This window comes from Priestia sp. KCTC 13724 (assembly GCF_056820425.1).
This window is the reverse complement of sequence record NZ_JBXDLD010000005.1, coordinates 1-45,618: the sequence shown is the minus strand read 5'-3', so window position 1 is coordinate 45,618 and position 45,618 is coordinate 1. Positions and strand designations below refer to the sequence as shown.

Sequence of the window (45,618 nt, the reverse complement as noted above, 5' to 3'; positions counted from 1 at the left end):
AGCACTTTTTTGAAAAACTACGTCACATTCCAAGGGATAAGTCTGTCTAATTTTGGATAATCAACACTCGTGGTACTCTTTTTTAAGCAAGAACAGATTTTGGCGTAGAGCCGCTTTATAATATGAATAACACCTATTTATATAATTGGATTTTTTAACCAGATTCAATTGAGAGTATTTTACTCATCTAAAAAGACAGATTTACTTAAATGCTCTCTAGCAACAATTAGGCTCATCGATTATTGGTAGCAAACAAACGGTAAAAGAAAAGCCGCAGACATTTTTGGAGCAAAGCCAGGCGGATGTGATGAAATTATGGTCATTTCCCAAATTTTCGACCACAACGCTTGCTTGTGTTATTGTATAATTATGACAGATATCACACAAAGCGATAGATTGTAAACAAAATGAGTTTGGGACATAACAAAATGATTGCTTCTAAAAGACGAACACTAGCTGTTCCCATCTCTTTAGTTTGTCTCAACACGTTCATTCCATTGCGCTACGGTCACTCGCTTTCCGCGGGGAGGAACCTGAGTTTCCTCGCTGCGCTGCGGAATCTCCATTTTCCCTCTCTTTCCCGCAGGAGTCGAGTGTCCTACGCTCCATTCCACCCCGTTTCCAACATTGTTTTCACAGTCAACAAAAAACCTGAACGATTAAAAGTTATGAACTCTCAATCGTTCAGGTATAGTAAGGACTGAACTACTTATGTCTCAGTCTCATTTTGTTTACGTTATGAGTTATTCGATAAGAAAAATTAAAAGTTTTGCCTTTTTGAATTTGCATCCGTCAAAGGGTCGATATTAATATTGTATTTTATTTTAATGTCCATCTTCTCAAACATTTCAATCCATTTTTTTTCTTCCATTGGTTTTGAGAATGGTCTTTTTGTTTGTATGCCAAGCTGTAATGGATCCACTTTCAATTCTTGCATCTTTTTAACTAGTTCATGTGTTTGTTTTTCAAGATGGGTTTCGATATCTTTTTTCATATTTTCTAACTGCTGTGGGTCAAATAATTGCTTCTCTCCCCGGTATTCCTCAATCCTAGTGTCTATATTCACGGTATAGGTCATTGTAGAATAACTGCTATCGATATCTACTATTACTTTAGATCTAACATGACCCAGTACAATTTCAAATTTTTGAATTGGTAAAACAACTAAGTAGTGATCGTTGTTTATCAGCTGGAAGATACGATCATCTAAAGATGAAATAGTTTCAACTAGCTTGTCATCTTTAAACAAGGCTGTACCTTCATAGTTGACCCCATCCTCTTCTATTTTGAATACAGGCAAAAAAGGATCTGAATAAGGAGTATAGAGCAAATGTTTAAATTGATGAAGATTAACGACAGTTAATTCTCCTTGGTTTTTTTCCTCATAATGCTTCAGCATTCGGTAAAACGAGTAATCAAAGTTTTCATCTTTGTCCAATTGACTTTCCAAGTATTCATCAAAATTTCCTTTTACGATTACTAAATAGATTCTCGGAGAAATATCCGGATCAGTCAATAATACATTTATAATGGACATAATTCCCTCTTTTGCAAGTTCATCACTAACTACCAGCATCCGCATTTGTCCGAATTTAATTTCCTGGTTGAAGTTTAAGTTGTACTTCTGTACTCCCTCCTTTAATAAGCTGACTTCTTGCGACATAACAAACTTATTTTCTTTACTTAGAGGAGGCATAATTGTACTGACTTTTAATTTCCCTTTATCCCCCTTACTAATTGACAAAAAGGTAACGGGGGAAATTTCTTCAATAAGGTTGTTTTCGGTAACAGGGGCACAGCCAGATAACCAAAAAGTCATAAAAAGGAGTATCAATATTTTACATATCTTTTTATGTAGACGCATGTTTTTTAACCGCCTCTTTTTTCATTACTAAAACTAAAACAATAACAAGTGGAACAAGAAAATAGCTTATGCTTCCAGCTATAATTTGAAGATTAAGTAAAAAGTTCTGCTTCTCCCAAGACTTCCAAAATAATTCATTCACAAGAACCATTCCAATAAAAATAAGGAATACACTGAATAACAAACCTTTACCACTGGTCGGCTTGCTCATTTTACCAAAAGCTATTTTAGATGCTCCATAAAACAATAATAGAAATAGAGAAACTGCAAAAACTAGGTTAAATAATAGAAAGGAAAGCATCATTATATCAATTCGTTCAAACACTGGGTTTTGTAAATAACGGCCCATATTAATAATTGGATAGTGAGTTTTACTTAAAAAATTGGAACCGAAATAAAATAAGGATGCTATAAATAGGAATACATACTCTACAACGGTGAGAGCGTTTCCGTAAGACAAATAGCGAAATGTTTTATTGTTTGTTTTAAGCCATGGTCCCAAAAATACCAGAAATTCCGGACCAGAATAGGAAGACAAAATAAAAAAAACGGCTTTCCAATTTTCTACTTTCCACTCCATTGGAATAAGTGGATACAAATCACTGAGTTGAGCTATTGGAGGGAAGACGAAACAAACGAAACATGTGAACATCCAAAATGTACAGAAAAAAGAAATCAACACAAAACGAATGGTATGTTCAACGCCCCTACCTGCGATATAAAAACATAACAACAAAATAAAAAAGACAAGAAAATTTGTATCTGTTGATGGAAGTATAAATGTTTGAACAATTTCGCTGAATCCTAATGTTATGACGGAAAGTTTAAGTAGAATAAAGAACAACCCGATGAAAGAGAGAAAACGCACCAATTTTTTCCCAAATAATTGGACAAATCCATTATATCCATTGCTAGATAAACGGGTTAAAAGCCACTTCGATAAAAGAAGAAGGTTTAGTTGGGATAATATCCCGACAGCTATAAGCACCCAAATCATATATGGATTGATCAAGATATTTGGCATAATCAGATAAAAGTATAGCATTTGGAGGCGATTTACCAACAACATGGCATAGAACCCATTATAGGTTTCATTCTTTTTAAATAATTGGTGGGTTTCCATCATCAAGTCATCTCCTAGTTTTATCTCTCTTCTGTTTTAGAGGTTTAAGATGCTCTGGACGCTCCAACATTTTGACTAATGGCCCTCGAATGAATAAGTCAATCCAATCCTTACCGAAAAAAGGGGAAACTGGTGAAAAATAGGGTTGCTTGAGTGAAGACAAGCTATTAAGATGAGCCAAAATAGCAATGCTTCCTAGTGCAATCCCAATTATCCCAAGTAAAGAAGAAAAAACAAGAAGTATCAATTGAATTAATGAATTTGTTTTTGTCATAAGGTAGTTGGGAATAAGAAAGGAAGCGATCGTCGAGATCCCAACCAGGACAATTAATACCTTGCTAGCGAATCCAGCCTCAACAGCCGCTTGACCAATCACAATACCACCAATAACGCCAAGTGTTTGACCAGTTTTTGTAGGCATTCTTAAACTTGCTTCTTTCATGACTTCAATAAAAATTAACATGATAAATGCTTCCCAAAAAGGAGTAAAAGGAAGCATGCTCCTTGATTCGACCAAGACCAGAAGTGTTTCCATAGGAATCATTTGATAGTGATGAGTTGTGAATGCCACATAGAAAGGAATCAATGTGATTGACAGAACAAAACTGGCATATCGGATGATGCGCAAAAAACTGGCAATTACCCATCGATTAATATAGTCATCGGGTGATTGGAATAAATGGAAAAAAGTAATGGGTGCAACAAGAGCAAATGGTGTATTGTCTACCAGAAGGGTGATCTTTCCTAATCCCAGAGAATAAGCAACTATATCAGGCCGGTCAGTTTGCTGAAACTGAGGAAAAATACTGTTTTGATGTTCCTCCATGAATTCCGCAACTTGAGAGGAGTCAAAGAAGAGATCAAAATTAATTTCAGAAATCTTCTCTTTGACTGTTGAAACAAATTCTGGATTAGTCAGCCCCTCTATGTACATTAAAACAACACTTGTCTCGCTCATAGAACCGACAGTAAACTTCTCTGCTTTCAGTTCATGTATGGGGAGTCGTCTTCGAATAAGCGTAATATTTTGTTCTACTTGTTCACTAAAGCTGTCCTTTGCTCCGAACATAATGGTTTCTGTTTCGGAAGTTTCAATGGCACGTCCAATAGGATTTTTTAATGGCACAGCTAACCAAAGGTGTTGCGAAGAATCAAATAACAAAATGGAACCTGAAAACAACTGTTTTTTTGCCTCTATAAAATTAGGAATGTGAATAATGGAGGAATTCGTAATACAATCTTGAATAGACGGTTTGGAACATTTATTTAAAGGTTTTATAATGCTTTCATTTAACTTTTCTTGGTCAATGAGAGTTCGTATGTAAACAAGATGAATTTTTCGAATAACGGAAATGTCAATTTCCACAAATTCTGCATCATCCATTTGAACGAGGCTTTTTTTCAGAGCTTCTATCGATAATTCAGATTCAGCTATTGATTGAGCAGCAAGCTTACTTTCAATCTGTTTTTTTTTCCAAAACATGTACATCTCACCCCTCTTATTGAGAAAAAACATTTCTATTCGTACTTAAAACTCCATATTCGTACACATTATTAGCAATTTAATTTTAAAATATACAAAACACGAATCTTACTAGCCAGGGAGTTAAAATTAGAGATGAATAACAAAGATATAGCAGAGATTCGAAAACAATTTAAGTTGGATAACGATTTACTGAAAATCGCTGACATTTATAGCGTTTATATCAAGCCAATCCCGTTATTAAACTTGTCTCTCGAATTTGTGGATTTCCGTTCCTTAGCTTTACGGACAACGCCGCAGGCATTAATCACATCCTTTATGCTGGGAGCAAAGCGAATAAACCGTATCGAAAATGTGTTGAACTGCAATGAAATCATGACTGCCGAGGAAGATAAAGCGGTGTTTGAAGAAATTATAAAAGCAGTGATTGGTGATGAAGTAAATTCGAATACCTTCGCCAATGTATATGATGAAATCAATAGTATGTTAGTGGTGGAAGAAGACACTGAGACATAAGTAGTGGAGCCCCTACTATACCTGAACGATTGAGAGTTTCTCACTTTTAATCGTTCAGGTTTTTTGTTGATTGTGAAAACAATGTTGGAAACAGGGTGGAATGGAGCGTAGGACACTCGGCTCCTGTGGAAAACTGAGATCTCAAAGCGCAGCGAAGAAGCTCAGGTTCCTCCCCGCGGAAAGCGAGTGGCCGTAGCGCAATGGAACGAACGTGTTCAGATAACCTAAAGAGATGGGAACATCTATTGTTCGTGTCCAAAACTCAAACTCTTTTAATCAAAATTTAATTATCAAAACATCTAAGCAGACAATAAAATCTTCTTTTCCACTTCTAGCTTCCGGTAGATAAGCGCAATTAACATCGCAGGTAAGCTACACGCAAGCATTCCAATGAAAGCATATCTTGGCTCAATTTCATATAAGAAGCCACCGAAAACTGTGAATACAGCCGTGCTCCAGCTGAGTGCGAAAGCTGAGTACATGCCTTGAGCTTTTGGAATATGTGTATGTGGAATGTTTGCTGTTAAGTATTTCATGAAAGCATAGTGCCCCATCGCAAATGAAAACGCATGTAGGGTTTGGGCCATACAAAAGACAATAATGTTTGGAAAAATGAATACTAACACCCATCGCAGAGAAGAGCCAGCTGCAGCTAATGCTAATAGGGTACCCGGTGAAAATCGGCTAAAGCGTTTATCTGCAATCGAAAAGAAAATAATCTCAGCAATAACGGCAATATTGATAATGACACCGATTAGATAGATTGGCGCATCGATTTCTTTTAAAAAGATATAGCCATAGTTGTAATAAGTAGCATGGGCGGCTTGAAGCAGCACCACAATAATAAGTACAACTAAGAAATGTTTGGTGCGAACTAAATCTATGATATTTACCTTTTTACCTTGGTTTATTTGTGGTTTCTTCGATAAAATGTCCGGAGCACTTGTGAAACTAAGAGCGACAAAGCAGCTAATCCCAAGCAGTAGCGCCCAAAAGATCATGTTATCTCCAAGCATTCCTGTAAATACAGTTAACAGGATACCTACAGACACAAATCCAATCGATCCCCATTGACGACTTTTTCCGTAGTGTTTCAGCTGTTTACTTTGTACAAGAACACCAGCGACACTATCTAAAGCTGGCATTAAGGTTGGGTAAAAAATATGCAAAAAGACGGTTACGACTAGTAAGCTTGTAAACGAATTAGCTGGAATGTAACAAAGAATCCCAATCAACGTGCCAATTCCCGCAATATTTAAAAGCGCTTTATTGCTGACTCGTTCTAATAAATAAGGAAAAGCAAATAGTGTAGAAAGCCCCCTCGCCACTAAGCCAATACTCATAATAAAACTAGCTTCTGAAACGCTAATTCCTTTTGTTTGAATCATCCAGCCCGACCAATAGGGTAGAAAAATTCCCCATGTCAGAAAAAAACTAAAAAAATGTGTGCTCATCCATCGTTGTGTATTCATTCGTATCCTCCTTATCAATCGCATGATATCATGAGAATAAATATGATTACTATGAGATATCTCATAGTTTTGAGGTGGCAGATGGAAATTTACAAAGGTGAAAAAAAGCGGTTGTATCTAGAAAGGCATTCAATTGCTAATCAGTTTTCTTTTGAAATTGAAGAGTTTCTTGAGGTACGAGAGTATAAGCGCGATGAGTGGATTATCCGCGAAGGAAGGAGACCAGATTTTTTATTTTATGTGGCAGAAGGAAAAGCGAAAATATACGTAACACATCAAAACGGGAAAGTATCGCTTCTTAACTTTATCAATGCGCATGATTATATCGGTGAAATGGAATTATTAAACGATGTGTACTATACAAAAGGAATTCAAGCCGCCACCAAAACAGTTTGTTTGGTGTTGCCTTTCTCCCAATGTCGCACCAGGTTGCTTGAAGACGCTAAGTTTCTTCGAGAATTAACAAAGTTTTTGAGTGTTAAAGCAACGTTAATGGCAGCTAAATACTCACAGAGCTTAGCTTTCCCTCTAGAGAACAGGCTTGCGGACTTTATTATACAGACGGCTGATAACGGAGTTTACCGAGAAAAGCACGTCATTGTTTGTGACTATCTCGGTGTTTCGTATCGCCACTTGTTGCACGTATTGGCACAGTTCTGTGAGAAAGGATACCTGCAAAAAGAAGGTAGAACCTATAAAATTAAAGAGCAGTATGCTTTATATGAACTTGCCGAGGCGATTAAGAATAAAAGCATGTAAGCTCAAGCTGAATATATAGTAAAACCTCATAAAATCGCATAAAATAATGTTAAAATAAACAGCGGTGAATAATTTCTATTTTAAGTGCAGCTGTTCATAGGAATGTTCTCACCCTTCAACTAAAGAAAGGAGGGGGTTTTCATGATTAAATTAAATCGTGTAAGTAAAAGATTTGCACAGTTTCAGGCGATTAAAGAGTTATCTTTAGAGATAAATAGCGGTGAGATTCATGGAATTATTGGAGCGAGTGGAGCGGGGAAGTCAACGTTGCTTCGTCTTATGAACCTACTTGAAATTCCAGATGAGGGAGAAGTGGAAGTGAATGCTCAAATCTTAACAAAGATGAGTGGGAAGAAGCTTCGAGAAGCGAGAAAGTCGATTGGGATGATCTTTCAACACTTTAATCTAATTTCTAATAAGACAGTGTACGATAACGTAGCTGTTTCATTAGAGCTAACAAGATCTCCAAAAGAGGAACAGAAAAAGCGCGTGCTAGAATGCTTAAGCTTTGTTGGCTTAGTTGAGCTAAAAGATAAGTATCCAGCTCAGCTAAGCGGTGGCCAAAAGCAGCGTGTGGCCATTGCAAGAGCCTTGGCAAACAAGCCGCAAGTGTTACTTTGTGATGAGCCGACCTCATCTCTGGATTCTAATACTACAGCTGATCTATTAAAAGTATTAGAGGATATTAATCAGCACTTAGGTGTGACCATCGTGATTGTCAGCCATGAGATGGAAGTCATTAAAAGCATATGCAATCGCGTCACCGTTCTCGAAAATGGATCTCTCTATCAAACGGTAACGACAAAGCCAAAAGGTGTTCAAATGAAAGAGAATCGGGCACAATATTTTGTAGATCAATTAACAGAGGGAGAGGAAATAGACAATGCTTGAAGTTTTGGCACAATATGAAACTGAAATATGGCAATCTATTGGTGAAACCTTTGTGATGGTTGGTGTTTCAATTTTAGCTGCAGTTCTCATCGGACTTCCCGTTGGTACTTTTTTATTTCTTTGTCGGAAGGGGCAATTGATTGAAAATCAACTCATATTTTCAATCTTAAACCTAATGGTAAATACAATTCGCTCGTTTCCATTTTTATTACTGGTCGTCTTCCTCATACCGTTTACTCGTTTTGTCCTCGGGACAGCAATTGGAACAGCAGCAGCAACAATTCCACTCTCGATTATTGCCATTGCGCACTACTCACGTCTTGTTGAGCAATCGCTGTTAGATGTGCCTAAAGGTGTTATCGAAGCAGCGATTTCGATGGGGGCATCTGTTCGAGAAATTATGTTTAAGTTTGTTTATGTAGAAGCACGCTCGGGTCTAATCCTTGGACTGACGACATCCATTATTAGCTTTATTTCGTATTCGACTATTATGGGAGTTGTTGGCGGAGGAGGAATTGGTGATTTCGCCATTCGGTATGGGTATCAACAATTTAAAACAGATTTAATGATGTACATGATTATTATTATGATTGTGTTGGTGCAGCTCGTCCAATTTGTTGGAATGACTGTGGCCAGAGTGTTGGATAAAAGATAAATAATGGAGGAAAAAAATGAAAAAACTATTCTTTTTTATGTTGGTGCTTGTTGTAGCACTAAGTGGTTGTGGCCAAGCAAACGAAACAAATGAAAATAAAGATAAGCAAGGACAAGATGGAGAAGAAGTTACGTTAAAAGTAGCCTCTTTAATACCACCAATGACAGAGATTTTAGACCTTGTAAAGCCAAAGCTAAAGGAAGAAGGCATTGACTTACAAGTAGAAGTCTTGAGTGATAACGTACAGCCCAATAGCGCGCTTGCAGCTAGAGAAGTAGATGCAAACTTCTTTCAACACGTGCCTTATATGGAAGAATTTAATCGTAATAACAACGCAGAATTAGTAGCCGTTGAGCCAATTTATTTTGCAAATTATGGCGTATATTCAAAGAACTATAAGTCAGTAGAAGAATTACCTGATGGTGCGACTGTGGCCATTGCTAATGACGTTTCTAATATTGATCGTTCTCTTTCTTTGCTTGCGCAGCATGATGTTATCAAGTTAGGTGACAAGAAAGATACGTATTATACGAAGGCGGACATTAAAGAGAATCCCAAAAACCTTAAGTTTAAAGAAGTTGATTTACTGATGCTATCGAGAATGTATGATGATGCGGATGCGGTAGTCATGACGCCAGCTTATGCCGCGCCTCTTGGTTTAACACCAAAAAGTGATGCACTTCTTACTGAAGGAGTAGACAATGATTTTGCAATTACCTTAGTAGCGCGCAAAGATAACGCTGATTCAGATGCAATTAAGAAGCTAGCTGAAGCAATGACAAGCCCAGAAGTTCGTAAATTCTTAGAAGAAAAGTACGATGAAACAGCTATTCCAGCCTTTAAATAAATAAAAAAGTCATTTGAATTCAAATGGCTTTTTTATTTTATATTCCAGCAATTATTTACTGTCATTTAGAAAAATTAGACAAACAATTTGATTTTTTTAATTACAAAACTTTAATAAGTTTCATAACCTATCACCGCGCGTTAAAAATCATTTAGAATGTCTATAAGTCAATTGAAAACGATTACAAAAAGGGGATGGAGCGTATGGAAAAGCCATTGAGAAAGTCAGATGCCTTAGATCAAAGGCCAAAAGTATATGATCTTTCGCAAAATAATATGCAGCCGGCAATTATGGGCATGCCCATTTTATGGTTTGCTTTGTTTTTAGCCATCACAGTCGTGACGGTTTATACCGGTAATCTACCTGCTGGTATGATTGGAAGTTTACTTGTCATGGTTGTATTCGGTGAAGCTTTAGGTTGGATTGGAGATCGCTTACCAATCATTAAATCTTATTTAGGTGGAGGAGCTATTGTTGCCATATTTGGTTCCGCTTATATGGTATATAGCGGGATTCTACCGGAAACCGTAACAACAAATGTGACGGATTTTATGACAACTGCTGGGTTTTTAGACTTTTATATTGCAGCTTTGATCACGGGTAGTATTTTAGGGATGGATTCGAAAGTACTCATTAAAATTGGTGTTCGCTACTTTGTTCCAATTTTTGGTGCAGTAATTGGAGCTATGGTGATTTCAGGAATAGTAGGGGTTCTAATTGGTTTTTCACTGCAAGATGCAATTCTAGTCATTACACTGCCAATTTTAGGTGGGGGAATGGGAGCTGGAGCAATTCCGATGGCTCAGGTTTACTCAGAATCACTTGGAAACTCTCCAAGCTATTATATTTCAATTCTTGTTCCAGCATTAGCATTAGGTAACGTATTCGCTATTATTTTTGCGAGTCTATTAAACAGCTTAGGTAATAAGGTCCCTTCATTGTCAGGAAACGGTCAGCTTATTCCAGGTTTAAAAATAGAAGAAAAGAAGTCAAAGTTTGATATTTCGAAAATGGGAATTGGATTATTAGCCGCTCTACTATTCTTTGCTTGTGGCCATTTATTAGGTGCAATTATTCCGCTTCATCCGTATGCATTGATGATTATCCTTGTTGCTGTTGCTAAAATTGCCAACCTAATTCCTGAAATTGTTGTGGAAGTGCGAGCCAGTGGTATCAATTTGTTGCTAAGACATGGACACTCGCTCTACTATTTGGAATTGGTGTAGCGTATACAGATTTAAATGCTGTGTTAGAAGCGCTAAGCCTTCAGTATATCTTACTAGTAGCTGGCGTTGTGTTAGGTGCCGTAATCGGAGCAGCATTGCTTGGGCGACTAGTTGGTTTTTATCCGATTGAATCGGCAATTTGTGCGGGTTTATGTATGGCAAATATGGGGGGAACTGGTGACGTAGCCGTTCTTTCAGCATCAAAGCGTATGCAGCTCATGCCATTTGCACAAATTGCTTCTAGGTTAGGAGGAGCTCTTATCCTCCTGTTGACAGGCTTAATTATTCCGCTCTTTATGTAGAAGATTGTAGGAGACCTTATGTTAAAGAGGTCTCCTTTTTTATGCAATAAAAGTCAGATAATTCTAACTAAACCTACCAATCAGTTACATCTCTCGTTATACTAAAATAGTAGGGGGCGTTGCAAAGTGAAGGCTCGTTGGCCGTTAGAACGTAAATTTATGTTCTTGGTTTGTATTTTAGTTACGATGATTATGTTAATGGTAGTAATTGTATATATTTACTTTGAACGAAAACAAACGCGCGAATTGCTAGGCGAACAAGCATTAACAACAGCGATTGCTGTTTCAGAAATGCCGTTCGTAAAGGAAGTTATTCTGCAAAATGAAAACGCTACGATGATTCAGCCACTCATTGAGCGAATTAGAAAGCAATCAGGCGCAGAGTTTATTGTAATTGGTGATGCAGATGAGGTTCGTTATACTCATCCTGATAAAGAGAAGATTGGTCAAAAGATGATTGGCGGAGATAATGAACGAGCTCTTATTGAAGGAGAAAACTATATTTCATTTGCCAAAGGATCTCTTGGGATGTCAGTAAGAGGAAAGTCACCTATCTATGATGAAAATAACCAGATTATTGGCGTTGTATCAGTAGGTTTTATGCTATCATATGTGGATTCTTTATTTGAGCAAGGGCTTGCTGCTTTTTCTATTTGGCTTGCTTTTATTTTTATTAGTGGTGTTGCGGGGAGTTTTATGCTTGCCAAAAGTATTCGTAAGGACACGTTTGGTCTGGAGCCTTATCAAATCGCTAGGCTGTACAAAGAGAGAGGAGCTATTTTAGAAGCGCTAAATGAAGGGTTAATTGCGACAGACCAAAAAGGGAATGTGACGCTCATTAATCATTCAGGCAAAAAGATTTTTGGAATTAGAGAGAATATCATTGGCCAACCGGTTCAAAAAGTTTTAAGAGATTCGGAAATTTCGCATGTGCTCGCTAATCAGCTGGCCACCGGTCACTATGAGACAATCTACGATAAAAAGCCGTTGATTGTACATTATAAAATAATTGGTGAAAAAGATAGTTACGCGGGCAAATTGGCTAGCTTTCAAGAGAAATCTGGTGTTCAAGAGCTAGTCAACACTTTATCGGAGGTTCAACAGTATTCTCAAGACCTGCGTGCACAAACTCATGAATATACGAATAAGCTATATGCCATTTCTGGATGGCTGCAGCTGGGGTATAGTGAAAAGGCCAAGCAATTCATTCACGAAGAAATTGGCCAACAAAAAATATATGAGCGTGTGTTATTCGAACGAATTACTGATTCGACTATACAGGCAGTTTTAATTGGCAAGCTTTCTAAAGCTTCTGAAAAGAAGATTGACTTTATTATTGATGAAGATAGCTTTATTCAGATGACTTGGCCAATTAAGATGACGGCAACTTTAGTCACTATATTAGGAAATATTATTGATAATGCGTTTGATGCTGTGGCAGAAGAAGCAGAACCACTTGTCGATTTGTTTCTAACAGATATAGGCGATGAATTAGTTATTGAGTTAGGAGATAATGGTTGCGGTATTGAAAAGGCGGATATCAACATGATTTTCAACGAAGGGTACACCACAAAAGCAGGGAGACATAGAGGTTTTGGATTAGCGCTTGTGAAAGCTGCTTTAGATGAACTCAATGGAACAATCCATCTATCAAAAAATCAGCCATACGGAACTGTTATTCATATACATATACCAAAAACAGGAGCGACATGATATGAAGGTTTTAATTGCAGAAGATGACTACAGAGTAGCAGATATTCACTGTCAGTATGTAAAAAGCTTAAAGCAAGTAAAAGAAGTGAAAACAGTTGCAACAGCGAAAGAAACTCTAGATGAAGTAAAGCGTTGGCAGCCTAACTTAATCTTATTAGACTTATATTTACCTGATCAAATAGGAATTGACTTGATTCACCAATTGAAAGAACAGTGTTTAACCGTACAAGTGATATTAATTACAGCTGCAACTGATATAAGCGTATTGAAAGATGCATATAACCTTGGTGTCATTGATTATCTAGTTAAACCAATTGAGCTTCAACGTCTTTCTGATGCTATTGAGAAGGTAAGCAGAAATAATCGAGTCTTAAATTCTCAGCAAAAAATTACTCAAACGATGGCAGACCAACTTTTTCAGTTTAAAAATACTAAAAAAATAGATGGAAATCATCTTCCAAAAGGTATCGATCAGTTAACTTTAGAAAAAGTGAGAGAATTATTAAAGCAGCAAAATGAAGAGATTACAGCAGAAGAACTTGGCAAACTTCTAGGCGCTTCTCGCACTACTTCAAGACGATATTTAGAATATCTAATCTCTATTCATGAAGTGAAAGCTGAGCTGGTATATGGGATTGTTGGAAAGCCAGAGCGAAAATACTATGTTGTTTATTCCGAATAAGGAGCTTTCAAAGAGTTCACTCTTTGAAAGCTTTTTTTGTGAACAAAATGAACTTAATTTGCAAAATAACCTTAATACACTTTAAAAAGAAAACGGTTACAAAAACGAACTCGGTAGGTAAAATTAGTTAAAAATAAAAAGGGGGCGCTTTCATTGGTTAAAAAATGGTTAGTTTTACTTAGTGTAAGCTTAGTTGCATTAACCGGTTGTTCCATGCCAGTTCAACAAGGAAAAGTTAATGAACAAGGAGAGTGGGAGCCAGACCGATCTATTGAAATTATTGCGCCATCTGCAGCAGGTGGAGGATGGGATACTACAGCACGTATGTTAGCACGTACAATTGATGAAGAAAACTTAGCAAACAAAGGATTTGGCGTTGTAAATAAGCCAGGTGGGGGAGGCGCTGTTGGTTGGGCATACATTCATAAGCGAAATGACCCTCATAATCTGTTTATTAGTTCACCTCCTATACACTTTGTTGCATTGAATGGACAGTCTCCATATGGTTACAAAGACTTTACGCCTATTGCAAATTTAATTGCAGATTACGGAGCTTTTGCAGTGCGCGGTGATGCTCGTTGGGACAGTTTAGATGAGCTTTTTGAAGAGATGAGAAAAACGCCAGAAAAAGTTACTGTTATTGGAAACTCATCACCAGGAAGCATGGACCATATGCAGTTTGTGTTATTCGCAAATGCAGCGGGTGTGGATATTACAAAAATTCGCTATATCTCTGATCAGGAAGGTGGAGCGATGACGGCTGTTTTAAACGGTAGTGTAGATGTGGTGTCAACCGGCGTATTGGACGCGGCTGAACAAGCACGAGCTGGGAAAATGAAAGTTTTGGGCATCACTTCACCTGAACGGCTAAAAGGAGATAAGTTTTTAGGTACTTTGCCAACAGGAAAAGAACAAGGAATTGACGCTGAGTTTATTGTATGGCGTGGTATTTTTGGACCACCTAATATGACAAAAGAACAATTAGATTACTATCAAAAAATCTTTAAGAAAGCATCCGATTCAAAATCTTTTGCAAAGGTTCGCGAATCGTACGGCTGGGATGAACAATATATGGACAGCGAAGAATTTAAATTATTTTTAGATGAACAATCGAAAGAGCTAGAGACTTTATTAAAAGAGCTAGGGTTTATAAAAAAATAAAGGAGGTAACCGCATGAAGTGGTCTGTTAATAAGGGGTTAGGTTTAGCATTAATGACTCTATCAGTCATCTATTTATTTTTAGCATTTAATTTACCTGAGTATGCGTTTGTTCCTGTAGATTCAGATCTTATTCCAAAAATGCTCGGCTTTGGCTTATTCGTGTTAGCTATCGTTCTCTTTTTTAGTCCAGATAGTGATACAGAAGAACAAAAGAAAAAGCGCGTCATTAAGCGGAACGAATTATTTATGCTTTTAGGGGTTATGGCTCTTATTTTAGCTTATATTACCGTACTAGAAGTAGTCGGCTTCGTTATTATGACAACGGCCTTTATTATTTTCTGCTCTCGATTTCTCGGTTATAAAAATTGGGTGGGGAATATTTTAACCGCCTGTATTTTTTCGATTGGGTCTTATGTTTTATTTAACTATGGTTTAGCTATCCGATTACCCGCAGGTATTTTGCCATTTTAATGAGATAAGAAAGGGGGAAGAGAGTCATGTTTGAAGGAATTGTACAAGGGTTTCAAGTTGCTTTTAGCTGGGAAGCTATACTATTTGTCTTCATCGGTGTTTTTATTGGAACAATTATCGGAATGATTCCAGGTCTAGGACCAATCAGTGCAATTGCGATTATGATTCCAGTGACGTATGGAATGGATACAACAAGTGCACTGGTTATGATGGCAGGAGTGTATTATGGTTCGATGTACGGTGGATCGACATCTTCCATTTTATTAAATGCCCCTGGAGTAGCAGGAACCGTTGCAGCATCATTCGATGGTTACCCGATGTCTCAGCAGGGAAAAGCGGGTAAGGCGTTAGCCATCTCAGCTATTTGTTCATTTATTGGGGGTACTGTTAGCGTTGTGCTCTTGATGACGTTCGCACCGATGCTGGCCAGCGTGGCCATCGTATTCGGTCCTCCAGAATACTTTGCGCTAATGCTCCTTGGGCTGACGGCCATTGCTAGCCTATCGGAAGGTTCAACAATTAAAGCGTTAATTTCAGCAGTTGTTGGTTTTATGGTTGTGACTATTGGAATTGATGCACAAACGGGTACGAGTAGATTTACATTTGGCAGCGTGAACTTATTAGATGGAATTGATTTTTTAATTATTGCACTTGGCGTATTTGCTTTAGCTGAAGTTTGCTTTTTAATATTAAACCGTAAGCAAAAACTAAAAGGATTAAATAATATCGGTAGTTTAAAGTTAAGTAAGCAAGACTATAAAGACATGGCTGGACCTATGACGAGACAATCCTTTCTTGGATTTATCTTAGGGGTTTTACCGGGTGCAGGTGCGACAATTTCTTCGTTTGTAGCTTATATATCTGAAAAGAAGCTAGCTAAAAAGCCAGAGGAGTTTGGGAAGGGCTCTATTAAAAGTTTGGCAGCACCAGAAACAGCGAATAATGCAGCAACAAGCGGTGCGTTTGTACCATTATTAAGCCTAGGAATTCCAGGTTCAGGTACAACTGCTGTTATGTTGGGCGCATTTCTTGTTTTAGGTGTTCAACCAGGTCCATTACTCATGACGGAAAATCCATCTATATTTTGGGGAATTATTGCAAGTATGTATATCGGAAACGTATTTTTGTTAATTTTAAATCTTCCGTTGATACCATACTTCGTAAAAATATTAAAAGTGCCGCGTCCACTTTTAATTTCACTCGTTATTATTTCAAGCTTGGTGGGAGTGTACGCTGTAAGTTTCAGCACGTTTGATTTATATCTCCTCGTTTTGTTTGGAATTCTAGGTTACTTAATGAGAATCTTTGTGTTTCCAGCAGCACCATTCATTTTAGCTTTTATTTTAGGTGGAATGATGGAAAATTCGCTTCGTCAATCGTTGACGATTTCAGGGGGATCCTGGAATATTTTCTTGACGAGTCCATTGGCTATGTCACTGATTGTATTAACGATCTTAGCAGTGATAGTGCCAGCATGGAGAGGGCGTTCTAAGCGTAAAAAAGAAAATACTCAAATTGGAATGTAACTATAAAAAAAGAACCCTTGTCCAAAGACAAGGGTTCTTTCAATTGGATAAATCGTTAACTTTTAATCAGTTACGGATTAGATAATCAAAAGCACCTAAAGCTGCTGTTGCACCTGAACCCATGGAGATAATAATTTGTTTATAAGCACTGTCTGTGCAGTCTCCCGCAGCGAATACGCCAGGGATGTTAGTCGCACCATGCTTATCAACAACGATTTCTCCCATACGTGTACGTTCTACATCATCGCCTAACCAATCAGTGTTTGGTACTAAGCCTATTTGAACAAATACACCTTCTAATTCAACGTGTTTTTCTTCCTCTGTCTCACGATCAATGTAAGTAATACCGTTTACTTTATCAGTTCCGGTAATTTCTTTTGTTTGAGCATTTTTCACGACAGTTACATTTGGAAGGCTGTTTAGACGCTCTTGTAATACAGCATCGGCTTTCAGTTCAGGCATATATTCAAAAACAGTTACGTGATTTACGATACCTGCAAGGTCAATCGCTGCTTCCACGCCTGAGTTTCCACCGCCAATAACGGCTACGCGTTTACCTTCGAATAAAGGACCATCGCAGTGTGGGCAGTAAGCTACACCTTTGTTTTTGAATTCTGCTTCTCCAGGTACACCAACATTACGCCAGCGAGCACCTGTTGAAAGGATGACTGTTTTACTTTTTAAAACAGCGCCATTATCCAGCTCAAGTTCGACAAGGTCTTTTTTCTTTAAGCTACGAGCGCGTACTAAATTCATTACGTCAATGCCGTAATCTTTAACATGCTCTTCTAAGCTTGCTACGAGTTTAGGACCTTCTGTTTTCTTAACGCTAATAAAGTTTTCGATGCCCATTGTATCCATAACTTGTCCACCAAAGCGCTCGGCTACAATACCCGTGCGAATACCTTTACGCGCTGCATAAATCGCGGCACTTGCACCAGCCGGACCGCCACCAACAACAAGTACATCGTAAGGATCTTTATCAGCAAACTCTGCTGCATCTGGGCCGCTGCCCAGTTTATTTAAAATTTCTTCGATTGTCATACGACCGCTGCCAAACTCTTCACCATTAAGGTAAACAGTTGGAACTGCCATAATATCTTTGCTTTCTACTTCTTCTTTATAAGCCGCACCGTCAATCATTGTGTGAGAGATACCATTGTTTAAGATACTCATTAAGTTTAGAGCTTGTACAACATCTGGGCAGTTATGGCAGCTTAAGCTGATATAAGACTCAAATTTGTATTCGCCCTTAATGCTCTTAATCTGGTCAATCACTTTTTGATCAACTTTTGGTGCACGTCCACTTACTTGTAATAAAGCAAGAACTAATGAAGTAAACTCATGTCCTAAAGGGACGCCGGCAAATGTTACACCTGTATCTTCACCGATACGATTTACGCTAAAGCTCGGTGTACGCTCTAATTCAGCTTTTTCAACTTTAATGCGAGATGACATTGTTGCTAGTTCATCTACTAATGAAAGCATGTCGCGGGATACTTTATCTTCTCCCGCGCTTACTTTTAGCACAATGTCACTTTCTAATAATTGAAGATACTGATCTAGCTGTGCTTTGATATTTGCATCTAATAACATGTAATCAAACTCCTTAGATTTTACCTACAAGGTCAAGTCCTGGTGTTAGTGTTTCAGAACCTTCTTGCCATTTAGCTGGGCAAACTTCACCTGGGTTTTTACGTACATATTGTGCTGCTTTAATTTTGTTAACAAGTGTGCTTGCGTCGCGGCCGATACCACCAGCGTTGATTTCAATAGTTTGGATAATGCCATCTGGATCGATGATAAATGTTCCGCGATCAGCAAGACCTTCTTCTTCGTTTAATACTTCAAAGTTACGCGAGATTTTTTGTGAAGGGTCACCAATCATAATGTATTCAATTTTGTTAATTGTTTCTGAATGGTCATGCCATGCTTTGTGTGTGAAGTGTGTATCTGTAGAAACTGAATATACTTCTACGCCTAATTCTTTTAATGCTGCGTATTGGTCTTGTAAATCACCTAATTCAGTTGGACATACGAAAGTGAAATCTGCTGGGTAGAAGCAAACTACGCTCCATTTACCTTTAAAGTTTTCTTCAGTAACCTCAAGGAATTCACCTTGTTGGTAAGCTTGTGCTACGAATGGTTTTACTTCAGTTCCGATTAATGACATATCGAAATTCCTCCTCAATAAATTATAATAATTCTAATTCAATACTCATTATTATATAAAACCTGTTGTTTTGTCAAAGGAAATATAGCAAGTTTTTTAAAAAAGTTGTCTGATCGTCTGATTTCCTTTGAAAAGCAAGGTTTTGTACAGTGTTTCTACATATATCTTATCACTCTTGTGCGTTTTTTATCTAATAATATGATTGTATAAACTGGAAATGTATAAGTGTCTTTTTTATCTAATGGAGGAAAGGAGGTATGAAAATAAAAGGTGATGATTGAGAATAATTGAAGCCGTTACATTAGCTTCATTTTGCTGACAACAGAAAAGTATACGGTGTCATTTGAAATAGGATAAAAATGGTATTTTATTTATATTCTAATTACATTTTTTGAGTTTAAATACCTATATAAAAAAATATTTTTAGAAGAAAATGTATAAAAATTCATGAATTATAAATAGTAAATCTTATAAAAAAACCAGTATAAACCAAAAAAACATTATTTTACATATTTTTAGGGGTAGTAAGTATTACTTCGGTATGATTGACGTAATATAAGCCCTGTTATAGTCTATAAATGCTTTAGGAAGGGCTTTTCAGGTGGTTTAACAACATAGAAAAGGAGCCAATAAATGAGAAGCTTTCAAGTTCGGTTATTACTGCTTCTAGTAATATTTATTATCTTACCATACTTCCTGTCGGTGTTTATTATTTATGGAAATACAAAAAGTAGCATTGAGAACAAGGAGTTGGAAAAAAGCCGTGAAGAGCTACGTGAAGCGGGAAATGATCTTGAGCAACACTTTGAAAAAATGATTACATTGCCGTATTCCGTTTATAACATGCCAGATATACTACAAGTTTTTGATGAGGGCTTGCCAAAAGAAAATAGCAGTAATTTTTTATCTTTTGAAAAGAGTATTGAAACATTTTCAGCGACAAGGCCAGAATTGGTGCAGCTCCGCTTTTATTTTCACAAGGAAAAAGAATCATTGATTGTTTATAAATCAAATTTGAGCGCACCAAAAACACAAAGTAATTATGTCAAGCACCCTCCATTTAAACAGCTTTATCAATCAGAGCAAGATTATGTGATTGAAGAACCGCATAAAGCTAAAAATTATGACAACGTTCCAATTATCCCTAAGACAGAAGATTCCATGGTAGTAACAATGCATCATAAAATTAAAAACATTTTAAGTGAAGAGTTTCTTGGCTTTCTAACAATGGATATTGATATTACTTCGTACTCTCCATTAGTAAAACAGCTTGAGGGAGACGATGGTACATCGGTTTTCTTACTTAACGAAGATTATAAAGTAATGTATTCCAGTGATCCAAAGCAAATGGGACAAACGATTAGTAAAAAGGAGCTTACAGCATTGAGTGAGTCAACAGAGCTTGTACTCACTGAAAGCTTACAGGCACCACTGAATAACTGGCGAGTAGTGAAGATTATTTCTAAAGATGCCTTGTTTCAAGATGCTAAAAAAGCGGCTTATACAAACGTTGTGTTGGGATTGGGCGTGGTAGTGCTGGGAGTAATTATGGTTTTTCTAATCTCACGCATTGTCACAAAGCCAATAAGAGTTTTGAGTGATAAAGTACGATCCATTGAAGGTGGAAACATGGATGTGACGCTTACAACTTCTCGCAAAGATGAGATTGGCCATTTAGAAAATCATATGCAAGAAATGCTGCACCGTATTAACAATCATATTGATCGGGAATATAAGTTGGAGATTGAAGTAAAGAAAAGTCAGCTAAGAGCGCTCAAGTCTCAAGTGAATCCACATTTCTTATTCAATGCTTTGCAGTCGATAGGCGCTGTTGCTTTAGATTCTGGAGCAAAAGGGGTTTATGGATTGATCATTTCTTTATCAAAGATGATGCGTTACTCATTGCAAGCAGATCAATTAGTAACAGTAGATAAAGAGCTAGACTATATCCATTCTTATTTGGTGCTACAAAAAGAGCGGTTTGGAGAAGAGGTCGATGTTCAATTCTCAGTAGATAAAGAAGTTGAGAATGAGCTTATTCCGAGTATGCTCCTACAACCTTTAGTTGAAAATTATTTTAAGCATAGCTATGAAAAGCATAGTGACGAATCACGTTTAGAAATTATTGGTGAAAAAGAAAGGAGAGTTATTAAGCTAGCAGTGAAAAGTTATGGTCCAACCCTTCAAGAAGCTGAGCTGAATTCACTTCGTCAAACCATTTATAACCGTAGTGCTACACAAAAAGGTATAGGGTTGAAGAATATTTATGATCGGCTATTGCTACATTTTGGTCATGAAGCAGCGTTTTATATTGATAGCCTAGAGGGAAAAGGCTTTGAGGTAATGATGACAATTCCTATTAATAAGTAGAATTTCAATTTGAATAAAACAGCTATTGATTTGACTGCTGAGGGAGGTAAATATAGTGAAAGCGTTGATTGTTGATGACGAGAAAAATGTTCGTAAAGTGATGCGCCAACTAGGAGAATGGGAAAGCGTAGGAATCAATGAAGTGTTAGAAGCTACTAATGGCATAGAGGCTTTGGAGATAATTGAAAAAGAAAAGCCTGGTGTGATTTTTACGGATATTAAAATGCCAAAAATGAGTGGTTTACAGCTGATTGAAAGGTTAAATCAACATTCGTATACAGGAAAAGTCATACTTGTTACGGGGTATGATGATTATACATTTATGCGCAAAGCTATTCAATTAAATAGCTTTGATTACTTGCTGAAACCAATTGACCCTGAAGCTTTTCAACAAGTGTTAACAAAAGTAGTAGACTCTTTAGAGGCAGAACAAGAAGAAAACGAAGAAATACTAGCCGAGGCTAAAAAACTTCGTCACAGTCAACTAATGACGTCCTTATGTTTAAATGAAGGAACGGATACAGCATTTTTACATTCAATAATTCCAGAAGCGGAAGACATAGATTTTACACTGCTATATTTTTATCAAGGACATCAACCTGATCCTTGTATTAATGAGCTTTCAAATGAATTACAAGCGCGGAATATGGGAGCAACTTTTACATTTCAGGGTGAGGAGAATCTGTACATTGTCCTAACGGCAAAACATCAATGGGTTTATGTAGAGCGGTGGATAAGTGAAAATATTTCAATTCCAATTCGTTTGGTTCAAGATTCATTCTCTTCCTTTAATCAAATTCCAGAGGTGTTTAACGGTCTTTTGACAGCACTAAAGGGCAATCAATATCGAGCAATTCGTCAAGTGGATGAGCTAGAAGCACTGAAGCGTATGCAAGAAATAGTAGCATATGTAGAAGACTATTATATGGAAGATATTAGCCTCCAGAAACTATCAAAAATGTTTTTTTTAACAAGAGAACATATATCAAGGAAATTTAAAAAAGAAACGGGTATGACGCTATCTAAATATGTAACAAATTTAAGAGTAAGACAAGCGAAACAGTGGTTATTAGAAACGGCTGAAACCATTCATTCTATTTCGTTAATGCTTGGTTATCAGGATGAAAAGTATTTCTCGAAGCTGTTTAAGAAGGTAGTTGGTTTAACTCTTTTTGAATACCGGGCTTTATACGCCAATGTAAGAGATAGTGAAAAATCATCTATATAGGCTAAGAGAGGCAAGGGTGAATAAATGAAAGAAAAAATATGCTACCTGTTTTTTGTCTCTCTTTTACTGAGTGTGTTGACAAGCTGTGGTTCTTCAAACGCTCAAACTGAAACGGAAAATAAAGAAACAGAACAGGTCGTCTTAACTATACGTAATCCTAAAGTCGAAATTGCAACGCAGTTTGAACAAATGGTACAGGAGTATGAAAGACAGAACCCAAATGTCAAAATCCATGTCGAAACGGTGGGTGGAGCATCGGATGATTTCTCTGATATCATTGCCCAAATTGCTGCAGGTCAAGGGCCCGATATCTTTACAAATATCGGCTATGATGCGACAAAAGAATGGATTAATTATTTAGAAGACTTGAGTAGCCAGCCTTGGGTTGAAAAAGCATATCCTGATACGTTAAACCCAATTACGGTAGAAGACAAAGTATATGGCATGCCGATGGATATTGAAGGTTTTGGAATTGTTTATAATAGAGAGCTATTTCAAAAAGCTGGTATTCAATCTATTCCTCGCACGTATTCAGAGTTAAAAGTGGCAGCAGAGAAGCTTAAAAACATCGGTGTTACGCCTTTTGCAAACGGCTATTACGAAGAGTGGAAGTTGGGTTATCACTTAACTAGCCTTGCTTTTGCAATTCAGCAAGATCCAATAAAATTTAATCATCAGCTGAAAAAAGGGAAAGAAAGCTTTACGACAAACGTAATCGCAAAAGATTTGTTATCATTCTTAGACTTAACTCTCCAATATGGAAATCAATCTGCAACGAAAACAGATTATTATACTGAAGTGGAGATGTTAGCAAATGAAGAAGCAGCGATGATACTGCAGGGAAGCTGGGTACAGCCGCTATTAGATGAGGAAGCTCTCGATAAGTCGTTTGGTATTTTTCCAGTTCCATTAAATGATAAAGCCAACAGCAAAATTTTAACAGGTGTTCCAAACTACTGGGTTGTGAATAAAAAATCATCTTCGATCAAAAAGCAAGAAGCCAAAAAATTCTTAAATTGGATGGTGTCATCAAGTGAAGGTCAGCGTTTTATGACTGAACGCTTTAGCTTTGCTCCAGCTTTTAAACATATAAAAGTAAATGATATAGGTCCCATTAGTAAAGAAGTACTGAATGTTTACCACACGAAAGAAACCTATAATTCCAATTGGTTTGCTTATTCATCATCTGCTAAGCGAGAAGCAGGTCGTACGCTAAAAAGATACTTGAATCGAGAGCTTTCACAAAGCGAAACGCTTAGACAGTTAGATGACGTTTTACGGGAAGCTAGCAAGCCATAATCATTGAAGTCCTTTTTCAATTTGAGAAAGGGCTTCTTTTGTCGTTCTTTTGTCATGCATATCAATTTAAGACGAAAACTCAATCAATTTATGCCGTATTCAGTCGAAGCATTGTTTTTTATACTTAATGTATCAGGTATGGAACGAACGATCAATCAAGCCGGAACCAATTTAAGCCAAAGAAGTATCGTCCGTGTCTTGCCAAAGCATGAAAAACTATCTACTAGGAGGAAAACTTGATGAACTTTCGTAATTTTGCGTCAAAAGCAACGGTAGCATCCTTAAGTGCAGCAATTTTATTAGGAGGTAGCTTTACACCTGCTTCTGCTCAAGGTAAAGGTGTAGATGAAGCACAAGCAAAATCCTATAAAGAAACGTACGGTACTTCACAAATTACGCGTGAAGCAATGAAGAACATGGTAAACCAACATGGTGACAAGCGCTATACGGTACCAGGCTTTGATGAATCAACAATCAAAAATGTAGAATCAGCTGTTAAAACAGATAAAAATGGAAACAAAATCAAAATGGACGTATGGGACACATGGCCATTGCAAAATGCTGACGGTACGGTAGCGGAATATAACGGTTATCACATTGTATTTGGTTTAGCTGGAGATCCTAAGAACCCTAACGATACATTTATCTACATGTTCTATAAAAAAGCAGGAGACAATTCCGTTGACGCTTGGAAAAATGCTGGTCGTGTATTTGACGATAATGACAAGTACGAAGCAAACGACGAGCACTTAAAAGGACAAATAGAAGAATGGTCAGGATCTGCATTATTCACAGATGACGGTGAAATTCGCTTATTCTATACAAACCGTGGTGATTTTAATGAAAGCCAAAAATTATTCGGTAAACAAACTCTTACAACAGCACAGGTTAATGTTTCTGAACAACAAGAAAACACGCTGAAAGTTGACGGTGTTGAAGATCATAAATCAATCTACGAAGGTGGAGACAGCAAAACGTATGAGTCTGTAAACAAAGCTTTCGAAGATCGTAACTTTATGAACAACCATACGCTACGTGACCCTCACTACATTGAAGATAAAGGTCGCAAATATTTAGTTTTTGAAGCAAACACAGGTACTGAATATGGTTATTCTGGTGAAGAGTCTCTTTATAATCGCGCTTACTACGGCAACGGTATGAAGTTCTTCCGCGATGAGTTTAAGAACCTTGACAATAGTGATAAGAAAGATGAAGCAGAGCTTGCAAACGGTGCGATTGGTATCGTTGAAATTAACGATGACTACACGTTGAAAAATGAAATGAAGCCACTAATTGTATCAAATACAGTAACAGATGAAATTGAACGTCCCAATATCTTCAAAAAGGATGGCAAGTTCTATTTATTTACAAGCACACGTGGTTCTAAAATGACGACTGATGGTGTCGATGATAAAGATATTTACATGCTTGGCTATGTGTCAAATTCTTTAACAGGTCCATATAAACCAATGAATGACACAGGTATTGTATTGCATCAAGATTTAGATCCAAATGATGTAACATGGACATACGCACACTACGTGATTCCACAAAAAGACTCTGACAAATTTGTTGTAACAAGCTATATGACAAACCGCGGATTCTTTGAAGATAAGAAATCAACGTTTGCACCTTCATTCTTACTTGATATGAAAGGCAACAAATCTTCAGTTGTCCAAAATGGTACTTTAGAACAAGGTCAAATCACGTATGATGAAAAGAAAAAATAATCTTTGATATGAAATGAAAAAGAAAATGTCATGATAGTGGCATTTTCTTTTTATTTATTGGGTAAAACCATTGGGTGACATAATACTTTTAATGAAGCGTGGTGATAGTATGGGCAGGTTGAATTCAATACAGAGAAGGTGGACTATGCTAGTTATCATTTTAGCAATCATAATAGGCGCTAGCATTTATGTATGGATGAATCAAATGAATAAAGAAGATAAGAGCGAAAAAAAACCTGTGGAATCAACATCTTATCGCTCGTCTTACCATTTTACGGCACCTGATAAATGGAAAAATGATCCACAAAAGCCGATTTTCTATAATGGACAGTATCACTACTATTACCTTTACAATAAGGATTATCCCGATGGTAATGGAACTGAATGGCGCCATGCAACTTCGGAAGACCTTGTTCATTGGAAAGATGAAGGAGTAGCAATTCCAAAGTACACGAATAAAAATGGAGATCCATGGTCAGGTTCTGTTGTTGTTGATCGTAACAATACAGCTGGATTTGGAGAGGATGCGTTTATCGCAGTTGTAACGCAACCTTCAGAAGACGGAGGGAAGCAAGAGCAGTATTTATGGTATAGCACAGATGAAGGAAAAACGTTTCAAAGTGCTGGCGATGAACCTGTATTATCCAATCCTGGCATAGAAGATTTTCGCGATCCCAAAATTATATGGGACGATGAACGTGATAAATGGGTGATGCTGCTTGCAGAAGGTTCTAAAATTGGATTTTATGAATCAGGGAATCTGAAAGAATGGAAGTTCACTGGTGACTTTCAAACGGAGGATTATGGCGTATTAGAGTGTCCAGATTTATTCCAAATGAGAGGCCCTAATGGCACTGTTAAGTGGGTGCTTGGTATGAGTGCAAATGGTGAAGCAGTCGATAAACCAAACAACTATGCTTATTGGATCGGTGACTTTAATGGAGAGAACTTTGAAAAAGAGTATGAAGAGCCTCAGTGGCTAGATTACGGTTTTGATTGGTATGGTGGCGTTACATTTGAAGATGGCCAGGCTGACGACAAGTTAAACAAGCGTTACGGACTTGCTTGGATGAACAAATGGTCATATGCAGACAACACTCCTACCATGGAAGCCGACGGATTTAATGGAACGGATTCAATTGTTCGAGAAATTACGCTACAAGAAGATGAACAGTACGGTTACGCATTAGCCTCTCAGCCTGTGGCTGATTTAAAACAGCTTGTAAAATCGGAGAAAAAATATAATGATATAACATTAATAGATGAATCTAACACACTGGATATGAAGGGAGAAACGTACCGAATAGAAGCTGATGTGTCTTGGGAAGACAGCGAAAATATTGGTTTGCGTTTACGTGAATCAGAGGACAAGTCTCGACATATTGATGTGGGATTAGCTATTTCTGAAAACTATTCCTACGTAAATCGAGCGTTTGTAGAAAATCCAGACGAAGAGAAAAAGTTTCAAGAAAGCCAAGCGCCTTTTGGTGGTAATAACAAAAATGCACGTCTTACGGTTCTCGTTGATAAAACAAGCGTAGAAGTGTTTATAGACTGTGGGAAAGTGGTGCATACCAATTTAGTATTTCCCTTAGCTGAAGACCAAGGCATTTCGCTATTTTCTTCTGGTGGTACAGCTACGTTTGAAAGTGTGAAGGTTGAAGAGTTAGGAACAAATCCAAAAAAGTAAATAAGAATATGAAAAAGCTTCGGCCATAAGTAGCCGAAGCTTTTTTATTGTTTGTTCTCTCTCATAAATCGTTTATACTAATAAAAGCTTATAAAGTGAATTCTATATGTAACAAGGAACGTTAAATAATAAAAAAGCGAGGAACCATATGTCCAGTTCAACATTTACTGATTACGCAATTAGTGATCCAATCATAAAGGCCATAGATGCCTTAGAATATAACCAACCAACACCAGTTCAAGCGCGTGTTATTCCCAAAGTATTAGAAGATAAAGACGTAATTGTAACCTCACAAACAGGAAGCGGAAAAACAGCTTCCTTTGCCATTCCACTATGTGAAAAAGTAGATTGGCTTGAAAACAAGCCACAAGTACTTGTGCTGACGCCTACCCGTGAATTAGCGGCACAGGTTAGTGATGAAATGAAGAGTATCGGTCGCTATAAGCGTGTTAATAGCGTGGCCATCTACGGCCGACAGTCTTTTATGAAGCAAAAGACTATGCTAAAACAAAAAACGCATATCGTAGTGGGGACACCTGGCCGCGTCTTAGATCATATTGAAAAAGGCACGTTATCTGTTGAATGTTTAAAATATGTTGTATTAGACGAAGCAGACGAAATGTTAAATATGGGTTTTATTGATCAAGTATCAGCGATTCTAGATAAGCTTCCGATTAGTCGAACTACGATGCTTTTCTCTGCAACGTTTCCAGCTGATATTGAAGGTTTAGCTAAGAAATATATGATTAATCCTGAGCGTATCCAAATCGAAACAGTAGGAAAAGCACCGCAGCTTATTACACATCACGTGATGGAAGTGGAAGAAGGGAGTAAGCTTTCCTTGTTATCAGATGTCACGGTTGCTGAAAACCCAGATAGCTGCATCATCTTTTGTCGAACACAAGAACGAGTAAAAGAAGTTTTTCAGTACTTAGACGAACGTGATTATTCTGCTGATTTACTGCACGGAGCGATGGTTCAAGAAGATCGATTTGAAGTAATGGATGACTTTAAGCGCGGTGAGTTTCGCTATCTAGTAGCCACTGACGTTGCTGCTAGAGGAATTGACGTCGAAGATATTACGCTTGTCATTAACTTTGATTTCCCACTTGAAAAAGAAAAATACGTGCATCGTACGGGTAGAACAGGACGTGCTGGTAAGTCAGGAAAAGCCATTACGTTTATGACGTCTTATGAGCAAAAGTTCTTAGAAGAAATTCGTGAATACAGCCAAGCTGATATTCAGTTAAGTAACCCACCATCTGTTGAAGAAGTAAAAGCTAACAGAACGGCTTTTCAAGAGAAAATGGAAGCACCGGTAGTTCTAAGAGAAGAGAAGCGTGAAAAAGTTAACCAAGATATTATGAAGTTATATTTTAATGGCGGTAAGAAAAAGAAAATTCGTGCGGTTGATTTTGTGGGAACTATTGCTAAATTGCCTGGTATGTCCGCTCAAGATATTGGGATTATTACCATCCAAGATAATCATTCGTACGTTGAGATTTTAAACGGTAAAGGTCCATCTGTATTGAAGGGATTAAAAAATAAAAGCATCAAAGGCAAGAAGTTAAAAGTGCATGAAGCGAAAAAGTGAAAAAGAGACTGAGACATAAGTAGTTCAGCCTCTACTATACCTGAACGGTTGAGAGTTCATAACTTTTAATCGTTCAGGTTTTTTTGGTTGATTGTGAAAACAATGTTGGAAACAGGGTGGAATGGAGCGTAGGACACTCGACTCCTGCGGGAAAGAGAGGAAAAACTGAGATCCCGCAGCGCAGCGAGGAAGCTCAGGTTCCTCCCCGCGGAAAGCGAGTGACCGTAGCGCAATGGAACGAACGTGTTGAGACAAATCAAAGAGATGGGAACAGCTAGTGTTCGTGTTTTAGAAGCAATCATTTTGTTATGTCCCAAACTCTTTTCTATTGTTTAATCCATACGGATACACTTTGACTATTAACCGTAAAACAACCATAGCCATTCTCATCAATTGTAACCTGATCGTCTCGTTTTTCAAGCATATCAATCCAAGTACTACCAGCGTGCTCTTTTCCTACAAACATTTGCTTATCTCCTTCATCTCCATTTGAAAGAATGACAGCACAGCCAGAGCCTTCAATAGAGGGGTCTCCATGACGAACCCAGCCAATTGTATTGGGATGATCGAAATAGTCATCTTGGTCTCCATACGCTTTGTGGTAGCGCACCGATAAAAGCTTTGTGAGCATGTCCTTTTTTGCATCCATAGGGTTGTCCCCAGAGATACCGAAGAAATCCCCATAAAATATGCATGGGTATCCATCTTTTCGAAGTAAAATTAAGGCGTACGCTAATTCTTTAAACCAGTCTTCTATCCATGATTCAAGGGACTCGTTGGGCTGCGAATCATGATTATCTACAAAGGTAACCACATCTAATGGATGGATTTGGACAAGTGTATCATCAAATACTGTTTGTAAATCAAAATCTCTTCCTTTTTGTGAAGCTTCATATAACTTGTAGTGAAGAGGAACGTCGAAAATATCAATACCGTGTTCAACACGATCTAAAAAATCTGCTGCTGTTCTTAAGTCAGGATGCCAAAACTCGCCTATAAAATAAAAATCTTCTCCTTGCTCAGCAGCGACTTCTGATACAAATTCTTTGATAAATTTATAGTTAATATGCTTAATGGCATCCAGTCGGTAGCCGTCACAATTTAACGTTTCTGCTAGCCATTTTCCCCAGGAAATCATTTCACCCTTAACATCGGGATGGTCGTAATCAATGTTGGCATACATGAGATAATCATAGTTTCCAAATTCCTGATCCACCTCTTCATTCCACTTTTTATTTTCACCAAGGATTTTAAAGATACCAGAACGATCTTCTTTAGCATCATAGTCTGTCCCATTAAAATGTGTAAAATTCCATTGGAAATCTGAGTACTTATTGTTTCGACCGTTAAATGTAAATTTTGTCCACCCTTCAATATCAAAAGGCTCAGATATTTCGTTTGTTCGATTATCAGCATCTACTTCAATTACCTGAAAGGTCTCTGTTTCATCAGCCCCTGCTTTGTGGTTCATGACAATGTCAACATACACGCTGATTCCGTGGTCATGACACGCTTGAATTGCTTCGTGTAATTGCTCTTTTGTTCCATACTTTGTAGCGGTGCTTCCTTTTTGCTCAAATTCACCTAGGTCATAGACGTCGTATACGCTATAGCCATTGTCATCAGGTGAAGATGCCTTTGTAACTGGAGGAATCCAAACAGCATCAATGCCGGCTTCCTTTAGCTCAGGTGCTACTTCCTTTAAACGATTCCAATGATTTTGGTCAGCTGGCAAATGCCATTCAAAAAACTGAATCATTGTGTGATTACGTTCCATTCATCTCATCCTCTCACACCCGTTTTCTAGTTATATTCCTACTATGCGTCTTATCTAAACCATGTATAAAGGAAATAATTTCAAAAACAGAAATTATCGAGTAATCAAAAAGAATAAGACTTTTCTGATGAAGTCTGCTATAATTTTTTAAAATTATAAGCTTTTGGAGGAATGAACAGCATGGGGTATCGAGATCAATTACATAGCTGTAAACGTATCGTTGTCAAAGTAGGGACATCAACTTTAACATACGACAATGGAGAGATTCATTTAGGGCGCATTGAAAAATTAACGCGTGTTTTGTCTGATTTAATGAATTCGGGTAAAGAAGTGGTATTGGTTACATCAGGTGCAGTGCAAGTAGGAGTCAAGAAATTAAAGTTAGCAAATCGACCAACGTTAATTCGCGACAAGCAAGCAGCGGCCGCTGTAGGACAGTCAGAATTAATGCATATTTATAGTAAATTTTTCGGAGAATATAGTCATATTGTGGGGCAAGTGTTGTTAACCAAAGACGTTATTGAAGATGAACACGTTCGAAATAACGTCGTCAATACATTTGAAAAGTTGATTGAAGACCGCGTCATTCCAATTGTTAATGAGAATGATACCGTAGCAATTGACGAAATTGAGAATATTGTACGCTTTGGAGATAACGATAATTTATCGGCTATCGTTTCAGTACTTATTCAAGCTGATTTATTGGTGATTTTATCAGATATTGATGGCTTCTTTGACTCAGATCCAACAAAAAATGAGAATTCGATGCTTATTAAAGTCATTGAAAAAATCACGCCTGAGCTAGAAGAGTTTGCGGGAGGTAGTGGAACTTCTGTGGGAACAGGTGGAATGGTAACAAAATTAACGGCTGCGAAGCGTGCTACGGTAGAAGGGATTAACGTGGTTTTAGCAAACGGTAAAGACCCTGCTATCCTACGCGATTTAATTAATGGTAAAGAGCTAGGAACGCTGTTTTTATCTCAAAAGCAAAAAGTCCGTTAAGAAAAAAAGTGTGGGAAATCCACACTTTTTTTAATTAAGCATTGCGTATCATCCTTTGTTTCTTATACACTGTATGCTGTAAGAAACAAACCAGACTTTAGACGTTTGGAGTGAGAAGATGAAAGAAAAGAAATTAGATAGATATGACATTATGGACGTCTGCTTACTGGCAGGGAAAATTATGCTAGAAAGTGGAGCAGAGACATATCGAGTAGAAGATACAATGATGAGGATTGCTGCTTCATTTGGCATTAAAACATCACATAGCTATGTAACTCCAACCGGAATTATGTTTTCTCTGGAGACGAGTGAGCCCACTAAAACGAAGCTCATACGTATTTCTGAACGTACAACAGATTTAAAGAAAGTAACGTTAGTTAACAGCGTATCGCGTCAAATCAGTCAAGGTCAACTGCAATTAGAAGAAGCATATGACGCTTTAGAAACTATCGCAGAATCCAACGTTGCGTTTCCTTTATGGGTCCAGCTCGCGGCTGCTTCTATTTCAAGCGGCTGTTTTTTAATCATGTTTCAAGGTCAATGGTTAGACTTCATTCCAGCTATGTTAGCCGGAGGACTTGGCTTTTTAGCACTTGTCTATTTCCATCGTATTATTCCAATTAAATTCTTTGCCGAGTTTACTGCTTCGCTAACCATTGGTACGCTTTCACTGCTATTTGTCACAATCGGTGTTGGAAGTGAACTTGATAAAATTATTATTGGATCGGTTATGCCTCTGGTGCCAGGGCTTTTAATTACCAATGCTGTAAGGGACCTAATGGCAGGACACTTGTTATCGGGTTTGTCTAAAGGTGCAGAGGCTTTCTTAACGGCTTTTGCCATTGGTGCTGGAATCGCAGTTGTATTTACATTGTTATAAGAAGGAGGGCTGCATATGACAATCATTGAGCAAATTATTACAAGCTTTATCGCTTCTGCTGCGTTTGGTATTATTTTTAACGTTCCACGTGAATCATTATTAAAGTGTGGTTTTGTTGGAATGATTGGCTGGTTAATTTACTTTCTGATGACGATGTACAATATTGATGAAGTACCAAGTACAGTAGCATCTGCGTTTTTTATTGCAATTATTAGCCAAATTTATGCAAAGGTATATCGCATGCCCATTATTATTTTTACAGTTGCAGGTATTATCCCACTCGTGCCGGGGGGAATTGCCTATGACGCCATGCGAAACTTCGTAGAAAATGATTACAATACAGCAATTAGCTTAGCTGCAAAAGCATTTATGATTTCAGGATCAATTGCCATTGGAATCGTGTTTTCGGAAGTAGTTAATCAAATTATTCGACAGTCGAAATTAAATGTGAAAGCAAAATATCGTCCATAAAGAAAAGAGGTCCCCCAACCTCATTGAAACGAATCAATGGAGATGAGAGACCTTTTTTATTTATATAATGACTCTTTTCCATATTGCTTTCCGGATAAGGTGTCGAATTCTAATAGTTGATATTGCTTCATATATTGAATAGCGTCTCGCTTTAAAGAAGAGGTGTCATGAACAACTTCTCCTTCATCATTTAGATAAATTTGCTTACGAAATGCTGGAATATGTTCTTTCATTTTTGATAAATAGCTATAAAATAGAGTTGGCTTATAGTTTAATTCATCTACAATCATTGGCGCAAAATACATAGGACTAATCGTTCCTAACTCTTGCTCCATGTTTAAATTAAAGTTCGCCATAAATAAGAGTGGTGTTTCATAAAATTCTTTTGATTTTTGAAATTCGCCTGTGTTGCCAAAGCCACCCTCTATATAGCCTTGAAGATTTTTTCCTAGAGCAGGTAAATGATCTCCCCAAAATACAACAAGTGTAGGTTCATCGAGTTTTTGTATTTCAGTTTCTAATTTCTTCAGGGCGTCATCGGACTGCTTAATACCTTCAGCATAAATTTCAATTTCGCTTTTCATTTCAGGAGATAAGTTGTCACCTTCAACAGATATTGTTTTTTCACCATTATACTTTGTAGTTGGATATGGAAGGTGATTTCCGATTGTCACGGCGTGAATAAAAGCTGGCTTATCTGATTTTTTTAACGTATCTAAAACTTGATTAACAACTGAATCGTCCGAAACAAATCCTTCGTTATCTTTTTCCGTAAAGTCCATTTCATCAATAAATAAACTTTTTTCAAATCCTAGGTTTGGATAGACATTTTGACGCATGTACATAATGCCGTTATTTGGATGCATTGCTTCCGTATAGTAGCCTAATTGATTTAGATAAGAAGCAAACGAAGGATATTCTTTTTTGCTTAAAATGTGTTGAAAAGGCAAACCACCAGGGTTAAACGTATTCATTGAATAACTTGTTAGTGCTTCAAACTCTACGTTAGCTGTTTCGCCACCAAATGCAGGGCTGAGCATGGACCCAGAAGGGTACTTCTTCATTAGTTCTTTTGTGTGCTCTAATGGATCTTTTGAAAAAGAAAGGTCTAGCTTGGTAGGGTCCCAAAAAGATTCATTCATGACAAAGACAATGTTTGGTTTTTTGTCTGCTTTAGAATCACTACTGAATGGCTTCACTTCTTTTTTCATATTCTCGACAGCAGCTGTGACGCGTTTTTCAGAGTAACCCTCAGGTTCTTCCAAAATATTTGTCTTGATATTCGAAATCATGCCGATAACGGGACCGTTATAATAATAATTATTTTGCTGATTCCACGGCATAATGGCTGAATATTTTTCATAGTACTTTTCCGCAAAGGTATCTTCAAAAAACAGGAATGATTTTGAGATAAACATGATTGGAAGAATGAGTATAATACGGATTCGCCAATCAATTTTTAACTTAGGTGAACGTAACCATAGAACGAACAAGGCTATTACGCTAATAACCACAAGTATGGTGGTTGAAAGGGAGATAGACTCTCGAATCATTGGTATAACCTCTTTTAATTGGGTAACTTGAATGAAATCATTCGGGAAGAGCGGTTCGTTTCTAAAAATCTTTTTGTAGTGGTTCGTTAACGCAAGGATAAAAAACAATAGAATTGAAATTCCACTACCAATATAGACTTCCCCCGTCAGCAAAATGACTCCAAATGCTAGTAAACCAAGAATAAATGAGCTTAATAAATAGCGATCTGTATACTCTTGAATCCATTCAATCGATTTACCAAGCTGATGTAAATCAATATGATAAATGAGAAATAAAAGGGCACCTACCAACCCAATAAACGTTGCAAATAAAAATGCAGAAATGAGATGGTAAACTCTAGAATTAGCAACCTGAGTAATTAGTTCTTTTTTAACAAGTATCCAAACCGTTAGAAAGCTTAATAATAAAGCGATAAGGCTAACAAGTATCGTAAAATAGGCGGTGTGAATCTGCGCCCAATCAAAAGCGAGATTGTAGTCACCTGTAAATGAAATTATGGTTATTCCATATAAAAATATGGTTAGGAATAAGTAAAAGATAAAGGTAGGTAAAAACTGAATGATGCGCTGATACATAAAGCATTCCCCCAAAAAAATAGTAGCTTTACAAGCTTAACATAAAATTAACATTTTTGAAGGGAAAATGTTTTGGGAAGCTTAAGCAAAGGTAAACAAAGAAGAGGAAATTAGTTGTATTGACTATAAAAGCCGCTAAAGGCAGATGACCTCTAACGGCTTTGAAACTAATCTAACGCATTTGATTTATAAAAGTGAATACAAGCAAGATAAGCTGCTGTTACAGCAAAATAAATGGTTACAGCAGGAGCTGTAAAGACATGACCTGCAACAAATGCAATACCTAATGCTAAAACAACAGAGGTACTATACATCATAAATGACTCATTCCAAAGCTGAGAAGGCTCACGAATGAATCGTTTTATTACGTATAGAGCAATTATTAGAAGAGGTAAAATCCACAGAATAAATCCAATAATTCCAAGTGAGAAGAAAAGGTCATAAAAGTCCATTTCAATCATTTTTGGCTGCTGTTCTTCTGTGTAATTTCCTGCATAGCCCATTCCGACAAGCTTACGGGCGATAGGAGCTTCTGCATACTGCTCTTTATGGTGAGCTAAAAAGTCTTCGCGACTACTTAAAATAAGATTTTCAATATCGCTATTGTCTAACTTTTGTCGCTTTTTCTTTTTAGTATCAGTAGCACCATCTTCTTCTGACTGCTCTGGTTGCTGCTCTTTCTTTTTATTTTCTAGCAAATCGATATGCGCATATGTGTTTGTGAAAGCAGGAGAGATAGGAGTTGTAACTCCAACTACTACCAACAAAATAATTGAGATAACTAAATTAGATTTTACTGCACGTTGTTTTGTTGCAAAGAGTTTAAGTACTAATACAACAAATGCAACCCCTAACGATAAAATAACAGCTCCTAATCCTACCTTTGTTCCAATCATAATTGAAGATACTGCAAGTAAAATAAACGGAATCCAAAAGTAAAATTGCTTTAACGACTGTGTTTTCTTTAAGCCAAATAAAAGTGTTAAAGGTAATAATAGAGCAACGATTGCTCCAAGTTCGTTAGCAGCGTAAAACCAGCCTTTAAAACCAGTTTTATTGTATTGATAACTTTCTAAAGCTGTACCAGTAAGCATGGTGCCAATGAACACAATACTGATAATAAGAGAAGCAGTTAATAAGTTTTTATTGAGAGCTTTTGAGACATTTACAGATTGGCGATACATTGTAAAAACCACAATAGCTCCTAAGAGCGTTACGTTCATATAAACAACTTTATTAAAGAACTTTACTTCTTGAGCTAAATAGTAAGGATCTTTCCATTGACTATTAAAGTAAATATTAACACCAAGGAATAGTGCAAAGACAATTAAATAAAGAATTGAATATCTGGCCCACTTGGACTTTTTGAAAAATACCAGTAAGATAATCCCCACAAATACCATATACATGAACCGGATAATAACACCGATTGAAAGAGGACTTTCTACATTTAAAACCATGTATGTTGTTAGCATATCAATAATTGGCTGTATTGAAATAAAACCAACAAACAGAAAAAATAACCAGTATGTGTTCTTCATATAGTAATCTCCTGTTTTAGTGAATTTAACGTTTTCGTTTACGTAAAACCATCATAATGCCATCTACTTTAAATATAAACGTCGATATTAAGTATACTAAACCTCCCACTAAGCATACAACCGTAAATCGACCCAGAACATGCAGGTCGTTTAAAGCTTGTATATCCTTCAGGATGTACATAGCGACCATAACGGGGATGCTAGCTACTAAAATTTTTGTTGTTTCCTTTAGTAAATAGCGGAAGTGGAAGCCATTGATGAGACGATTTAGCATAACGAACACAATGGCAGTATAGAAAAACCCCACAACGGACATTGAAAGTGCAAGCCCTTGATAACCTAAAAACTTCGTGAATGTTAAGTTAAAAATGATATTCAGTAGGATTGACAGTAGTCCGATACGCATTATAACGTGGCCTTTTCCTAATGAATAGAAGCCTTTTGCTAAAATTGCTTGTAGTGAGTAAAAGAACACCGATCCAAAATAATAATAAGAAGCATCAGTAGTTTTCAAGGTAGATGTAGCGTCAAATGCACCACGTTCATAAGCAATTTGAACAATATCTTTCATATAAAAGCTCATAATCACAAGTGTCGGAACAAGTAACATCAGCATAAATGTTAGCCCTTTTTCGATTCCTGTTTTAAACCGCTCTTCATTTTTATCGTTCAGAGCTTTTACAATGAGTGGGTAAATGATTGTCGCAACGGTCACACCAAAGATTGCTTGGGGAATACTAACTAATCGAAAGGCATAGTTCAAGTAAGAAATAACGCCTTCTCCAAATGACCCTGCAAAAAAGAAGTTAACTGTTAGGTTAATTTGTCCCACCATGATGGTAACACCCACAGGAATAAAAACTTTATAAAAGATTTTAACTTCTTCTCTATCTATCTTCTGCTTCCATAGCAGCAGATTCTTTGGTTTAAAGTACACAACTTTAATGAGAAAGGAAGCAAGAGTTCCTAATAGATATCCTAAGGCAATAGCGTATCCACCCATTACATCCTGGAGTAAAATCGTACTTAAGATAGTAAATAAGACAACAACGGTTTGAGAAAATACAGAGAAGGAATATTGACTGTTAGCATCAAATACACCTTCATATACCGCGTTTACCCCAACTAAAGAAAGCGATAAAAAGTATAAAATTGCGGTATAGATACCAATATCAATCGCTGCTTTAGAAAAGTTAGGGTAGCTAGCAGGAAAATAAAAGAATGCTGCTATCGAGCCTAAAATAGAGATGACTAAGCAAATAAAAAACGTAGACTTTACAATGTTTGTAAGGTGCGATTTCCCTTTTCCTTCTTTTTCGTAGCGCAAATAGCTAGGGATAAAAGCATCTTTCATGCCCGTGAGCATAAATAGAATAAATGCGTTGGGAATAATCATCGCTGCGTTATAGGCATCTACGATATAGCTTGTACCAAAGTAATTGGCGATTACTAAATCTCGAATCATACTGGAAAACTTTAAAAACAAGGTTGAAACAAGTAATAAAATACTTGCAATCTTTAAGCTTTTCATAAATTAAAACTCCTGCCTTTATGCTGTTTAGCTATTAGCAATAATAAAACAACCAATGATGATAAGAGCGCATCCAATCATTTGTTTGACGGTTACTTTTTCTTTTAACAAAAAGTAGCCAAACAATAGTGTCCATACATAGGTAATGGACGTTAACGGGAAGACAACAGAGTAAGGCAGCAAGGTTAAGACATATACGTTTAACAATGCTGATATTCCGTAAAATGAGCCCCCACCTATCAAGTAGATAATAGCCATTTTCGTGTTTTTAGCGCTTAAAGCTGTGGAGATCTGTTTGAAAAAGACAGCTCCAACTGAACCTAGAAGTGTCATAATAAGTAAAATCGGTATACTAATCATCATGGTCACCTACCAATAGTACCCCAACAATAATAACAGCTGTACCAATTAGTTTCGTAAAGCTAACAGCTTCATTTAATAAAAAGAAACCTAATGCAATACTGATGACATATCCTAAGCTTAAAAAAGGGTGAAGAAGTGAAACTCTTTCATATTTAAAGGCTAAAATCATAAAAATAGCTCCAAATCCGTAGAGTAAGAAGCCAATTATTAACATAATGTTGAATGAACCATTGGATAACTTCCAGAGAAGCTGCCCAATGGCTGTAAACATGGAGGCAATGATAATTAAAAATATGCCTAATTTTCTATTGTACTGTACGTTGTTTGTCAAAACTGACCCCTCTCTTCTTCACCTTTTCTAACAAAGGCTAATCCGACAAAGAAGAAGCTGACAAATACGCTTGCTAGTAAGTAGCGGAAGTCTTGTGCAGGTAACGCTGCTAAAACTGATAACGTATTTAATAGCCATGGAAATAAAACAATGGAAGACGTGATTCCTTTTCTCGCAATGAAGAAAAGAGAAAATAATAAGATAACACAGTGATAAAAAGCAGGCTTCCATAAGAAAAATAAAGAAGGGCTTTTAAAGAATTCCAAATATGCTTTTGCTGTGTTTGTAATCAATGGTGAAACCACGGTATTTTCAAGTCCAAATTTATTTCCGTAGTATACGTTGGTTACATACGTGTCGGTATATCCATCTTCAAATGGCGTTGTTTGCCATACCAGTGCCGTTTGTTTTAGAAATCCTTCCATTGCTAGATATGGATTCTTGATAACAATGCTCATGTAATTTTTAAAATATAAACCAAGGTCTTGAAAAATAAACTCTCGGTCGTAATATTCCCACGTGAATTTAATTGGGTCACTTTTATATGGATTATATTTTTCTTTCCAAAGTTCAATCGGGAGAACGTTGTTAAAGTATTCACGCTCAGATTTAGACATCTCTCCATCATTGACAATAATGTTGGCAATTTGTTGTGTCGGAATCGATAACGCTTCATTAGGATCAGAAGGTTTAACATCTAACCAGTTGAACACAGGGCCTGTGATAATTCGTTGTAAAATAAAAATCACTAAAAATAGCGGAACCAAGCGTTTCCAATACTTTCTAAACAATACGATTAAACATAAAAATGTAATAACGAACACAGGGAATCCATTATGTCTAAAAAAGGCTACACCAAAAGATGATAAAAGAAGCATAAAGATTCCATATTTAGACTGAATAAATGCTCCGTTTGATAAATATACTCTCGCAATATTTACCGTAAAAAATAGCAAAAAGGCGCTGTATAGGATATCTTTCCAGATAACAATGGAAAAGATTAAAAAACTCGGTATTAATAATACGAGTAATGTTAGAATTCCTAAAACAATAGGTGGAACTTGCTTTTTAATAAGAAAGTGAAACGTGTATAAATAAATACTAGACACGACTAAGATTTGAACAATCGTAATCATTCCAGGGTGATCCCATATTTGAGTTAGTATCATAATTAACCAAGTGATCATGATCGGGTGCCAGTCATTAAATTCACGAGTATGTGCTTGTTCCCACTGAGCCAGAGAATCGGGCGTCATTCCACCTGGGAAAAAGGCTAACCAATAAAAGGCGCTCATAGCTAAAATACAAATGCCAATAATCCATTTATATTTGTTTGGATAATCAACAGACGAATCTGGATTAAAATGTGCTTTAAAGGTTGTTGCACAAGCAATTACAAACCCTAATGCAATCACCCATCTTCCAAGAATATAAAGAATAAAGTCGAAGATAGTGGATGCTGTCATATGCAAGTTACTTAATAAAGAAAACTGTATGATGAAGCTGACTGCTATGATCAGGAGCCATTGTATTGATGTAAATGAAGCATAAGCTCTATTTTTATAAATAAAAATAGAGCTTATGCCTACTAATACTAACAACATAAAAACAGAAGAAAAACTTACTCTGTCAGGGGCTCCAATAAAAATACCTATCAATGCAAAAGCAGTCGCTATTAAATAAAGAATAGGTTTTTTATTCACGGTAATTACTCCCTTATTTGTTCAATCTTCTTATTTAATTCTAGTTCATATTGTTTGCGGTTTAACGATGCAATTGTATCTAGGATAAGTCCGGAAACAAACGATAATACACCAAGCAGAATTAAGCCCGTTGCTAGGATTGATGAAGGGACTTTTGTAATAAAGCCTGTTTTGAAAAATTCATAAATAACAGGTGTTCCTACCGCTAATCCAGCAACTAAGAATAATAAAGTCCAAAGTGAGAAGAACTGTAACGGCTTGTACTCCTTGAATAGAGTAAAAATCATTTTAAGTACTTTATAACCATCAGAGAAGGTGTTTAGCTTTGACTCACTACCCTCTGGACGATCTCGATAATCAATAGGAATCTCTTTCAAACGGAAGCGTTTGTCCAAGGCATGTAAACTCATTTCTGTCTCAATTTCAAATCCAGGGCTCATGACAGGGATTGATTTTACAAATAGCTTGTCGTAAGCTCGGTATCCTGTCATGATATCGGTAATGTTACTTTTATATAGCTTATTAATTAATGAACGAACTAGGTTGTTTCCAAAGTTATGGAACGGACGTTTATTTTCTTCAAAATACGTACCGTTTGAAAGACGATCACCAATAGTCATATTTGCTTCTTTGTTTCTAATAGGTTCAATAAGCTGGTGAACAAACTCAGCTGGGTACGTGTCATCACCATCAACCATTACATAACAATCAGCGTCTATATCTTGGAACATTGATCGAACAACGTTTCCTTTTCCTTGCTTTAATTCTTTTTTAACAATAGCTCCATGAGCTAATGCAATTTCACTTGTTTTGTCTTTAGAATTGTTATCATAGACGTAAATATCAGCTTCGGGTAACTCTTGCTTAAAGTCATCAATTACTTTTCCAATTGTTACTTCTTCGTTGTAACAAGGAATTAAAACTGCGATTTTCATTCTTACACCTCATTAAAGAAAATTGTTGGTAGTTGCTGAGAAATCTCATCTACACTGTATAACTTAGCTGTTTTCACAGCTTGTGATGACATGTTTTCCTTCTGTTCCGCAGATGATTCCATAAAAAGGCGCAATTTCTCCTTCAGCTCTCCTGCCTGACCAGGTTCAAAGAAAAGGCCATTTTGACCATCAATAATGTAATCTTTGAGTCCACCGATACGGCTACCGATTACAGGAGCTCCACAGGCCATGGCTTCTAATCCTACTAGACCTAAGCTTTCTCCTTTACGGATTGTTGGAAAGACAAATGCGTCGATTACATTATAGACATAGGCTAAAGAGGATTGTGGGAGCAAAGGAAAGTGAATGATTTTATCTGCTAAATTCAACTCTTGAACCATCTGTTTAAACTTTGGCTCGTCCTTTCCACTACCAACATAAATGTATTTATAATCCGTAAGGCTTTCAGCTTCTAACTGCGCGATGGCTTGTAAATAAAACTCCCATCCTTTACCGACATCAATGCGACTTACACAGCCAATATAACGTTGCTTTGGATTTAAATTCAACTCTTTATAAGCCTCTTCTTTAGTAGAAAATGAATAAAACAATTTAAAATTAACGCCTCCGCTAGGAAAGATATAAATAGGCGTTGTCACTCCATACTTCTCTTGAACTAGTTCTTTATAGTAAGGAGATGGAGCAATAATTTTATGTGAACGATGCAACAGTTCTTTTACCCGTGGCTGAAACTTTTCTTGTGAAGGGACTTCGGGAACGACATCTGAACCGTGAACGTTTGTTACAATTTTCACACGTTTATTTAACTTCTTTAAAATAAGCAAGGGTAGAGCATTGTGAGAAGCATAATGCACATAAAGGTAGTCATACTTTTTTGTTAAGCCACTTGCTATTATTTTTAAATAATGCGAAGCATATCCAACTAGCTTTCCGAGTTTGCCTGTTCGTTTTGTCATGACAGCTTTGTCTACTGAAACACCATTATCAAGTAATATCTGCTCAGTATTTTTCACAAAGACACCATAGCTTGGAAAATCTTTAGATGGATACATATTAGAAATGAGCAAAATTTTCATTTTGATTCTGCACCTATCTTCTTTGATTTTAGTATTTTCGCTATGTTGACACATGAATTAAATGTTAGATAAGTAAATAAAAGGAATATTAATTCTTGTATTAACAACAACACATTATAGCATATTTACATTTTTAAATGTCAAAGTATTATACAATCAACAAAGATTTAATAAAGCTTTATATTATTATCATGTGCATTTACTATCATTCCATGTGAAAAGCTGTTGAAGTCTAGACTTCAACAGCTTTGTTTAACGTGATTATGTTAATGCTACTTCTACGCCAAAATGGTCGGAAACAACAGGTTTATTAGTACCATTAAAGATGACGTGGGATTTAGCTATCTTATAAGGGTCACTTGTTAAGATTAAATCAATACGAAGCTTTTCTTTGTTTTCATCCCATCCAGCAATTTTACCTTGGACCGTAATTCCTTCATCTTTTTCAAGAGCAAGGTCATAGGTGTCGTATAAAGGGTGCTTTTTCATATAGTCATATCCTTCATTTCGAATAAAGGCATTGTTGTTAAAGTCACCTAATAAGAAAAATGGATGGTCTTTTTTTATGGAAGTCCATAGAGAGTCAAACTGGTCTTTAAACGGTTCTTTATCATCTTCCCACCAACCTAGATGACAAGAGTAAAATGATAGCAGTTCGTCGTTATAAGAAATTGTTGCTCCAACAACTCTTCTTGTTTTCCAGTCGTTTACGTCAGATGTTCTTGAAACGAAGAAAGAGTGCTCTTCAACAACAGGGTGCTTTGTTAAGATAGCCAAGCCTTCCTCGTAAACTTCATACCCGATGTGAGCCATGTCCCATACAAGCTCATAATCGTGAACACCTAGCTTTTTCAATTCTTGTAACAGAACATATCCATAATTATCAGATTTAATATGCTTATTCACATAAGGAGCCTCCATATGCTGGCTAACTTCTTGTAGAGCAATTACATCATAATCTTTCTCTTTAATTACAGAAGCTAGACAAGAAATCTTGTCTAGCTGGTTTTCTTCTTGCCAAGAATGGCAGTTTAAAGTGAGTAATTTCATCTTCACGCTCCTAGTAAGTCTTGAATATCAGATTTAAGAACATCAGCTTTTGGACCATAAATAGCTTGAACACCTTTATCTTTTACGATTAAGCCTAGAGCTCCGTTTTGTTTCCATTCCGCCTCAGTAGCCACGGAGCTAGTATCTTTTACTGTTACACGAAGGCGAGTCATACAAGCGTCAACATCTTCAATGTTTTGTTGACCACCTAACAATTCAATAATAACAGGTGCTAGAGAATCATTTTTTACGTTTGAAGTACCGCTAGTTGAAGCTTCATCTTCGATATAGTTTCCGTTACGTCCCGGAGTAGGGAAGTTGAAACGTTTAATCATAAAGTTTGCTACTGCAAAGTTTAATCCGAAGAATACAAGACACGCAATAATAAAGTTTACTAAATCTAACCATAATCCTGCTTTAACAATCATTGGCGTACGTGTAATCAATTCGATAACACCGAATGCGTGAACGCGGACATCAATAATATCAACAATGGCAAAGGCCATACCTGTCATGATTGCGTATACAACATAAAGAACTGGAGCAGCAAACATGAACATGAATTCGATTGGCTCTGTAACACCAGTTAGGAATACAGCTAGTGCAGCAGAGAAGAACATTGATTTATACTTTCTGCGTTTATCTGCATCAACGTTGCGGTACATTGCAAAAGCAATACCGATTAATGCAGCACAAGATAGAATCATTTGACCAACTTTAAAGCGAGCTGGCGTTACTTCATTTAACAATTGTTGATAGCTAGCTGTGTCACCAGCTGCTAGGAAGTTATTTAAGTCAGCAATCCAAGCTAACCATAATGGATCTTGACCAGCTACTGTTGAGCCAGCACCAGAACCTGTTAAAATTTGATACGTTCCACCAAGTTCAGTATAGTTGATTGGAACCGTTAACATATGATGTAAACCGAAAGGTAATAATAGACGTTCTAATGCACCAAAAATAAATGGAGCCAAGATTGGTGCTGTGTCACGAGATGTTGCAATCCACTGACCAAAGCTGTTTAAAGCACCTTGGATGAATGGCCATACAATCGATAAAATAATTGCTGTAACAATTGATCCACCAATAACAACAAAAGGTACAAAGCGTTTACCGTTAAAGAATGATAAAGCTTCAGGTAATTTATCGTAGTTGTAATACTTGTTAAATAAGTTGGCTCCAAGGAAACCGGCAATGATACCAACGAATACGCCCATGTTTAAAGCAGGAGCACCTAAAATTGATGTGAAGTAATCTTTTACAACAAGTTCTTGTCCGAATAGAGACGTAATTTTTGCTTCAGGATCTGCTAGCATATCGGCGTTAACCCCGAAGATTGCACCAGTAATACGGTTAATCAACACAAAAGCGATTAGTGCAGCGAATGCTCCACCCGCACGTTCTTTTGCCCAAGATCCTCCAATCGCTACCGCAAACAAGATATGGAGGTTTGTAATAATACCCCAACCTATATCTTCCATCACTCGGGCAATCGTTTGCACAAGTGCCATTTCTCCACCAGTCATACCAACTAGCTTTCCAAGTGAAATCATAATACCTGCAGCTGGCATAACAGCTACAACAACCAGTAAGGCTTTACCAAACTTCTGCCAAAAATCAAATGAAAAGAATTTCTTCATGACTATTTCCCCTCCCCGTTGTATGGGCTTTCAATATGTTGTGTGCGTTTACAGTTATTTTATAGCTGAAACGAATATAAATGGTGCAACCGTTTGCATAAATTTATTTTAATAAAAAGGCTTTCATAATGCAATACTTTTTTGAAAAATAAAAGTATATAAGTTGAATTTATCTTTTACAATCGAATGCACAATCGATCAATAACTTTTCTAGGTGAGTCATTTAACTCACGAATAAAAGCTTGCACATTTCTTCGAATCTCTTTAACAGAGGAATAAAAAAGGTTATTAATTACGTCTGATTTGAGCCATTTCCATAACCTTTCAATGAGATTTAACTCAGGGCTGTAAGGTGGTAAAAAAACCAATTCTAAACGATGTTGGTGGTTACG

The 45,618-nt window shown here is 36.9% G+C and carries 38 protein-coding genes and 3 pseudogenes; 22 read left to right on the top strand and 19 right to left on the bottom strand.

Annotated features, from left to right (window positions below; genetic code table 11):
• Positions 1-470 precede the first annotated feature (470 nt).
• From AC1UFB_RS00865 to AC1UFB_RS00850, 4 genes are all read right to left on the bottom strand, one after another.
• Positions 471-614: a hypothetical protein gene (locus tag AC1UFB_RS00865; RefSeq protein WP_482588300.1), complete on the bottom strand. Its 144-nt coding sequence runs from the start codon at positions 612-614 to the stop codon at positions 471-473.
• Between the two features lie 146 nt (positions 615-760).
• Positions 761-1,864, bottom strand: coding sequence for a Ger(x)C family spore germination protein (locus AC1UFB_RS00860; RefSeq protein WP_482588298.1), 1,104 nt, complete (start codon positions 1,862-1,864; stop codon positions 761-763).
• Entirely contained in the window at positions 1,851-2,990 is a 1,140-nt protein-coding gene (locus AC1UFB_RS00855) for a GerAB/ArcD/ProY family transporter (protein ID WP_064484032.1), read from the bottom strand. The genes AC1UFB_RS00860 and AC1UFB_RS00855 overlap by 14 nt, the downstream gene beginning before the upstream one ends.
• Before the next feature lie 4 nt (positions 2,991-2,994).
• Positions 2,995-4,470, bottom strand: coding sequence for a spore germination protein (locus tag AC1UFB_RS00850; protein ID WP_328101732.1), 1,476 nt, complete (start codon positions 4,468-4,470; stop codon positions 2,995-2,997).
• Positions 4,471-4,605: 135 nt separating this feature from the next.
• Between AC1UFB_RS00850 and AC1UFB_RS00845 the strand changes: the two are divergent.
• Both AC1UFB_RS00845 and AC1UFB_RS00840 read left to right on the top strand, forming a co-directional pair.
• Positions 4,606-4,659, top strand: a pseudogene (locus AC1UFB_RS00845) (hypothetical protein); the annotation flags it as partial.
• A 41-nt stretch (positions 4,660-4,700) separates the two neighbouring features.
• Positions 4,701-4,980: pseudogene (locus AC1UFB_RS00840) on the top strand (DUF4317 family protein); the annotation flags it as partial.
• Between the two features lie 305 nt (positions 4,981-5,285).
• Here AC1UFB_RS00840 and AC1UFB_RS00835 read toward each other — a convergent pair.
• On the bottom strand, positions 5,286-6,458 hold the full coding sequence (locus tag AC1UFB_RS00835) for an MFS transporter (protein ID WP_328101138.1): 1,173 nt from the start codon (positions 6,456-6,458) through the stop codon (positions 5,286-5,288).
• A gap of 81 nt (positions 6,459-6,539) precedes the next feature.
• Between AC1UFB_RS00835 and yeiL the strand changes: the two genes are divergently transcribed.
• The 10 genes and pseudogenes from yeiL to AC1UFB_RS00785 all read left to right on the top strand — a co-directional run bounded on the left by yeiL (position 6,540) and on the right by AC1UFB_RS00785 (position 16,692).
• Entirely contained in the window at positions 6,540-7,217 is a 678-nt protein-coding gene (yeiL, locus tag AC1UFB_RS00830; protein WP_328101137.1) for a transcriptional regulator YeiL, read from the top strand.
• Positions 7,218-7,358: 141 nt separating this feature from the next.
• Positions 7,359-8,108, top strand: a complete 750-nt coding sequence (locus AC1UFB_RS00825; protein WP_100346534.1) for a methionine ABC transporter ATP-binding protein — start codon at positions 7,359-7,361, stop codon at positions 8,106-8,108.
• Positions 8,101-8,763, top strand: coding sequence for a methionine ABC transporter permease (locus tag AC1UFB_RS00820; RefSeq protein WP_062687018.1), 663 nt, complete (start codon positions 8,101-8,103; stop codon positions 8,761-8,763). The genes AC1UFB_RS00825 and AC1UFB_RS00820 overlap by 8 nt, the downstream gene beginning before the upstream one ends.
• A gap of 16 nt (positions 8,764-8,779) precedes the next feature.
• Positions 8,780-9,610, top strand: a complete 831-nt coding sequence (locus AC1UFB_RS00815; protein ID WP_061786064.1) for a MetQ/NlpA family ABC transporter substrate-binding protein — start codon at positions 8,780-8,782, stop codon at positions 9,608-9,610.
• Between the two features lie 194 nt (positions 9,611-9,804).
• Positions 9,805-11,138 (top strand): annotated as a pseudogene (locus AC1UFB_RS00810) (2-hydroxycarboxylate transporter family protein).
• A gap of 126 nt (positions 11,139-11,264) precedes the next feature.
• Positions 11,265-12,851: an ATP-binding protein gene (locus AC1UFB_RS00805; RefSeq protein ID WP_482588297.1), complete on the top strand. Its 1,587-nt coding sequence runs from the start codon at positions 11,265-11,267 to the stop codon at positions 12,849-12,851.
• Between the two features lies 1 nt (position 12,852).
• Positions 12,853-13,533, top strand: a complete 681-nt coding sequence (locus tag AC1UFB_RS00800) for a response regulator (RefSeq protein ID WP_482588295.1) — start codon at positions 12,853-12,855, stop codon at positions 13,531-13,533.
• A gap of 213 nt (positions 13,534-13,746) precedes the next feature.
• Complete coding sequence (locus AC1UFB_RS00795) at positions 13,747-14,694, top strand: tripartite tricarboxylate transporter substrate binding protein (RefSeq protein WP_076512350.1); 948 nt, start codon at positions 13,747-13,749, stop codon at positions 14,692-14,694.
• Positions 14,695-14,707: 13 nt separating this feature from the next.
• Complete coding sequence (locus AC1UFB_RS00790; RefSeq protein ID WP_076512272.1) at positions 14,708-15,166, top strand: tripartite tricarboxylate transporter TctB family protein; 459 nt, start codon at positions 14,708-14,710, stop codon at positions 15,164-15,166.
• A 26-nt stretch (positions 15,167-15,192) separates the two neighbouring features.
• Positions 15,193-16,692 carry a tripartite tricarboxylate transporter permease gene (locus AC1UFB_RS00785; protein ID WP_482588294.1) on the top strand — a complete coding sequence of 500 codons (1,500 nt, stop codon included), beginning with the start codon at positions 15,193-15,195 and terminating at the stop codon, positions 16,690-16,692.
• A 66-nt stretch (positions 16,693-16,758) separates the two neighbouring features.
• Here AC1UFB_RS00785 and ahpF read toward each other — a convergent pair whose 3' ends face one another.
• On the bottom strand, positions 16,759-18,288 hold the full coding sequence (gene ahpF, locus AC1UFB_RS00780; protein ID WP_061786065.1) for an alkyl hydroperoxide reductase subunit F: 1,530 nt from the start codon (positions 18,286-18,288) through the stop codon (positions 16,759-16,761).
• A gap of 13 nt (positions 18,289-18,301) precedes the next feature.
• A complete protein-coding gene (gene ahpC, locus AC1UFB_RS00775) occupies positions 18,302-18,865 on the bottom strand; it encodes an alkyl hydroperoxide reductase subunit C (RefSeq protein WP_061786066.1) in 564 nt (187 codons plus the stop codon).
• Positions 18,866-19,498: 633 nt separating this feature from the next.
• Here ahpC and AC1UFB_RS00770 point away from each other — a divergent pair.
• The 7 genes from AC1UFB_RS00770 to AC1UFB_RS00740 all read left to right on the top strand — a co-directional run bounded on the left by AC1UFB_RS00770 (position 19,499) and on the right by AC1UFB_RS00740 (position 29,054).
• Entirely contained in the window at positions 19,499-21,235 is a 1,737-nt protein-coding gene (locus AC1UFB_RS00770) for a cache domain-containing sensor histidine kinase (protein ID WP_328101158.1), read from the top strand.
• A gap of 55 nt (positions 21,236-21,290) precedes the next feature.
• The gene (locus AC1UFB_RS00765; protein WP_482588293.1) at positions 21,291-22,463 is read left to right on the top strand and encodes a response regulator; all 1,173 of its coding nucleotides are present in this window, start codon (positions 21,291-21,293) and stop codon (positions 22,461-22,463) included.
• Positions 22,464-22,487: 24 nt separating this feature from the next.
• Positions 22,488-23,762 carry an ABC transporter substrate-binding protein gene (locus AC1UFB_RS00760; RefSeq protein WP_482588292.1) on the top strand — a complete coding sequence of 425 codons (1,275 nt, stop codon included), beginning with the start codon at positions 22,488-22,490 and terminating at the stop codon, positions 23,760-23,762.
• A 239-nt stretch (positions 23,763-24,001) separates the two neighbouring features.
• Positions 24,002-25,492, top strand: a complete 1,491-nt coding sequence (locus AC1UFB_RS00755; RefSeq protein ID WP_100346542.1) for a glycoside hydrolase family 68 protein — start codon at positions 24,002-24,004, stop codon at positions 25,490-25,492.
• A 145-nt stretch (positions 25,493-25,637) separates the two neighbouring features.
• Positions 25,638-27,182 (top strand): glycoside hydrolase family 32 protein, encoded by a 1,545-nt coding sequence (locus AC1UFB_RS00750; protein WP_100346543.1) that lies wholly within the window; start codon positions 25,638-25,640, stop codon positions 27,180-27,182.
• A gap of 148 nt (positions 27,183-27,330) precedes the next feature.
• Positions 27,331-28,776, top strand: coding sequence for a DEAD/DEAH box helicase (locus AC1UFB_RS00745; protein WP_482588291.1), 1,446 nt, complete (start codon positions 27,331-27,333; stop codon positions 28,774-28,776).
• Positions 28,777-28,892: 116 nt separating this feature from the next.
• Positions 28,893-29,054, top strand: a complete 162-nt coding sequence (locus tag AC1UFB_RS00740; RefSeq protein WP_156413461.1) for a hypothetical protein — start codon at positions 28,893-28,895, stop codon at positions 29,052-29,054.
• A gap of 47 nt (positions 29,055-29,101) precedes the next feature.
• Here AC1UFB_RS00740 and AC1UFB_RS00735 read toward each other — a convergent pair whose 3' ends face one another.
• Positions 29,102-30,553: an alpha-amylase gene (locus AC1UFB_RS00735; protein WP_100346545.1), complete on the bottom strand. Its 1,452-nt coding sequence runs from the start codon at positions 30,551-30,553 to the stop codon at positions 29,102-29,104.
• A 180-nt stretch (positions 30,554-30,733) separates the two neighbouring features.
• Here AC1UFB_RS00735 and proB point away from each other — a divergent pair, with 180 nt between their 5' ends.
• From proB to AC1UFB_RS00720, 3 genes are all read left to right on the top strand, one after another.
• The gene (proB, locus tag AC1UFB_RS00730) at positions 30,734-31,555 is read left to right on the top strand and encodes a glutamate 5-kinase (protein WP_025910426.1); all 822 of its coding nucleotides are present in this window, start codon (positions 30,734-30,736) and stop codon (positions 31,553-31,555) included.
• Positions 31,556-31,673: 118 nt separating this feature from the next.
• Positions 31,674-32,435, top strand: coding sequence for a threonine/serine exporter family protein (locus AC1UFB_RS00725; protein WP_025910425.1), 762 nt, complete (start codon positions 31,674-31,676; stop codon positions 32,433-32,435).
• Positions 32,436-32,450: 15 nt separating this feature from the next.
• The gene (locus tag AC1UFB_RS00720) at positions 32,451-32,906 is read left to right on the top strand and encodes a threonine/serine exporter family protein (protein ID WP_025910424.1); all 456 of its coding nucleotides are present in this window, start codon (positions 32,451-32,453) and stop codon (positions 32,904-32,906) included.
• A gap of 56 nt (positions 32,907-32,962) precedes the next feature.
• Here the strand turns inward: AC1UFB_RS00720 and AC1UFB_RS00715 are convergent, their stop codons facing one another.
• The 11 genes from AC1UFB_RS00715 to AC1UFB_RS00665 form a co-directional block, all read right to left on the bottom strand.
• Positions 32,963-35,035, bottom strand: coding sequence for an alkaline phosphatase family protein (locus tag AC1UFB_RS00715; RefSeq protein ID WP_100346546.1), 2,073 nt, complete (start codon positions 35,033-35,035; stop codon positions 32,963-32,965).
• Positions 35,036-35,202: 167 nt separating this feature from the next.
• Complete coding sequence (locus AC1UFB_RS00710; protein ID WP_061785888.1) at positions 35,203-36,576, bottom strand: O-antigen ligase family protein; 1,374 nt, start codon at positions 36,574-36,576, stop codon at positions 35,203-35,205.
• 25 nt (positions 36,577-36,601) lie between these two features.
• Positions 36,602-38,107 (bottom strand): murein biosynthesis integral membrane protein MurJ, encoded by a 1,506-nt coding sequence (gene murJ / locus AC1UFB_RS00705; RefSeq protein ID WP_100346547.1) that lies wholly within the window; start codon positions 38,105-38,107, stop codon positions 36,602-36,604.
• A 27-nt stretch (positions 38,108-38,134) separates the two neighbouring features.
• The gene (locus AC1UFB_RS00700) at positions 38,135-38,467 is read right to left on the bottom strand and encodes an EamA family transporter (RefSeq protein ID WP_025910419.1); all 333 of its coding nucleotides are present in this window, start codon (positions 38,465-38,467) and stop codon (positions 38,135-38,137) included.
• On the bottom strand, positions 38,460-38,801 hold the full coding sequence (locus tag AC1UFB_RS00695) for a DMT family transporter (protein WP_025910418.1): 342 nt from the start codon (positions 38,799-38,801) through the stop codon (positions 38,460-38,462). The genes AC1UFB_RS00700 and AC1UFB_RS00695 overlap by 8 nt, the downstream gene beginning before the upstream one ends.
• Positions 38,798-40,504, bottom strand: coding sequence for a DUF6020 family protein (locus tag AC1UFB_RS00690; RefSeq protein WP_225002463.1), 1,707 nt, complete (start codon positions 40,502-40,504; stop codon positions 38,798-38,800). Before AC1UFB_RS00690 ends, AC1UFB_RS00695 begins: the two co-directional genes overlap by 4 nt.
• Before the next feature lie 5 nt (positions 40,505-40,509).
• Positions 40,510-41,439 (bottom strand): glycosyltransferase family 2 protein, encoded by a 930-nt coding sequence (locus AC1UFB_RS00685; RefSeq protein ID WP_025910415.1) that lies wholly within the window; start codon positions 41,437-41,439, stop codon positions 40,510-40,512.
• Positions 41,440-41,441: 2 nt separating this feature from the next.
• The gene (locus tag AC1UFB_RS00680) at positions 41,442-42,536 is read right to left on the bottom strand and encodes a glycosyltransferase (RefSeq protein ID WP_100346549.1); all 1,095 of its coding nucleotides are present in this window, start codon (positions 42,534-42,536) and stop codon (positions 41,442-41,444) included.
• A 261-nt stretch (positions 42,537-42,797) separates the two neighbouring features.
• Positions 42,798-43,586, bottom strand: coding sequence for an endonuclease/exonuclease/phosphatase family protein (locus tag AC1UFB_RS00675; protein ID WP_062687315.1), 789 nt, complete (start codon positions 43,584-43,586; stop codon positions 42,798-42,800).
• 2 nt (positions 43,587-43,588) lie between these two features.
• Complete coding sequence (locus AC1UFB_RS00670) at positions 43,589-45,226, bottom strand: PTS transporter subunit IIBC (protein WP_025910413.1); 1,638 nt, start codon at positions 45,224-45,226, stop codon at positions 43,589-43,591.
• 176 nt (positions 45,227-45,402) lie between these two features.
• Positions 45,403-45,618: transposase (locus AC1UFB_RS00665; RefSeq protein WP_482588286.1), on the bottom strand; the 216-nt coding region annotated here is incomplete at its 5' end.

Excerpts from the sequence above, each read along its gene's own strand:
- AC1UFB_RS00725 (WP_025910425.1), top strand. The coding sequence starts at position 31,674 with ATGAAAGAAAAGAAATTAGATAGATATGACATTATGGACGTCTGCTTA.
- AC1UFB_RS00800 (WP_482588295.1), top strand. The coding sequence starts at position 12,853 with ATGAAGGTTTTAATTGCAGAAGATGACTACAGAGTAGCAGATATTCAC.
- AC1UFB_RS00675 (WP_062687315.1), bottom strand. The coding sequence starts at position 43,586 with ATGAAATTACTCACTTTAAACTGCCATTCTTGGCAAGAAGAAAACCAG.
- AC1UFB_RS00745 (WP_482588291.1), top strand. The coding sequence starts at position 27,331 with ATGTCCAGTTCAACATTTACTGATTACGCAATTAGTGATCCAATCATA.
- AC1UFB_RS00835 (WP_328101138.1), bottom strand. The coding sequence starts at position 6,458 with ATGAATACACAACGATGGATGAGCACACATTTTTTTAGTTTTTTTCTG.
- AC1UFB_RS00720 (WP_025910424.1), top strand. The coding sequence starts at position 32,451 with ATGACAATCATTGAGCAAATTATTACAAGCTTTATCGCTTCTGCTGCG.
- AC1UFB_RS00815 (WP_061786064.1), top strand. The coding sequence starts at position 8,780 with ATGAAAAAACTATTCTTTTTTATGTTGGTGCTTGTTGTAGCACTAAGT.
- AC1UFB_RS00715 (WP_100346546.1), bottom strand. The coding sequence starts at position 35,035 with ATGTATCAGCGCATCATTCAGTTTTTACCTACCTTTATCTTTTACTTA.
- AC1UFB_RS00680 (WP_100346549.1), bottom strand. The coding sequence starts at position 42,536 with ATGAAAATTTTGCTCATTTCTAATATGTATCCATCTAAAGATTTTCCA.
- AC1UFB_RS00735 (WP_100346545.1), bottom strand. The coding sequence starts at position 30,553 with ATGGAACGTAATCACACAATGATTCAGTTTTTTGAATGGCATTTGCCA.
- AC1UFB_RS00700 (WP_025910419.1), bottom strand. The coding sequence starts at position 38,467 with ATGATTAGTATACCGATTTTACTTATTATGACACTTCTAGGTTCAGTT.
- AC1UFB_RS00710 (WP_061785888.1), bottom strand. The coding sequence starts at position 36,576 with ATGAAGAACACATACTGGTTATTTTTTCTGTTTGTTGGTTTTATTTCA.
- AC1UFB_RS00855 (WP_064484032.1), bottom strand. The coding sequence starts at position 2,990 with ATGATGGAAACCCACCAATTATTTAAAAAGAATGAAACCTATAATGGG.
- AC1UFB_RS00820 (WP_062687018.1), top strand. The coding sequence starts at position 8,101 with ATGCTTGAAGTTTTGGCACAATATGAAACTGAAATATGGCAATCTATT.
- ahpC (WP_061786066.1), bottom strand. The coding sequence starts at position 18,865 with ATGTCATTAATCGGAACTGAAGTAAAACCATTCGTAGCACAAGCTTAC.
- AC1UFB_RS00850 (WP_328101732.1), bottom strand. The coding sequence starts at position 4,470 with ATGTTTTGGAAAAAAAAACAGATTGAAAGTAAGCTTGCTGCTCAATCA.
- ahpF (WP_061786065.1), bottom strand. The coding sequence starts at position 18,288 with ATGTTATTAGATGCAAATATCAAAGCACAGCTAGATCAGTATCTTCAA.
- AC1UFB_RS00670 (WP_025910413.1), bottom strand. The coding sequence starts at position 45,226 with ATGAAGAAATTCTTTTCATTTGATTTTTGGCAGAAGTTTGGTAAAGCC.
- AC1UFB_RS00770 (WP_328101158.1), top strand. The coding sequence starts at position 19,499 with ATGAGAAGCTTTCAAGTTCGGTTATTACTGCTTCTAGTAATATTTATT.
- murJ (WP_100346547.1), bottom strand. The coding sequence starts at position 38,107 with ATGAAAAGCTTAAAGATTGCAAGTATTTTATTACTTGTTTCAACCTTG.
- AC1UFB_RS00825 (WP_100346534.1), top strand. The coding sequence starts at position 7,359 with ATGATTAAATTAAATCGTGTAAGTAAAAGATTTGCACAGTTTCAGGCG.
- AC1UFB_RS00755 (WP_100346542.1), top strand. The coding sequence starts at position 24,002 with ATGAACTTTCGTAATTTTGCGTCAAAAGCAACGGTAGCATCCTTAAGT.
- AC1UFB_RS00785 (WP_482588294.1), top strand. The coding sequence starts at position 15,193 with ATGTTTGAAGGAATTGTACAAGGGTTTCAAGTTGCTTTTAGCTGGGAA.
- proB (WP_025910426.1), top strand. The coding sequence starts at position 30,734 with ATGGGGTATCGAGATCAATTACATAGCTGTAAACGTATCGTTGTCAAA.
- AC1UFB_RS00790 (WP_076512272.1), top strand. The coding sequence starts at position 14,708 with ATGAAGTGGTCTGTTAATAAGGGGTTAGGTTTAGCATTAATGACTCTA.
- AC1UFB_RS00750 (WP_100346543.1), top strand. The coding sequence starts at position 25,638 with ATGCTAGTTATCATTTTAGCAATCATAATAGGCGCTAGCATTTATGTA.
- AC1UFB_RS00795 (WP_076512350.1), top strand. The coding sequence starts at position 13,747 with ATGCCAGTTCAACAAGGAAAAGTTAATGAACAAGGAGAGTGGGAGCCA.
- AC1UFB_RS00760 (WP_482588292.1), top strand. The coding sequence starts at position 22,488 with ATGAAAGAAAAAATATGCTACCTGTTTTTTGTCTCTCTTTTACTGAGT.
- AC1UFB_RS00685 (WP_025910415.1), bottom strand. The coding sequence starts at position 41,439 with ATGAAAATCGCAGTTTTAATTCCTTGTTACAACGAAGAAGTAACAATT.
- AC1UFB_RS00860 (WP_482588298.1), bottom strand. The coding sequence starts at position 1,864 with ATGCGTCTACATAAAAAGATATGTAAAATATTGATACTCCTTTTTATG.
- yeiL (WP_328101137.1), top strand. The coding sequence starts at position 6,540 with ATGGAAATTTACAAAGGTGAAAAAAAGCGGTTGTATCTAGAAAGGCAT.